Here is a 54,271-nt window from a genome sequence, read left to right on the forward strand (position 1 = left end):
GCAACCAGGCCCACCACTACGACGAATACGTTGGACGCCGCGCCGCTGTACTTGCGCATGGACGGTACACGGCGGATGGCGTACATCGGCATCAGGAACAGCAGCACCGCAAGGATCGGGCCGCCGAGCGATTCGATCATGCCGAGGATGCTCGGGTTGAGGGTGGCGACGATCCAGCACACTACCAGCATCAACCCTGCAACCACCCGGTCCAGGGACTTGGCACCCGGGCGGGCGCCGGTCTTGGCGATAATGCCCTTGAGGCCTTCACTGGCACCGATGTAGTGGCCGAGGAACGACTTGGCGATGGCCACGAAGGCAATCAGCGGCGCGGCAAACGCGATGGTGGGGTTGCTGAAGTGGTTGGCCAGGTACGACAGGATCGACAGGTTCTGCGCCTTGGCTTCAGCCAGCTGGGCGCTGCTCAGGGTCAGCACGCAGCTGAACACGAAGAACAGCACCATCACCACCATCAACAGGTGGGCACGGCGCAGAATCTGCCCGCTGCGCTCATCGGCGTGGTCGCCGTAGCGGCGTTTCTGATCCACGGCGAAGGCCGAGATGATCGGCGAGTGGTTGAAGGAAAACACCATCACCGGAATGGCCAGCCACAAGGTGTGCAGGAAGGCCGAGGCCGGTGGCACCTGGGTGGCGCTATCGAGGATACCGCCAGTCCAGTGCGGCACCAGGTACAGGCCCAGCAGCGCCAGGGCAACGATGAACGGGTACACCAGCAGGCTCATGACTTTGACCGTGGCCTGCTCGCCGCAGCGCACGATGGCCAGCAGGCCAAGAATCAGCACGAACGACAGCATGGCCCGTGGCGGTGGCTGCAGGTGCAACTGGTGCTCGATGAAGCTGGACACGGTGTTGGTCAGCGCCACGCTGTAGATCAGCAGGATCGGGAAGATGGCGAAAAAGTACAGCACGGTGATCGAGGTGCCCGCCGTGCTGCCGAAATGCTCCTTGACCACCTCGGTGATATCACCACCGGTGCGCCCGGAAAGCACGAAACGGGTCAGCCCACGGTGGGCGAAATAGGTCATCGGGAATGCCAGCACGGCCAGGATCAGCAGCGGCCAGAAGCCGCCAAGGCCGGCGTTGATCGGCAGAAAAAGGGTGCCAGCACCGATGGCGGTGCCGAACAGGCCCAGCATCCAGGTGGTGTCGTGCCGCGCCCAGTTATCGAGGGTGGCGGGGGTCGATTCTGCAAAGCGTTGTTCAACGCTTGGGGCCTGCTCATTCATTCCGGGTGAAGCTCCACTCGCAAGACTGCAACAGGCTGAGAATGGCGAAATAGTGCGTTCGCCCAACTCAACCGGAAAAGAGGGGCGCGATTGTGCACGGAAAGGTTGCACTTGCGAAGCCCTTTTCCGAGGGGCGGTTGCACTTGTCTTTACAAGTGGCAGGCATCGCGGGTGTTGCGCGGTGGATGCAGGAGCGGCCTTGCAGCGCGAACGGGGTGCTCAGCACCCCGATGCAGGGTTACTTCTGGACGGCAGCAAACGCCTCGGCTACCCGTTGAAGGTTGGCCGGGCGCAGGCCGGACATGCACACGCGGCCGCTATCGATCAGGTACACGCCAAATTCGTCGCGCAGGCGGCGGACCTGCTCGACGCTGAAGCCGGTGTAGCTGAACATGCCACGCTGGCGCAGGAAGAACTGGAAGTCCTGGCCTGGAAGCAGCACGGCCAGGGCATCGACCAGCGCCTGGCGCATATCCAGAATGCGCTTGCGCATCACTTCGACTTCCTCGGCCCACTGGGCATTCAGGCCGGCATCGCCGAGCACACCAGCCACCAGTTGGGCACCGAAATTGGGCGGGCTGGAATAGTTGCGGCGCACGGTGGCCTTGAGCTGGCCCAGCACGCTCTGTGCGGTGGCCGCGTCGTCGCACACCACTGACAAGCCACCGACCCGCTCGCCATACAGTGAGAAGATTTTCGAGAACGAGTTGCTGACCAGGCACGGTACGCCGGCACGGGCCATTTCGCGGATGGCGTAAGCGTCTTCGACCAGGCCTTCGGCAAAGCCCTGGTAGGCGATGTCGAGGAACGGGATCAACTGGCGGGCCTTGACCACTTCGACCACTTGCTGCCACTGGTTCTGGGCCAGGTCGGCACCGGTCGGGTTATGGCAGCACGGGTGCAGCAGGACCACGCTATTGGCCGGCAGCGCTTGCAGGGTGGCCAGCATGCCGTCGAAGTCGACGCCGCGGGTGGCTTGATCGAAGTACGGGTAGGTGTTTACCTTGAAGCCGGCACCCTCGAAGATGGCACGGTGGTTGTCCCAGGTCGGGTTGCTGACCCAGACTTCCGACTGCGGAAAGTAGCGCTTGAGGAAGTCGGCGCCGACCTTCAACGCGCCAGAGCCACCTACGGTCTGCACCGTGGCCACGCGCCCACCCGTCACGGCCGGGTGATCGGCGCCGAACAGCAGCGCCTGAATCGCCTGACGGTAGCTGGCCAGGCCTTCCATAGGCAGGTACAGGGACGCTTCATGGTCCTGGCCGGCGATGCGCTTTTCCACCGCATCCACCGCCGCCAATTGCGGCACCACGCCGGCCTCATCGTAATACAGGCCGATGCTCAGGTTGACCTTGTCGGCACGCGGGTCGGCCTTGAAAGTTTCCATCAACGAGAGGATCGGGTCGCCGGCATAGGCATCGACATGTTTGAACACAGCGTGCAGCTCCTTGGATCAGGACAGTACGAAAAGTCAGCCCTGAGCATACCCGCACACACGGCTCAGGAACATCCACTAATGTGCAAGGTTGTCTATGCAACATTGCATGGCCAGGTTTTTATGCTGGCAGTGATGGCCCCATCGCCGGCAAGCCAGCCACAGGGATCGCATCAGGGCTGGCAGGTGTTTGTCAGAAGATATGCAGCGCCTGTGAGATCGAGCGCCGCCCGCGCGGCGCTTCGCGGGTAAACCCGCTCCTACGTTTGTTTCGGGCCAATTATGCCGGTGGGATTTGCTCGCGAACGCCTTGGCGCCCACCACGATATCGCGTCGTAAAAACAAGGCGGTCGCGCGCGTCCGGCACAGGCAATACTGGCCCGAAACAAATGTAGGAGCGGGTTTACCCGCGAAGCGCCGCTCGGGCGGCGCTCGATCTAACAGCCGCTGCAGATGCTACGGCTACCCTTGCCAGAAACCATAGAATCTCCCACTGTGGGAGCTGGCTTGCCGGCGATGAGGCCGGATCAGCCAAGCAACGCTTTCAGGTCTTGCAATTCCTGCTCGGTCAGCGCCACTCCCTCTTCTTCGGCCACCTCGCGCTCGCGGTAACGCCGTTCACCCGGCATGCGCGTCAACCCTGCCCCCTGCATCTGCTCCACCAGATCGCGACTGCGCTGGGCAAAACGCTCGCCCTCGGCCTTGCTCGGGTCGATGACGATGATCAGTTGCCCGGTCCATGGCGTTTTCGCCCCCGGGTGCTCCGACCAGTCGAACTCCCAGGAGAAATGCCCGCCTGTCAGTGCTGCCGCCAGCAATTCGACCATCATCGACAGCGCCGAGCCCTTGTGCCCGCCGAATGGCAGCAAGGCACCGCCCTCGAGAATCGCCTTGGGCTCGGTGGTTGGTTCGCCATTGGCATCGACACCCATGCCTTCGGGAAGCAGCTGGCCGGCACGCGCGGCAATCTGCACGTCGCCGTGGGCCATGGCGCTGGTGGCCATGTCGAAGACGATCGGGTCATGCTCGGCGCAGGGTGCTGCAAAGGCGATAGGGTTGGTGCCGAACAGAGGCTTGCGGGCCCCATGCGGCACGACGCAGGTCATGCTATTGACCACACTGAGGGCCACCAGGCCCTCTTCAGCGAACGGCTCCACGTCTGGCCACAAGGCGGCGAAATGGTGCGAGTTGTGGATCGCCAGCACGGCAATGCCGGCGTTGCGCGCCTTGGCCACCAACAGGTCGCGGGCCGCCGCCAGTGCGGGCTGGGCGAACCCGCCAGCGGCATCGACGCTGACATAGCCGGCGGCAAGGTCACTGACCTTGGCCACGGCCCGCCCATCGACCCAGCCGCTGTTCAGCGTGGACACGTACCCCGGCATGCGGAACACCCCATGGCTATGGGCACCATCGCGCTGGGCGCTGGCACAATTGTGGGCCAGCACCCTGGCCACGCTGTCGCTGCAGCCATGGCGCTGGAAGATAGCCTGCAGCAGGCCTTGCAGCTCGGTAAACGGCACGCGCACGACGGTGCCGGTGGACGGTGCGGACATCTGAAGCTCCTTGTTGATTTTGGAGTGGCTACAGCGTTGCAACGGCAAAACTTTCCCGCGAGTGACAGCTATCTGTCAAATGTTGACTTAATGGCAGAAAACATTCATTTTCTTCCCAAGCCTTACCTTCTGGAGCCCCAGCATGAGCCAACCGATCAAGCAACGCCTGGAAGCCAGCCTCGACGGGGCCGCAGCGTCAGGCCGCAAGATCGCCACCTACATGCTCGCCAACCTGCACGAACTGCCGTTCCAGACCTCGGCCAGCATCGCCGCCAAGCTGGGCGTCAGCGAATCCAGTGTCGGGCGGTTTTGCCGCTCCCTGGGTTATGCCCACCTCAAGGCACTTAAGCAAGACCTGCAGAGCGACCTGGGCGATGGCCCGTGGCTGGTGGGCGACCGCTTGCACGATTACCGCCAGCGCCAGGACGCCAGCGACAACGGCGGCAGCCTGGAACTGGAAATGGCCGCCCTGGTGCGCGTGCACGAGTACCGCCAAGGCCCGGCCTGGCACAACGTGGCCCAACGCCTGGCGAGCAAGCGCCGGGTCTTTGTTGCAGGCTTTCAGACCGAGCGCGGCCTGGCCATGTGCATGGGCCACTTGCTGCAATACCTGCGCGATGGGGTGCAACTGGTCGATCTCAGTGCCGGGCACTTTGCCGACGTGCTGCTCGGTAACGCCGCAGACAGCGCCCTGGTGGTGTTCGAGGCGCGCCGTTATTCCCGCCATGCCCTGTTGCTGTGCCAAAAGGCGCGCGAGGCGGGCATTGCGGTCACCTTGGTGACCGACACTTTCTGTGACTGGGCCGATGCCAACGCCGACGAGGTGTTCCGCATACCCACCGAATTCAATCTGTTCTGGGAATCCACCTCGGCCATGCTGTCGTGGGTACACCTGATGGTCAACGAGGTCTGCAAGAAACTCGGGCCGGATGTTGAAAAGCGCTTGGAAGCAACTGCCGCTCTACATAACGAGTTCGTCGGCTACACCACGTGGTCGGCGGGCAAACAACAATAGCAAGAGTGCAATGAGGTGCGAGATGAACAAGTCCATGGCCTTGCTGGGTGCGTGCGCCCTGCTGCTGGCAGGTGCTGCCAGTGCCGAAACCCTGCGCTTCGCCACCGAGGGTGCCTACCCGCCGTTCAACTTTGTCGACGCCGATAACCAGTTGCATGGCTTCGACGTCGACATTACCCATGCCCTGTGCGAACAGATGAAGGTCGAGTGCACGCTGGTGGCTCAGGACTGGGAAGGCATCATCCCGGCGCTGATGGCGCGCAAGTACGACGCGGTGGTGGCCTCGATGATCGACACCGAGGAACGGCGCAAGAAAATTGCCTTCACTGACCATTACTACCGTACCCCGTTGACCGTGGCCGTGGCCAAGGACAGCAAGATCACCGATGCCCAAACCCACTTCGACGGCTACACGGTTGGCGCCCAGTCGTCGTCCACCCAGGCCATTTATGCCGAGGACGTTTACGCCAAGGCCGGCGCTGACGTGAAGCTGTACCCGACCATGGACGAAGCCAACGCGGACCTGGCCGCCGGCCGCCTGGACGGGGTGATTGCCGACAAATTTCCGCTTCAGGAATGGATCAGCAAGAACGGCGGTGACTGCTGCAAGATTCTGGGTGATGTAGCCAACACCAAGGCCGATGCCGCCATTGCCGTGCGCAAGGATGATGAAGCCTTGCGCCAACGCCTGAACACCGCGTTGCAACAGATCGTGGCCAACGGCACCTATCAGAAGATCGCCAGCAAGTACTTTGCATTCGATATCTACAACTGATCTTCAAGCCCTCATTGCCTGACCGGGCCCTATCGCCGGCAAGCCAGCTCCCACAGGTTGCCCACAGACCTTAACAACAGCGGTTTACCTGTGAGAGCTGGCTTGCCGCCGATGAGGCCGGTGAGGTCAACACAAGGTGTTCGTCATGCTCGATCAATTGTCCTTGCTGTCCTTGGCCAGCGGTGGCTGGGGCCAGGCGCTGCTGGCCGGCGCGCTGGTCACTATGTCACTGGCCCTGGCCTGCCTGCCCATCGGCCTGCCGCTGGGCCTGGTAGTCGCCCTGGCGGCCCGCTCGCGCAAACGCCTGCCACGGGCCTGGGCCACCACGTTTTCCACCGTGTTCCGCGGCTTGCCCGAGCTGCTGACACTGCTGATCATTTATTACGGCTGCCAGATCGCCGCGCAGAAGGTCCTTGCCGCCCTGGGCTATGAAGGTGAGTTCCTGATCAATACCTTCGTGGCCGCCATGATCGCGTTCAGCCTGGTGTTCGCCGCATTTTCCAGCGAGATCTGGCTGGCCGCTTTCAAGACCTTGCCCAAAGGCCAGTGGGAGGCCTGTTCGGCCTTGGGGCTGAGCAAACGCACCGGGTTCTTCAAGGTGCTGCTGCCGCAGTTGACCCGCATTGCCCTGCCCGGCTTGTCCAACAACTGGCTGTCGTTGCTCAAGGACACCTCGCTGGTGTCGACCATCTCGCTGGTCGACCTGATGCGCCAGACCAACCTGGCCGTCAGCGTGACCAAAGAGCCCATGTTCTTCTACGGCGTGGCGTGCCTGGGCTACTTGCTGTTCGCGGCATTGTCCGGGCGCGTGTTCGCCTACATCGAGCGGCGGAGCAACCGCCACCTGCAAGGAGCGCGCGCATGAGCCTCGACCAATTGCTGGCGCTGGTGCTCGACCCTGACCTGCTGGAGCGTTACGGCCCGCGCTTTGTCGACGGCCTGCTGGTCACTGCCAAGCTGGTCGCCATTTCCTTCAGCCTGGGCGCGCTGCTGGGCCTGCTGCTGGCGCTGGCGCGCCTGTCGCACAACCTGCTGTTGCAACGCCTGGCGGCAGGCTATGTGTACTTCTTCCGCGGCTCGCCATTGCTGGCCCAGTTGTTCCTGCTGTACTACGGCCTGGGCTCGTTCAAGAGCTTCTGGCAGGACGTGGGCCTATGGTGGTTCTTCCGCGAGGCGTGGTTCTGCACCTTGCTGGCGTTCACCTTGAACACCGCCGCCTATCAGGCCGAGATCTTCCGCGGCAGCCTGATGGCCGTCGCCCCGGGCCAGTATGAGGCGGCGCGGGCCTTGAACCTGAAGCGCTCGACGACCTTCTTCAAGGTGATCCTGCCGCAGTCGCTGCTGGTTGCCATCGGCCCGCTGGGCAACGAATTGATCCTGATGATCAAAGCCAGCGCCATTGCCTCGCTGGTGACCATCTACGACCTGATGGGCGTGACCAAACTGGCCTTTTCGCGCAGCTTCGACTTCCAGATCTACCTGTGGGCCGCAGTGCTCTACCTGGTGATCGTCGAGGTGGTGCGGCGCCTGCTGAAACACTTGGAAGCCCGCCTGGGCCGCCACCTGAACTGACCGAAGGATACGTTCCATGCATTGCCAGACCTTAGTCCTGGGCGCCGGCATCGTCGGCGTCAGCACCGCCCTGCACTTGCAAGCCCGCGGGCGCCAGGTGGTACTGCTCGACCGCGACGAACCGGGCAGCGGTACCAGCCACGGCAACGCCGGGCTGATCGAGCGCTCCAGCGTCATCCCCTATGCCTTCCCACGGCAACTGGGCGCCCTGCTGCGCTATGGCCTGAACCGCCAGCCCGACGTGCGCTACAGCCTGGCGCATCTGCCCAAGGCGGCGCCGTGGCTGTGGCGCTACTGGCGCCAGTCCGCCCCCGGGCGCCTGGCAGGTGCCGCCGCCGATATGCTGCCATTGGTGCAGCGCTGCGTGGAAGAACACGACGTGCTGATCGCAGCTGCCGGCCTGCAAGGGCTGGTGCAGGCCAAAGGCTGGATCGAGGTGTTCCGCGATCCGACGCTGTTCAGCCAGGCCAAGGCCGATGCCAAAGGCCTGAGCCGTTACGGCCTGCAGTTCGAAATACTGGAATGCGGCCAGTTGCAGGCCCGCGAACACCAGCTGGATGCCACCGTGGTCGGCGGCATCCACTGGCTTGACCCGAAAACCGTCATCAACCCCGGCGCCCTCACCCGTGGGTATGCAGCCTTGTTCCAGCAACGCGGCGGGCAGTTCCTGCATGGCGATGCGCGCAGCCTGCGTCAGCACCACGGCAAGTGGCAGGTCGACAGCCGCCGTGGCCCGATCACTGCCGACGAGGTTGTCGCCTGCCTGGGCCCCCAGTCGGCCGACCTGTTCAGCGGCCTGGGCTACCGGATACCGCTGGCGATCAAGCGCGGCTATCACATGCACTACGGCACCCGTGGCGGCGCGCAACTGGAGCACGCGATCTGCGACACCCAGGGCGGTTATGTGCTGGCACCGATGGCGCGCGGCGTGCGCTTGACCACCGGTATCGAGTTCGATGCCGCCAATGCGCCCGCCAACCAGATCCAGCTGGGCCGTTGCGAAGCCTTGGCGCGCAAGCTGTTCCCCGCGCTGGGCGAGCGCCTGGACGACGCACCGTGGCTAGGGCGGCGCCCGTGCCTGCCCGACATGCGCCCGGTCATTGGCCCGGCGCCACGCCACCCAGGGCTGTGGTTCAACTTTGGCCACGCCCACCATGGCCTCACCCTGGGCCCGGTCAGCGGCCGCCTGCTGGCCGAACTGGTGACCGGGGAACGCCCCTTCACCGACCCCGCGCCTTACAGCGCAACCCGTTTCGACTGACCCCCGCGGGAGCACAACACGATGACCGCACTCTTGAGCCATGCCACCGCTACCCCTGAAACCGACCCGCGCCCGGTGCTGATCCGCATTGAAGGCTTGAACAAGCACTACGGGGCGTTCCATGTCTTGCGCGACATCGACCTGCAGGTACGCGAAGGTGAACGTATCGTCCTGTGCGGGCCTTCCGGCTCGGGCAAGTCGACGCTGATTCGCTGCATCAACCGCCTGGAAATCGCCCAGCAGGGCACTATCGAGGTCGCCGGCGTCGACCTTGCGACCAACGCCCGGGAGGCGGCGCAGGTACGCAGCGACATTGGCATGGTGTTCCAGCACTTCAACCTGTTCCCGCACATGAGCGTGCTCGACAACTGCCTGCTCGCCCCCACGAGCGTGCGTGGGCTATCGCGCAAGGATGCCGAGGAGCGGGCGCGCATGTACCTGACCAAAGTGGGCATCGCAAGCCAGGCGCACAAGTACCCCAGCCAGTTGTCCGGCGGGCAGCAGCAGCGCGTGGCAATTGCCCGCGCGCTGTGCATGAAACCGCGGATCATGCTGTTCGACGAGCCTACGTCGGCCCTGGACCCTGAAATGGTCGCTGAAGTGCTGGATGTGCTGGTGCAACTGGCCGGCACGGGCATGACGATGCTTTGCGTCACCCACGAAATGGGCTTTGCCCGGCAGGTGGCCGAGCGGGTGCTGTTCCTGGAGGGTGGGCAGATCATCGAGGACAGCCCGCCGCAGGTGTTCTTCAACCACCCACGCACCGAGCGGGCCAAGGGGTTCCTGGCGCAGATCCTGCACTGATTGCAGACCTGTCACTGAACCTGTGGAAGCGGCCTTGTGTCGCGAAAGGGCTGCGCAGCAGCCCCGGCAATACATGCACCAGTGCTGAAATCCGGGGGCCGCTTTGCGGCCCTTTCGCGACACAAGGCCGCTCCCACAAAGACCGCGTTGACGTCAAGCCGCCTATTTCATTGCACCGCTGCAAAGACCCAACTGCGTCGTTAAATATTATTGACCGCGCCCCTCGCCAAACCCACGCCGCCACAGGCCCGCATCGGTTCAACCCACCAAAAACCGGCGCATTTCCCGCCCCGAAGCCCCTTTCAGTCGTTTGACATATCGAACGGCTCTGGCAAGCTATCTACAGGCCCCGACCGGCATCGTCAGCTCGACGAGCCGGCAGTGCTCGGGGCTCCAGGCGCCATTCAGAGCCCCGCGCCGTGCGCCTGCACAACAACGACAGGTCGAACCTGTCCCAAGGTGACATATGTCCAACAGCAACATTGGCAACAAGCAACCTTCCCTGCGCAAACCCGTCGTCCTGATGACCATGGGCAGCCAAGAGCGCAAAGGCCATGACTACCAGGTCATGACCCACAAATACATCACCCCGCTGGTCGAGTTCGCCGATTGTGTCCCGGTGCTGGTGCCCACTTGCTGCGGCATTGACGACCTCGAGACCTATCTGGACATGGCCGACGGCGTGTACCTGACCGGCGCTGGCAGCAACATCGACCCTGCGCTGTACGGACAGGAAAACCAGACCCCAGGCAAAGGCCAGGACCAGAACCGCGACCTGTTCGACATTCCGCTGGTCAAGGCGGCGCTCAAGCGTGGCCTGCCCATCTTCGGCATCTGCCGGGGCATGCAGGAAATCAACGTGGCCCTGGGTGGCGACATTTACCAGAAGGTGTACGCCGAACCGGGTTTCAACGACCACCGGGAAAACCCGGAAGACCCGGTCGAAGTGCAGTACGCCCAGGTTCACAGCGTGAAGATCAAGCCAGGCAGCTGGCTGCGCGACACTTTGGGTTGCGACGAAATCCGCGTCAACTCGCTGCACGGCCAGGGCCTGCACACGCTCGGCGCCGGCATCGAGGCCATCGCGCATGCTGAAGACGGCCTGGTCGAGGCCATTCACGCGCCAAGCATTTCGCCGTTCCTGTTCGCCGTGCAATGGCACCCAGAATGGCAAGCCGCGCAGAACCCCGACTCGATCAAGATTTTCCAGGCCTTCGGTGACGCGTGCCGCGCCCAGGTCCGCAAGGCGCAGGTCAAGCGCGCTGCCTGACCTACAGTTTCCCCTGCTTTGATCGCGGGGCGGCGCAAGACCGCCCCCGCCTCCCCCGGTCACCCTCTGCTGGTCCCAGAATATCTGCCGTGGAATCGGGCGGCGGGTTTGTGCCTGTCTTTGCGATCGTTTTTTCTTTTGGCCTTTAGAGATACGATGACTGCCGGGTAGTGGTCGTCGGTTTTTCAGCGCCTGTGAGATCGAGCGCCGCCCGCGCGGCGCTTCGCGGCTAAAGCCGCTCCTACGTTTGTTTCTGGCCAGTATCGCCTGTGCCAGGCGCGCGCGACCGCCTTGTCTGTACGACGCGATATCGCGCCATGCGCAAAGGCGTACGCGCGCAAATCCCACAGGCATAATTGGCCCGAAACAAACGTAGGAGCGGCTTTAGCCGCGAAGCGCCGCGCGGGCGGCGCTCGATCTACTACCCACCACACATATCGAGGCGAACACGTAAAAGCGGGCACGCTGGCAGAAAACAAAAATCTCAAAAAGCACTGGTCATCTCCGAGGTTGTACGATAACTTACCTCTAACGCAAAACAACACCTCCACCCAAGCGCCACAGGATGCCAACAACAATGAATCCACAAGAACTCAAATCCATCCTCTCCCACGGCCTGCTGTCTTTCCCGGTCACCGACTTCAACGCCCAGGGCGACTTCAACCCGGCGGGCTACATCAAGCGCCTGGAGTGGCTGGCCCCCTATGGCGCCAGTGCCTTGTTCGCCGCCGGTGGTACGGGTGAGTTCTTCTCCCTGGCCGCCAGCGAATACAGCCAGGTCATCAAGACCGCAGTCGATACCTGCGCCACTTCGGTACCGATCCTCGCCGGCGTGGGTGGCTCCACCCGCCAGGCCATCGAATATGCGCAAGAAGCCGAGCGCCTGGGCGCCAAGGGCCTGCTGCTGCTGCCGCACTACCTGACCGAAGCCAGCCAGGACGGTGTTGCCGCCCACGTGGAAGCCGTGTGCAAATCGGTGAAGATCGGCGTGGTGGTGTACAACCGCAATGTCTGCCGCCTGAACGCCGACCTGCTGGAGAAACTGGCCGAACGCTGCCCTAACCTGATCGGCTACAAGGACGGCCTGGGTGATATCGAGCTGATGGTGTCGATCCGCCGCCGCCTGGGTGATCGCTTCAGCTACCTGGGTGGCCTGCCAACCGCAGAAGTGTATGCTGCTGCCTACAAGGCCCTGGGCGTACCGGTCTACTCCTCGGCAGTGTTCAACTTTGTGCCGAAGACAGCGATGGACTTCTACAACGCCATCGCCCGCGACGACCACGCTGCCGTGGCCAAGCTGATCGATGATTTCTTCCTGCCCTACCTGGACATCCGCAACCGCAAGGCTGGCTACGCCGTGAGCATCGTCAAGGCCGGCGCCAAGCTGGCCGGTTACGACGCAGGCCCGGTGCGTACCCCGCTGACCGACCTCACCGCCGAAGAGTACGAAATGCTCGCCGCGCTGATGGACAAGATGGGCCCGCAGTAAGCGCCGCTTGCGGCCTGCCATATGCCGCGCCCGGAGTGGGCCTGCCCCGCTCCGGTTACCATTCGTGAGCCCGCACAAAAATAACTAGTGGGAGTACAACCAGCATGCAAGCGACTAAAAAGACGCATGTGCGCTACCTGATCCTGTTCATGCTGTTCCTGGTGACCACGATCAACTATGCCGACCGCGCGACCATTGCAATCGCAGGCTCCAGCCTGCAGAAAGACCTCGGCATTGACGCCGTAACCCTCGGTTATATCTTCTCCGCCTTCGGATGGGCTTACGTGGCTGGCCAGATTCCTGGTGGCTGGCTGCTCGACCGCTTCGGTTCCAAGAACGTCTACGCCTTCAGCATCTTCACCTGGTCGCTGTTCACCCTGTTGCAGGGCTTTGTGGGCGGCCTTCCGGTTGCCTGGGCAGTCGTGACCCTGTTCACCTTGCGCTTCCTCGTCGGTTTTGCCGAAGCCCCGTCGTTCCCGGGTAACGCCCGTATCGTCGCGGCCTGGTTCCCGACCCAGGAACGCGGCACCGCCTCGGCCATCTTCAACTCCGCGCAGTACTTCGCCACCGCCCTGTTCGCACCGATCATGGGCTGGATCGTGTTCAGCTTCGGCTGGGAGCACGTGTTCGTGGTGATGGGGGCGCTGGGCATCATCTTCTCGATGGTGTGGCTGAAAACCATCTACAACCCGCGCCAGCATCCACGCATCAGCCCGGCCGAGCTCGAACACATCGAGCAGAACGGCGGCCTGGTCGACATGGACCAGAAGCGCGGCAACGATGGCCCGAAATGGGGTTACATCAAGCAGCTGCTGACCAGCCGCATGCTGCTGGGCGTATACCTGGGCCAGTATTGCATCAACGCCATCACCTACTTCTTCCTGACCTGGTTCCCGGTGTACCTGGTGCAGGAACGCGGCATGACCATCCTCAAGGCCGGCTTCATCGCCTCGCTGCCGGCGGTATGCGGCTTTATCGGCGGCGTGCTGGGTGGGGTGATCTCGGACTGGCTGCTGCGCCGTGGCAACTCGTTGACCTTCTCGCGCAAGCTGCCGATCGTCTGCGGCCTGATGTTGTCGACCACCATGGTGTTCTGCAACTACGTAGACGCCGAGTGGATGGTCGTCGGTTTCATGACCCTGGCCTTCTTCGGCAAAGGCATCGGCGCGCTGGGCTGGGCGGTAGTGGCAGACACCTCGCCGAAGCAGATCGCCGGCCTGTCGGGCGGCCTGTTCAACACCTTCGGCAACATCGCCTCGATCACTACGCCTATCGTCATCGGCTACATCATCAGCGCCACGGGTTCGTTCAAGTGGGCCCTGGTCTACGTCGGCGCCAACGCCCTGGTAGCGGTGTTCAGCTACCTGGTGATCGTTGGCCCGATCAAGCGTATCGAACTGCGCGACGACGCCCCGAAGCCACAGGCTGAGCCTGCTGCCAACGGCGAACTGGCCAGCTCGCGCCATTGAGTGACACGCCCGCGCCGGCTCGTTCGGTGCGGGCGGATGTACAAAAAAGCCTGAGAACCTGACAAGTAGGGCCCAAACATGCAGTTGATCGAACATTCAGACTCGCCCCGCTACGTGCGCCTGCACGACGATGACAACGTCGTGGTGGTGGTCAATGACGGCGGCCTGGGCGAAGGTGCCCGTTTTGCCGACGGCCTGACCCTGGTCGAGGGCGTACCGCAAAGCCACAAGGTTGCCACCGTGACCATCGCCAAGGGCGAGCCGGTGCGCCGCTACGGGCAAATCATCGGTTATGCGCTGGAAGACCTGCGCCAGGGCAGCTGGGTACAGGAAAGCCAGCTGGCCATGCCTGCTGCACCGGAACTGGACAGCCTGCCACGCTGCGATGCCGTGCCACAGCCGCTGCCGCCACTGGAAGGTTTCACCTTTGAAGGCTACCGCAACGCCGACGGCACGGTCGGCACGCGCAATATCCTTGGCATCACCACCACCGTGCAGTGCGTGACCGGCGTGCTGGAGCACGCGGTCAAGCGCATCCGCAGCGAACTGCTGCCCAAATACCCCAACGTCGATGACGTGGTAGCCATTACCCACAGCTACGGCTGCGGCGTGGCCATCAACGCCCGCGACGCCTATATCCCGATCCGCACCGTGCGCAACCTGGCGCGCAACCCCAACCTGGGCGGCGAAGCGCTGGTCATCAGCCTGGGCTGCGAAAAGCTGCAAGCCGGCCAGGTGATGCACGACAACGACCCGTCGGTAGATCTCAGCGACCCGTGGCTGTACCGCCTGCAGGACGCCAGCCTGGGCTTTGTGGAAATGATCGAGCAAATCATGGCGCTGGCCGAAACCCGCCTGAAGAAACTCGACCAGCGTCGACGCGAAAGCGTACCGGCCAGCGAGCTGATCCTCGGCATGCAGTGCGGTGGCAGCGACGCCTTTTCGGGCATTACCGCCAACCCAGCGCTGGGTTATGCCGCCGACCTGCTGGTACGTGCCGGTGCCACCGTGCTGTTCTCGGAAGTGACCGAGGTTCGCGACGCCATCTACATGCTGACTTCGCGCGCGCAAAACCAGGCAGTGGCCGACGCGCTGGTAAGCGAAATGGACTGGTATGACCGCTACCTGCAGCAAGGCGCTGCCGACCGCAGCGCCAATACCACACCGGGCAATAAGAAAGGCGGCCTGTCGAACATCGTCGAAAAGTCGCTGGGATCGATCGTCAAGTCCGGCAGCGGGGCCATCCAGGGCGTGCTTGGCCCAGGCGAGCGGGTCAAGGGCAAGGGCCTGATCTTTTGCGCCACCCCGGCCAGCGACTTTGTCTGTGGCACCCTGCAACTGGCCGCAGGCATGAACCTTCATGTCTTCACCACAGGCCGCGGCACGCCGTATGGCCTGGCCATGGCGCCCGTGGTCAAGGTGTGCACCCGCAGCGAACTGGCGCAGCGCTGGCCCGACTTGATCGACATCGACGCCGGGCGCATCGCCAGCGGCCGCGCGACCATCGAGGAGTTGGGTTGGGAGCTGTTCCACTACTACCTCGACGTCGCCAGTGGCCGCAAGCAGACCTGGGCCGAGCAGCACCGCTTGCACAACGACATCACCCTGTTCAATCCGGCGCCGATTACCTGATGCCCTGGGCAGGCTTGCCCAGCACTCTTCATTCAGCCACCCTCACAGGAGCACCCCATGCCTGATATCCTCGGCCACAACTTCATCGCCGGCCAGCGCAGCGCCGCTGGCGCACAGCGCCTGCAGAGCCTGGACGCCAGCACTGGCGAAGCCCTGCCGTACAACTTTGCTCAGGCTACCGAGGGCGAAGTCGACCAAGCTGCCAAAGCCGCGGCCGCTGCTTTCGCCGAATTCCGCCAACTGCCCCCGGCGCGCCGCGCCGAGTTTCTGGATGCCATCGCCGCCGAACTGGACGAGCTGGACGATGCCTTCATCGCTATCGTCTGCCGCGAAACCGCACTGCCCGCCGCACGTATACAGGGTGAGCGCGGCCGTACCAGCGGCCAGATGCGCCTGTTCGCCCAGGTGTTGCGCCGTGGCGACTACCTTGGCGCACGCATCGACCTCGCCTTGCCCGAACGCCAGCCACTGCCACGCGTGGACCTGCGCCAGATGCGCATTGGCGTTGGCCCGGTCGCGGTGTTCGGCGCCAGTAACTTCCCGCTGGCGTTCTCCACCGCAGGTGGCGACACCGCCGCGGCGCTGGCCGCCGGCTGCCCGGTGGTGTTCAAAGCGCACAGCGGCCACATGGCAACCGCCGACTTGGTCGGCTGCGCCATCACCCGCGCAGCCGAGCGTACCGGCATGCCCAAGGGGGTGTTCAACATGGTGTTCGGTGGCGGCGTGGGCGAGTGGCTGGTCAAGCACCCGGCCATCCAGGCTGTAGGTTTCACCGGCTCGCTGAAAGGCGGCGACGCCCTGTGCCGCATGGCCGCAGAGCGCCCCCAGCCGATTCCGGTGTTCGCCGAGATGTCCAGCATCAACCCGGTGATCATCCTGCCGGGCGCCCTGGCCAAGCGTGGCGACGCCATCGCCCGTGAGCTGGCCGGTTCGGTGTGCCTGGGCGCAGGGCAGTTCTGCACCAACCCGGGCCTGGTCATCGGGCTGCAATCGCCACAGTACAGCCAGCTGTTGGCTGAGCTGGGTCAGCACCTGGGCCAGCAGGCCGGCCAGGTCATGCTCAACGCCGGCGGCCTGCGCAGTTATGTCGCTGGCCTGGAGCACCTGCACGCCCACGCCGGTATCGAACACCTGGCCGGCCAGGCACAGCAAGGCAGCCAGGCCCATGCCCAGTTGTTCAAGGCCGATGCCCGGTTGCTGGTCGAGTCCGACCCATTGCTGCAGGAGGAAGTGTTCGGCCCCACCACCGTGGCCGTGGAAATTCAGGATAACGACCAGTTGCGCGCTGCCGTGCTTGGCCTGCGCGGCCAGCTGACCGCCACACTGATCGGCGAGCCTGAGGACTTTGAAGCCTTTGCCTGGCTGGTACCACTGCTGGAAGAGAAAGTCGGGCGGATTCTGCTCAATGGTTACCCGACAGGTGTCGAGGTGTGCGATGCCATGGTCCACGGCGGGCCGTACCCGGCAACTTCCGACGCCCGCGGAACCTCGGTCGGCACCCTGGCTATCGACCGTTTCCTGCGCCCCGTGTGCTACCAGAACTACCCGCAGGCGCTGTTGCCAGCGGCCCTGCGTGACAACAACCCACTGGGGCTGCGGCGGTTGGTGAATGGGCAGTGGCGCGACGGGGCGATCTGACGCCCCTTTGCGGCACGGGCCTCAGGCCCCTTGCGCCTCAGCCTCTTCATGCACCTGACGCAAACGCTCACGGCTATTGCTCAGGTGCATGCGCATGGCCATTTTGGCCCCTTCGCTGTCTCGCCGTGCAATGGCTTCATAGATGGCTTCATGCTCATGGCGCAGCCGGCTCATGTAATGGGCCTGGTCATCACGCGCCAAGCGCGCTGAATTCAACCGGGTCCGGGGGATGATGCTGGTGCCCAGGTGGTTGAGAATGTCGGCGAAGTAATGGTTGCCACTGGCCTGGGCAATGCGCAGGTGAAACTGGAAATCGGCCGACACCGCATCGGTAGCGTGGGCCGCCCCCTCGTTCAGCTCATCCAGCGCCGCGCGCATGCCGGCCAGCTCGTCATCGCTGCGGCGTTGTGCAGCAAGCCCCGCCGATTCGATCTCCAGCGCAATGCGCAACTCCAGCACCGCCAGCACCTCACGCAGGGTAACGACGGTCGCCGGGTCGATCCGGAAGCCCCCGGTCGCCGGCGCATCCAGCACGAACGTACCGATGCCGTGGCGGGTTTCCACCTGCCCGGCGGCTTGCAGCCGCGAAATGGCCTCACGCACCACCGTGCGGCTGACGCCCTCTTCGACCATGATCTGCGATTCGGTCGGCAGCTTGTCGCCGCGCTTGAGCTGGCCGCTGCGAATACGCTCGGTCAGCACCGTAACCAGTTCCTGGGCCAGACTGCGTGGCTTGCGCCGGGTCCTTGCCTGTACCTGCTGCTCTGTCATCGCCCTGTGTTTCACCTTGAAAGACAGCGCTTATCATAGCGCAAGCAGTTGTACGATCACATATGCCGCGTGCGGATTTCAATGCCTGTCTGGGGCTGCACCTACCCGACAACACCTGGAAGTGCTGGCACAGAGCCTGCGCTGCAAGATACTGTGCGTTTCCACCTCACGCATCCATGGAAGGAACTGCCAGTATGAAAACCTTTGACCGCCTTTTGCTCTGCTGCGGCTTACTGATCCCCTTGTGGCTTTTGGCCGGGGTCTGGCTCACTGCACTGGCGTACCCCGGCTACGACCATTTCCAACAAGCCATGAGCCAGCTCGGCGCGGTTGGCTCGCCCGTGCAGCGCTGGTCGCCATGGGTCAACAATTATCCTCTCGCGGTCTTGTTCATCTTGTTTGCCTTGGGCCTCGCGCGGCGCTGGCACGGCTCGAAGGTGGCGTTGTCGAGTGCAGCTCTAGTATTGATGCACGGCCTCGGTAGCCTGGGCACAGGCTGGTTCGCCTGCGACCCAGGCTGCGCTGCGGCGCAACCTTCCAGCTCACAGCTGCTGCACAACCTGTCGGGGTTGCTGATGTTCCTTTCACTGACCCTGGCGAGCGCCCTGTGGGCGTGGCTCGGGACGCGTCTGGCCGGCAGCCAGGCCGTCGCGCTGCTGTCCGCCACGAGCCTGATACTTGCCATCGTCACCGTCGCACTCATGGCCCAAGCGGCACAAACCGGGCAGCTGTTCGGCCTGTACCAGCGCCTCAACTACGGGGTGTCGGTACTGTGGATCGCCTGCCTTGCCTGGGCTAGCCTGCGCAACCCGGCTGCTGGGTCATCGCACAGGGCCACCCGCTGACGGCAATTTGCTGGCCCCCCACCTTTGCAAGTGAAGGCAAACTTCGTTCCCCTTCAATTGCTTAGGACAGCAATATGCGAGTACTTCTAGCTACGATGGCCGGCTGCCTGCTCGCCACATTCGCTTTCGGCGCCCAGGCCAGGGCACTCAGCCAGAATGATCGCCACACCTGCCAGTGGGGTGCGCAAATAGCCGGTGAAGCCCAGCAGGCCAAGCTTGCCGGGGTCACCCTGTACGCTACGCGCAAGAAGCTTCAGGTGCGAAAGTTCGCCAAACCGTGGATGCGCATGACCGCCTTCGGCATTACTGAACAAACCTATAACAGCCGCTCCAGGCTCAAGCCTGCGGCAATCCGGCAGACCTATTACGAGCAGTGCGTGCACCATGCAGTTGCGAAGAGATAGGTGTTTTGTTTCAAGCGGTTATAGATCAAAGCTAAAGCACTTTATTAATTGAAAAGCGCCGCCACGGGGCCCCTGCCGTGAAGCAAGCTTCAAGCAGCCCCGGACGGCGCCCAGTGCGGAATCAGCAGCCGCTCAACACCGCCGGGCGGCGTTCCCCGGCAAAGAACAGCGGGCGCAAGCGCACCCCGATCAGGTTGCCGGCGTAAGCCGCCACCAGCCACAGCCAGCCATGCACGCTGCCCGAAGCAATACCGCTGAAGTACGCTCCGATATTGCAGCCATAGGCCAGGCGCGAACCATAGCCCAGCAGCAGCCCGCCGATCACCGCAGCCAGCAATGACGGCAGCGGAATTTTCAGGCTAGGCGCAAAACGCCCGGCCAACCCTGCTGCCAGTAGCGCACCGAGCACGATGCCCAGGTCCATGACCGTGGTGATGTCCTGCCACAACGGCGAAGCCAGCGCCTTGGCGTTGGCCGGTGCCTGCCAGAACACCCAACTGGCGACATTCACACCCAGGCCTTCAAGCACCTTGGCGCCCCACAAGGCGAAGGCCGAGGTGATGCCCCACGGCCGCCCCGCCAGGGCCAGGGTCGCGTAGTTCAACACGGCCAAAGCAATGGCGCCCCACAGCAGCGGCCAGGGGCCCCGCAGCAATCGCCGCAAGCCGCGCTGCGCACTGCTGACAGGCGCCTCCAACCCGCCATGCCGGCGCTTTTCCAGCACCACGCTGGCCCACGCGATCAGGCCGAATACGCTAAGGCTCACCAGCAGCGCCGGCGCCACGCCCCACGCCTGCACGATCGAGGTGGCCGGGAACGACGGTAAGCCGAACCACCAGTCAGCGTGGTGGGTAGCGCTGACCGAGCCGATGATGAAGAACAGCAAGGTCACCAGCATGCGTGCGTTACCCCCGCCAACGGTGAACAGCGTGCCCGAGGCACAACCGCCGCCCAGTTGCATGCCGATACCGAAAATGAACGCACCGAACACCACCGAAACACCGGCCGGGGCCACAAGGCCGGTCACGGGTGAGCCAAACAGGCTGCCTGCCGACAGCGCCGGGAAGAACAACAGCACCGCCAGCGCCAGCATGAGCATCTGTGCGCGCAGGCCCGCGCCCCGGCGTTCGTTGATGAACACCCGCCAGGCTGAGGTGAAACCAAAGGCCGCATGGTACAAGGTCAGGCCAAGTGCGGCGCCGACCATGAGCAGCAAGGCTTGCTTGAAGCCGGCGTTGAGGTTCAGGAACCAGGCACCGGCCAGCAGCACAAGCAAGGCGACAAGGGGCGCGCCGAAACGGCGCGGTGCGGGTGTTGCGATTGCGGAAAGACCCATCGAAATACTCGGATAACAGTGAAACGGTTGGCGAGTATACCCGCAACTGTCAACCGGGGCTGCGTATGGTCCGGGTATTTGCTAAGCCGTTCAAAGCTGCCTGCTCCCACATACTGCACAGCACTCAAGCCATGCGCCGTACCTGAGGGGGATTCTATGGTTTCTGGCAAGGGTAGCCGCAGCATCTTCAGCGCCTGTGAGATCGAGCGCCGCCCGCGCGGCGCTTCGCGGGTAAACCCGCTCCGTTTGTTTCGGGCCAATTATGCCTGTGGGATTTGCGCGCGAACGCCCTGGCGCCCACCACGATATCGCGTCGTACAAACAAGGCGGTCGCGCGCGCCTGTCACAGGCAATACTGGCCCGAAACAAACGTAGATACTCTGTTGGCGGTCAAGCTTTTCTGAGGTGTTCAGAGCTGAAAAGCTTGGCCGTATCAAATGGCTCATCTCCGCTCATGCACGCCCAGATGCCTGTCAGGTACTTGCGCATGACAGCGGCGATCGCTTGCATTTTTTTCTTGCCCCTGCTGATCAGCGACTCATAAAAAGCCTTCGCATAAGGATCGCAGCGCACCGCCGTCAGCGCAGGCATGTACATGGCTGCCCGTAAATAGGCATTCCCGCTTTTGCCGAGCCGACCAGGTTTATCAATGCTTGTTCCAGACTGTGTCTGTCGAACATCAAGGCCAGCATGACGAGCGACCTGAGAGGACTTGAGCGTTTCGGGCAGCGTGGTCAGCTCAGCCAGGGCGGCCAGCGCCGAGACCTCTCCAATCCCAGGGCCTGCGAGGAGTTGCTCGTACTGTCGAGTTAGCCTTGGACACTGGGCGATTAACTCGCGCCCTGCCTTACGAAAGCGCTCGATTCGATTACTTAGTGAAGCAATCTCTTCTTCTTGATCCTCGATCAACATCGAGGCAGTCGTGGCGGTCGCCTGCAATGCATGCAGCTCGTTCTTCGCCCTGATACGGTGTCCCACCAAACGATTGATGTGCCGGCCAAGGCCTCTGAGTTCAAGCTGTACAGTGCTTGGAGGTGTCCACAAACGCGGGGTCATACGCTCCCCGTACTCGGACAGCAGCTGAGCATCTATTGCGTCAGTCTTGCTGTTCACCAGCATCAGTTTGGCGAAGTTGTGGAAGCTCTTGGGGTTGATCACGGAAACAGGTAGGTCAGCAGCGTGCAGCTCAATGGCCAAGTCCAGGTAATAGATCCCGGTCGCCTCCATCACGATCGACGTAGGCTTGAGCGCCTGCAGCTTTTTCACCGCAGCCTTGCGACCGGCAGGGGTTTGAGCGATATCCCACTGACCGGCAGTGCGCCCATCTTTACGCACCCCAACGACCGAAGTCCGTGAGCCGATATCGAGGCCAACCCAGACACTCATTCTTCCCTCTCCCAAGCGAATTAGGTAACAATGGCCTCCGGTTCTCCGACCTCGAACTTCATGCCGCTGCAACCCTGTAATGCGAAGTCCGACTTGTCGGCTTCTCGATACTCTTCGTGGTGGGCAATGAGGCGGGGGGCCTCTCTACGTACAAGGTCAGGGGCAAACCCTGCCTTCAGGAGCGATCGGCCTCCCCGGAAGTGCTTCTTCAGCCTGACGAGAATAACTTCTCCCGCCAGGCCAGTCACAACATACAAGGAGCGGGTTTACCCGCGAAGCGCCGCGCGGGCGGCGCTCGATCTCACAGGCGCTGCATCTTTTCTGACAAACACCTGTCAGCCCTGATGCGATCCCTGTGGGCTTGCCGGCGATGAGCCGCACGCGTAACCGGCCACCCTCACCGATTGCGCGTAACCCGCCACACGGTATTGGCCAGGTCATCCGCAATGATCAAAGCACCGCGTGGGTCCACCGTCACCCCAACCGGGCGACCGCGGGTCTTGCCATCTTCACCCCGGAAACCCGTCGCGAAGTCAATCGGTTCCCCAGCCGGTTTGCCATTGCTGAACGGCACGAAGATGACCTTGTAGCCCACCGGGTTCGGCCGGTTCCAACTGCCGTGCTCGCCCACGAATACCCCGTCGGCAAAACCCTCACCCATGGCCGGGATCGAGAAGTCCACACCCAATGCCGCCACGTGCGAGCCCAGGCTGTAATCTGGCTTGATCGCGGCGGCGACCTTGTCCGGGGCCTGTGGCCTTACCCGCTCATCGACGTTCTGCCCCCAGTAGCTGTAGGGCCAGCCGTAGAAGCCGCCGTCACGCACCGAGGTGAGGTAGTCAGGCACCAAATCAGGCCCCAACTCATCGCGCTCGTTGACCACTGTCCACAACTGCCCGGTCTGCGGCTCAATGGTCAGTGCAGTGGGGTTGCGCAGGCCCGTGGCGTAAGGCCGGTGTGCGCCGGTTTCGGCATCCACCTGCCAGACCATGGCGCGGTCGATCTCCACCTCCAGGCCGCGCTCGGTGATATTGCTGTTCGAGCCGATACCCACATACAGGTAGCGCCCATCGGGGCTGATCGTCAGTGCCTTGGTCCAGTGGTGGTTGATCTGCGATGGTAGGTCGGTGACCTTGGTCGGCGGGCCGTCGGCCTTGGTCTGGCCGTCGGTGTAGTTGAAGCGCACCAGCGCGTCCTGGTTGGCCACGTACAACTTGCCGTCGGCAAAAGCCAGGCCATACGGCGCGTTGAGGTTTTCCGCGAATACCGTCTGCACCTCGTACTTGCCGTCGCCGTCGGCATCGCGCAGCAAGGTCAGGCGGTTACCGCCTTTGACTTGGGTGTTGCCCTTGGCCTTGATCTGGCTGGCAATCACATCCTTGGGCTTGAGCTTGGCCGCGCTGCCGCCCCTGCCTTCGGCCACCAGGATGTCGCCATTGGGCAATACCAGGCTCTGGCGCGGAATCTTCAGGTCGGTGGCAATGGCTGTGACGCTGTAGCCTTCGGGAACGGTCGGTTTCTGCTCACCCCAGGCCGCCGGCTGAGCGATCTTCATGCTCGGCAACAAGCCACGTTGTGGCTCGGGCAAGCGCGGGTCCGGGCCATGGGCCTGGGTAGGCTCGCCATCGCCACCACAGGCACTCAACAGCAGCGCCACACTCAATACACTCAACGCGTGCAAGGGCTTCATGCTTCACCTCCAGAACGCAGGTTGCTCAAGCCGGTCCAGGCTGCGGCCAGTGCAAGTACGCTCACCACCACCGACAGCACCAGCCCTGCTGGCATCACCGCCCAGGCGTCCTTGGCATGCTCGAAGGCATTGATCAGGCCAAGCACCCAGGTCACCAGCAGCAGCACGAAGTACAGCGTCGGGCGCCCGCCTTTGCGCTCGGCGCGGATCAGGTTGGCCAAGGCAAACAGCAGCGCCAGCCCGCAGAACACCAAAGCCCCGGCGATCAGCCAGGCGGCGAAGTTGCTCCACTGGATCTGGTAGCTGTTGTAGTAGGCGATATCGCTCAGCAGCGCGCCCAGGAACAACGGCACACTGCCGGCCAACAGCAGGGCGTGCAGCGGGCTGGGGGTGCGCCGGTAAAGGGTGTGGTCGGATGTGGTCACGGTGCCTCCTTTTCATTCGGTGACCCAGGCTGACGGGGTGGCCATCAGCCGTGCGCAGGGTGCGCCTAGCAAAGGAGCCCTGCGCAGCGCCGATAGTTCACCGCTTCGCTGCAATGAAACATCTTGTAAGAACCGCCCCCCAGCGTTCACACCATTGGGCTCAAGCAACCAGCAGCGCCTCAGCAGATGCCCTGACAGGCAAAACCCCCAGGCATTCATTTATTGAAGTTATTGAAGGCACCGCTGTAGGAAGTTACTGAAAACCCAACTCAGAACCGAACTTTCGTACAACCTAACAACGAAGAATGCCCTGCAAAAATCTCAAATTATTTCCCCACTTGCGTTGCTCTGACCGGCGCGCTAACACTGGTGCCATCACGCACTGGAGGAAGCCCCATGTCTCATCTTGCCCAGTTCCGCGCCCTCGAATGGCTGCTCGCCAACAAGAAAGACGAACTTCAGTTCATCAAGGTTGACCCCCAGCTTCGCCGCGAGCTGGAGTTCGAAAGCAAACTGCACGACCTGCTGGCCGAATATCAATTCGGTTTAAGGCAGGTGCTGAGCATCATGGCACCTGAGCAGCGCCACACCTTCGACCTGTTCACATGGCAACCCCATGCACTGGTTTCACCGACCGGTTTCCGGGCGCGGCTCAGCAAGTTTTATCAAAACCCCTATACCGGTGAAGTCGTCGAAGCCAAGAGCACCTTGCACAAGACCTTGCGCCAGTGGATCAAACAGTACAGCCGCGCCGAAGTGGAAAGCTGGGTGTTACCAGGTGCTTTGCTACCACCCAGCCTGCGCGAATAACCAGCGCCGGCTCAGCGGTCGCCCTGACGCCTGGCCGGCACACGCAAGCGTTCGGTAACCGAACATAAGACCGCCTCTTGAATTGACGCTGCCGCCCGCACTGCTCACCATGCACCGGCCTTACATGCCCCCTTGCCTGGGAAATGGTCACGCACCCGCAGCACCGCAGTTGAATACAATTTCAAGAAACGAGCCGTCATGAACAACTCCAAGACTCACCCCGCCGCGCCCCGGATGCCCCAGGGCTCGATCGGCGACAAGCTTCGCGCCGCCTTCGGCGTTGGCAAGACCCGCTGGGGCATGCTGGCCCTGGTGTTCTTCGCCACCACCCTCAATTACATCGACCGCGCCGCCCTTGGCATCATGCAGCCTGTCTTGGCCAAGGAAATGAGCTGGACGGCGATGGACTACGCCAACATCAACTTTTGGTTCCAGGTCGGTTACGCCATCGGCTTCCTGTTGCAAGGCCGGCTGATCGACAAGGTCGGCGTCAAACGGGCCTTTTTCTTCGCCGTGCTGCTCTGGAGCCTGGCCACCGGCGCCCATGGCCTGGCCACCTCGGCTGCCGGTTTCATGGTTTGCCGCTTTATCCTTGGCCTGACCGAAGCGGCCAACTACCCGGCTTGCGTGAAAACCGTGCGCCTGTGGTTTCCGGCCGGCGAGCGGGCTATCGCCACCGGTTTGTTCAACGCCGGTACCAATGTCGGCGCCATGGTAACCCCAGCGCTGCTGCCACTGATTCTAGCCGTGTGGGGCTGGCAGGCCGCATTCATCGCCATGGGCTGCCTGGGCCTGGTGTGGGTAGTGCTGTGGCTGCTCAAGTACTACAACCCTGAAGACCACCCGACAGTGCGCCAGAGCGAGGTGCAGTACATCCAGCAAGATGTCGAGCCCGAGCCGACCCGGGTGCCGTTCAGCCGCATTCTGCGCCTGCGCGGGACCTGGGCGTTCGCGGTGGCCTATGCGATCACCGCACCGGTGTTCTGGTTCTACCTGTACTGGTTGCCGCCCTTCCTCAACCAACAGTACAGCCTGGGCATCAATGTGACCCAGATGGGTATCCCACTGATCATCATCTGGCTGACGGCAGATTTTGGCAGCATCGGCGGTGGCATTCTGTCGTCATGGTTGATCGGCCGCGGCGTGCGCGCCACGACGGCGCGGTTGCTGTCCATGCTGGTCTTCGCCTGCACCATGGTCAGCGTGGTATTGGCCGCCAACGCCAGCGGCCTCTGGGTCGCGGTGGCGGCCATTTCGCTGGCGGTGGGGGCGCACCAGGCCTGGACGGCGAACATCTGGAGCCTGGTGATGGACTACACGCCCAAGCACCTGGTGAGCACCGTGTTCGGCTTCGGCAGCATGTGCGCAGCCATTGGCGGGATGTTCATGACGCAGATCGTCGGCAGCGTGCTGACGGCTACCCACAATAATTATGCCGTGCTGTTCACCATGATCCCGGCCATGTACTTCCTGGCTCTGGTGTGGATGTACTTCATGGCGCCGCGCCAGGTCGAAAGCGCCTGAGGCGCTGCTCAGTTACCTCTACGGGGCCCTTGCGGGCCCTTTTTTTGCGCCCCGGTCAACGAAGGCGCGGCGCACTGGCCACTATCAGACCTTGGCCAATACCGCCCTGGCGTGGTCCAGCGCCATGCGCGCACGCTGTTCGCCGCTGATCCCTTGTTCCAGCAACTGCCGGGTAGGGATTTCCAGGCTCAGCGGGAGGGTCGCCGGTAGCGCACGCAGCAGCCCGACCAGATCGGCATCGCCATCACCCGGGAAGCGCCGTTCGTTACGCGCCTGGCGCAGGATTTCGTCCATGTCGGCCGGCACAGGCCCCGCCACGTCGCATAATTGGGCATAACGCATGCGTTGCGGTGCCAACTGCGCCAGGTCGCTCAGCGCAGAGCCGGAGCGGTTGAAATGGAACGCGTCCACCAGCACGCAACCATTGGCCTGATCGGCGTTGGCTACCACGCGCATGGCCTGGCGCAAGTCACGTACGTCGGTCCAAGGCATGAACTCCAGGTGCGGGTGGATGCCATGGCCCGCCGCCAGCTCGCACAATGCAGCGAAGCGCTCGGTGAGCCGCGCTTCGTTTGGGTCGTTGCCTGCCACCAGCAGTTCGGTGCCCCCCAGCTCGGCACCTACCGCCAGGATGGCTTCGAGATCCGCCACGCAGGTGTCCGGCTTAAGGCGCAGGATCTCCAGGTCCAGCACCTGGATGCCGGTATCGCGCAGGCGTGCCTGGGTCTGCCTGCGCAGATCGGCATCGGCCACCAGCGGGTAGTGCTGTTCCTGCTCGGTGGCCGGCATCAGGCGCAGGCCAACATGGCTGTAGCCAGCGCGGGCAGCAGCCTCAACCATGTCCGGCGGGGACAGTTCGAGTACCGTCAGGGCCGCAAGGGAAAATATTCGATCAGTCATTCGTCGTCACCAGAAAGAGGGTATCAGGCAATGTGCTCGGGAGCACAGGCGCGGCCGCTGGCGGCAGCCTGGCGGATCGCTTCGATCAGTGCCAGGGTGCGGCCCGCGTCGGCGGCATCGACCAAAGGCGGCTGTTCACCGCGGGCGACCCGCACGAAGTGCTGCAACTGCAGGGTCAATGCTTCACCGGCGGGTATGCTGTGCTGGTGCTGTAACAACGGTGTGTGCCACCCCGAACCCGGCTCGGCGTAGTGCCAGTGCTTGAGCTGAGGAATGCTCAGTGAGCCCTGGGTGCCGGCCAGCAGATAACACGGCTGGCCATCCTGGCGCGGGTAGACCGGGCTTTCACCCGAGTCGAGCTCCCAGCTCCAGGGCGCCGCTACGGCGTCCGAGCCGGTCAGGCTACCCAAGGCGCCATTGGCGAACTGCAACAGCACGGCGGCACTGTCTTCGTTGGCGAACCCCCGCACGTCGTTGCGGGTGAAGGCCTGCACCTGTACCACCTCGCCGCACAAGTAGCGCAGCAGGTCGAGGTCATGGATCAGGTTGGTCAGCAAAAAACCCGCACCCGGCTCGCGGCGCCAGGCGGTGTCGAAGTAGCTGTCGGGCTTTTGCAACTGCCACAGTGCGGTGACATTGATCAGCCGGCCCAGCCTGCCTTCGCTGATCACTTGGTGCGCCTTGGCGATCAGTGGATTGTGCCGACGATGGTGGCCGACCAATACCGGCACCTTGCACCGCCGCGACGCCTCGACCAGCGCCCGCACCTCCTGCAGCTGCACGCCGACCGGTTTTTCCACCAGTACCGGCACGCCGGCTTCGACGCAATCCAGCGCAGTGGCCACGTGCTGGTTGTTCGGGTTGGCGATGATCACCGCCTCGGGCTGCACGCGTTGCAGCATCTGCCGATGGTCGGCAAAGTACGGCACGCCACAGTCGACGGCGAAGGCTTCGGCCTGCGGGCCGGGGTCGGCCACCGCGCACAACTGGGCCTGGGGTACATTGCGCAAGTGCTGGTAATGCTGGCGACCCATGATGCCAGCGCCGACCAGGGCGATACGAAGGGGTGCGTTCAACAGCCTGTCCTCTTGTCATTGTTGTGGTGCGAATATGAAACAGCGTTCCACAATGCACCCTCAGCAATTTAGAACCAGGTTCAACTTTTCAGAAGAGCCTGCTGAACAGACTGTGCGGTAATCGACCGGAATATCCCTCAGGCAAACAGTTCGCTGGCGTGGCTGGCGGCAGATAGTTCCTCGGTGGCCGCCAGCAATAGAGGGGCCAGCTCGGCCAAACGGCTTGGCGCCAGGCGTGCACTGGGCCCGGCAATGCTCAGCACGCCAATCACCTCGCCGCTTTGCGGGCGCCGCACCACCGCAGCCAGCGCCGAGGTGCCCACCGCCGAGGTTTGTTCGACCCACGCATAACCCCGCTCGCGGGCGCGGTGCAGGTAGGCAAGCAACTCGTCGGTGGTGCGCGGCGCATTCGGGCCGAACTGGCCCGGGTCGGCAATGCCTTGGCGCAGCACCATCTGCAGCGCCTGCTCATCGTCCAGGCTGGCCAGCCAGGCGTGCCCGGAAGCGGTGTAGAACAGCGGCGCGTCGCGCCCCATGTCCGGGTCGTAACGCAACCCGGAGCGCGCGCCCTGGGACTTGGCGATCCAGGTCTGCCGCGCCCCATCGATGACACCAAGGCGCACCAGCTCACCACTGCCCTGGGCCAGGCGGTCGAGAATCGGCTGAATAACATCGGCACCACTGCTGGCCAGGTAACGGAAGCCTTGGGCGACCAGCTTGGCCGACAGCTGATAGCGGCTGTTGTCACGGTTCTGCCGTACGTAGCCCAGCCGCATCAGCTCGGCCAGCATGCGGTGTGCGGCGCTTTTAGGGATCTCCAGGCGCTCGGCCAGGGTTTGCAATGCCAGGCCCTGAGGCTCACCGGCAAGGCTCTCAACAAGATTGAAGGCGCGTTCGATCTGACTACCAGCCATGACACAGGTCCTTGCTACGTTTTGCGAATTCTAGAAGATGATTCCATATTCCCGATAGCGTACAGATGCAATGCCCTGCCAAGTGTTCGATTATCGCCCGCTTGTTGAGTGGGCGGCCAGCCGCGCCCTTGCGGATCCAGGCAAGCCAAATAAGAATATGGAACAACGTTCCAATAACAACACAGGATTTGTGCGATGCCCCCTGCCCCCTTCGAAACCGAATGCGATGTACTGGTGATAGGTTCAGGCGCCGCCGGGCTGGCCGCCGCTGTGACAGCTGCCTGGCATGGGCAAAAGGTGATTCTGGTAGAAAAAGAGCCGGTGCTGGGCGGCGCCACGGCCTGGTCCGGTGGCTGGGCCTGGGTCCCGCGCAACCCGTTGGCACGCCGCGCCGGCATCGACGAAGACATCGAGCAGCCACGGACCTACCTGCGCAATGAGCTGGGTGCCCATTACGATGCCGAACGGGTGGACGCCTTCCTTGAAGCCTGCCCGCACATGGTGGCGTTTTTCGAGAAACACACGGCGCTGCAGTTTGCCGACGGCAATGCGATACCGGACATGCACGGCCACACCCCTGGCGCCGCCGAAGGTGGGCATCAGGTGATTGCCGCACCGTACGATGCCCGCGAGGTGGGTGCACTGCTGCCACGCCTGCGCCAGACCCTGCGCGAAACCTCGTTCATGGGCATGCCAATCATGGCCGGCGCCGACCTTGCCGCGTTCCTCAACATGACCCGTTCGCCCAAAGCCTTGCTGCACGTGTGCAAACGCTTCGGCCGGCACCTGTACCACCTGGCCCGCCATGGCCGGGCCATGCACCTGGTCAACGGCGTGGCACTGGTAGCGCGGCTGGCCAAGTCGGCGCAGGACCTGGGCGTGCAGCTGCAGGTGTCGGCGCCGGCCAAGCATTTGCTGGTCGAAGCGGGCCGGGTGTGCGGCGCGCTGGTGACGACCCCGCAGGGCGAGCAGCGTATCCGCGCCAAGGCAGTGGTACTGGCAGCGGGCGGCTTCCCTCACGACGCTGCCCGCCGCCGGCAGCTGTTCCCCCGCGACGCCAGCGGCTACGACACCCTGGCCCTGCCGCCAAAGGGGTGCTCTGGCGATGGCCTGCGCCTGGGCGAGGCAGCAGGTGGCGTGGTGGCCACCGACCTGCAGTCGCCGGTGGCCTGGGCGCCGGTTTCGCAGGTGCCGCATGGCGATGGCACTGTCGGCCATTTCCCGCACATCATCGAACGGGGCAAACCGGGCATCATCGGGGTGCTGGCCAACGGCAAGCGCTTCGTCAATGAAGCGCACGGTTACTATGACTATGTGGCAGCCATGGTCGCGGCAGTGCCAGCGGACCAGGAGGTGTGTTCGTGGCTTGTGTGTGACCACCGTTTCTTGCGCCGTTATGGCTTGGGCCATGCCCGCCCGGCGCCACTGCCGGTGTGGCCGCATGTGCGCAGCGGCTACCTGAAACGTGGCGCCACACTCGAAGCGTTGGCGGTTGCCTGCGGCATCGATGCGGCCGGCTTGCGCGCCACCGTCGAGGCCTTCAACAGCCATGCACGCCACGGCCAGGACCCGGCCTTCGGCCGCGGCTCCACTGCATTCAACCGCAAGCAAGGCGACCCGCAACACCCAGGCCCCAACCCGTGTGTGGCGCCGATCGAACAGGGCCCGTTCTACGCGGTGAAGGTGAAGCCGGGTTGCTTTGGCACCTTTGCCGGGTTACGCACCGATGGCCAGGCACGGGTAGTGGATGCCAGCGGCCAGCCAATCAGCGGGCTGTACGCGGCAGGTACCGACATGGCCAGTGTGTTCGGTGGCTGGTACCCGTCTGGCGGCATCAACCTGGGGCCCGCGTTGACCTTCGGCTACGTGGCAGGGCGGCATATTGCCGGGGTGCAGGCGTATGAGTGAGCGGCCGGCGGCAGGTCGTGCTTGCCGCCGGCCCGGGTTCAGCCGCGCAGCTGGTACCAAGTGGTCTTGAGCTGCGTGTACTTGTCGAACGCATGCAGCGACAGGTCGCGGCCGAACCCCGACTGTTTGCCGCCACCGAAAGGCACCGTGACATCCAGTGCATCGACCGTGTTCACCGACACGGTACCGACTTTCAGCGCCCGTGCCACGCGGTGCACCTGGTTGAAGTCGTCGCTCCACACCGAAGCCGCCAGGCCATAGATGCTGTCATTGGCCAGGCGCACCGCCTCCTCTTCACTGTCGAAGGCACTCACTGCCAGTACCGGCCCGAACACTTCTTCCTGCGCCAGGCTCATGCTGGCATCGACCTGGGCGAAGATGGTCGGCTCGATGTAGTTGTCCGAACCGCCGATATGCAACCGCCGACCGCCACACACCAGCCGCGCGCCCTCTTGCCGCGCGCGGTCGATGGCGGCCTGGATACGCGCTGCCTGGCCGGCATCGACAATCGCCCCGGCGCGGCTCGAAGGGTCCAGCGGGTTGCCAGGCTGCCATTGCCGGGCCTTGGCCTGCAGGCGCTCGATGAACTCATCGTGGATGGAACGCTGCACATACAGCCGCGAGTTGGCGGAGCAGACCTCACCCTGATTGAAGAAAATACCAAAGGCCGCCTTTTCCGCAGCCAGGTCCAGGTCCTGACAGTGCTCGAACACCAGGTTGGGGCTCTTGCCCCCGCACTCCAGCCATACCTGCTTGAGGTTGGACTGCGCCGCGTATTGCATGAAGTACTTGCCCACCTGGGTGGAGCCTGTGAACACCAGGCAATCCACGTCTGGGTGCAGGCCCAGGGCCTGCCCGGCCTGCTCGCCCAGGCCCGGCACCACGCTGAGCACGCCTTCGGGCAACCCGGCTTGCAGGGCCAGTTCGGCCAGGCGCAAGGCCGAGAACGGCGACTGTTCGGCCGGCTTGAGCACCACGCTGTTGCCCGCGGCCAAGGCCGGCGCCAGCTTCCAGGCGGCCATGTCCAGCGGGAAGTTCCACGGCACCACCGCCGCCACCACGCCCAGGGCCTCACGGGTGATGGTGGCCAATGCATTGGCGGCTGTCGGCGCCACCTGGTCGTAGAGCTTGTCCAGCGCCTCGCCGTACCAGGCAAATACCTGCGCCGACCCGGGCACATCGATGTTGTACGCGTCCATGACCGGTTTGCCCATGTTCAGCGAGTCCAGCAATGCCAGCTCTTCGCGGTGGGCCATGATCAGTTCGGCCAGGCGCTGCAGCACTTGCTTGCGCTGCCCGGGGGCCATGCGCGCCCACGGGCCGTGCTCGAAGGCCTGCCGTGCGCTGGCCACCGCCAGGTCGACGTCGGCCTGGGCGCAGGCGGCGACCTGCGCCAGCACCTGGTTGGTGGCGGGATTGATCGCGGCAAAGGTCGCGCCACTTTGTGCCTTCACGGCTTTGCCAGCGATCAGGGCGCTGGCCGGCAGGTACAGGTCCGCCGCGCGTTGCTGCCAGAATTCGAGGGTGTACATTTGTACTCCTTTCAAGCGGTTGTGCTGACTGACTGTCAGAGCTTGCCAACCAGGCGCGCCGTGCGGTCAACGGCGATGCGGGTTTTTTCCACCAGCTCATCCAGCTCGCTGTGGTTGGCGATCAATGCCGGCGCCATGATCATCCGCCCCAGGGTGGAGCGAATGATCACCCCCTCCTCGAAGCCGAAGGTCCGGCACTGCCAGGCCAGGTCGTTTTCATTGGCAAAGCGCTTGCGGGTAGGCTTGTGCTCTGCCAGTTGCAGCGCCGCCACCAGGCCTGCGCCCTGCACCTGGCCAATCAGCGGGTGGTCGGCGAACACCTCACGCAGGATGCGCTGCAGGTAGGGGCCGGTGTCGTCCTTCACCTGGCGCACGATGCCTTCGTCACGCAGGGCTTTCAGGTTGGCGATGGCCACCGCCGCTGCCACCGGGTGGCCGGAATAGGTCAGGCCGTGGGCGAACACCCCGCCCCGCTCCACCAGGGCTTCGGCTATGCGCTTGCTCAGCACCAGCCCGCCCATGGGCACGTAGCCGCTGGTCAGGCCCTTGGCAATGGACAGGGTATCGGGCTGGAAGCCGAAGTATTCGTGGGCAAACCATTCGCCGGTACGACCAAAGCCACCAATCACCTCGTCGGCACACAGCAGCACATCGTACTGGCGGCAGATGCGCTGGATTTCCGGCCAGTAGCTTTCCGGCGGGAAGATCATGCCGCCTGCGCCTTGGAACGGCTCGGCAATGAAGCCGGCAACGTTTTCGGCGCCCAGCTCCAGAATTTTTTCTTCCAGCTGCAAGGCACAGCGGCGGCCGAACTCGGCCGGGCTCAGCTCACCGCCCTCGGCGTACCAATAGGGCTCGTCGATGTGCGCCACATCCGGGATCAGCCCACCCATTTCGTGCATGAACTTCATGCCACCCAGCGCCGTGGCCGCCAGGGTCGAGCCGTGGTAGCCATTCCAGCGGCCGATCATGATTGTCTTGCTCGGCTGGCCGACCACCTGCCAGTAACGCCGCACGGTGCGGATCAGCACCTCGTTGGCCTCGGAGCCGGAGTTGGTGTAGATCGCGTGGCTGTAGTGCCCGGGCAGCAGGCTGAACAGCAGCTCCGAAAGCTCGATCACCGCCGGGTGGGTGGTGTGGAAGAACATGTTGTAGTACGCCAGCTGGTCCATCTGCCTGGCGGCAGCGGCGGTCAGGTCGCGGCGGCCGTAACCGAGCTGGGTGCACCACAGCCCGGACATGCCATCCAGGTAACGCTTGCCCTCGCTGTCCCACAGGTGCAGGCGCTCGCCACCGACGATCACCCGCGGCCCTTCGGCGTTCAGCGCCTTCTGGTCGAGGAAGGCATGGATGTGGTGCGCGGCGTCGGCTGCCTGGTAGTCACGGGTCTGGCGTTGCGGGGCGAAAGGCGCATTCATTGTTGGTTTTCCTTTGCGGTGGGGTGCACGGCAGCGGCGCTCAGCGCCGCTTGCCCATATAGCTTTCCAGCGGGTCCTTGCCCAGCACGCCCTGGGCATTGGCCAGCGCGTCGATGAACAGGGAAAACAGCTCGGACTGGGTGCCGATATCGAGCTTGGCGTAGACATTCTTGCGGTGCGACTTGATGGTGTCTTCCGACACGCCCAGGCGCTCGGCCAGCGACTTGGTCGAATGGCCGCGCAAGATCAGCTGGGCAATGCGGCATTCGCGCTCGGTCAGCAACGAGCTGCCGAAGTTGTTCAGCGCAGCGTGAATACGCTGCTCAAGGATGTTCTCGAAGCGCCCGGCACGGTTGTCGAAGCCGGCGAAATGCTTGCCGAGTACCGCCAGCACCCACGGCGTGATGTGCCCGAACAGCGCACGGGTTTGCGGGTCGAGCTTGTCGGTGAAGGCCAGCGACACGGCCAGGCTCTGGCCGGGGGCCAGCTGCAGGATGTAGTTGAGTTCGTCTGCCAGGTGCGAGTGGCGGTAGAACGACTGGTAGTACTCGCTGACCCCAAAATGGTCAGGTGCCACCTCGAACAGGCCGTAGCAGCCAGACCCCAGCTGCTCCAGGCAAGCACCGTAGAACGGGTCGAGCAGGTAGAAACCCGACAGGTAGCGGCTGACGTTGCCTTCGGGCTGCCAGGGCGCCTTGTCGTCCTGCTCGAACAGCGCGCAGGGCATGCCGTCGTGCGGGTACAGGTACACCGTGGTGGCCTGGATCGGCCGGATCACGCCCAGTGCTGCAAACAGGTTGGCGGCAAAGCCAGGCCGGCCGATCGCCTCGGTGACCTTGGCCTGGTGCTCGAACCACTGTTCTGAAAGCAATTGGATAGTCACTGTCGGCCTGCCATATGGAGTAAGGCACCGCCGCCAGTGCGGTGCGTGGTTGGGCAGATACTCCCATGGCAGGGGAACCTGCGGAATCACCCTTTGGGGTGAGCCCAGGCAGCGGCCAGCCGGCTCACCCCAAAGGGTGATTCCGGGTGCTGCCGGGGTGTGGGAGCATCAACCCGCCCCAGCGCTGCGAGCCTTGCGCTCGACCTCCTTGCACGACACCCCCGGTAACGAGCCTGCTCGCCTGCCGCGGTGGCCTGCATCCCTTTCCAGGAGTTAGCAATGCATACAACAACAACTACAGCTCACCCCACCACCCCGCCCGCCATCGCGCAACCTGCCGCCAGCAGCGGGCGTTTGCGCCAGTCCATGAGCATGACCGCCCTGGTGCTGTTCGGCCTGGCATACATGGTGCCGCTAGCGGTCTTCACCACCTATGGGCTGGTCACCCAGATGACCAAGGGGCACCTGCCCACTGCCTACCTGGTGACCCTCGCCGCCATGCTGCTGACCGCCTACAGCTACGGCCGCATGGTCCAGGCCCACCCCTACTCCGGCTCGGTCTACACCTATACCCGCAAGGCCTTTGGCAGCCACATCGGCTTCATCACCGGCTGGACCCTGCTGCTCGACTACATTTTCCTGCCACTGCTCAGCTACCTGCTGATCGGCATCTACATGTCGGAATACTTCCCGGCCATTCATGCCTGGGTGTGGGTGGCAGGGTCCATTGCGCTGGTCACCTTCCTCAACCTGATCGGCATCGAGTCGATCACCCGCGTCAACTGGATCCTGGTGGTGACGCAACTGGTGTTCATCGTGGTTTTCGTCGGCCTGGCCGTGCTCAGGCTGAGCGTCCAGGCCGAACCCGTTTCGCTGCTGGCGCCGTTCCACCACGACGGTTTCAGCGTGCCGTTGGTGATGACCGGCGCGGCCGTACTGTGCCTGTCATTCCTGGGCTTCGATGCGGTCTCGACCATGGCCGAGGAAACCAGCAACCCGACCTACCGTATTCCGCTGGCGATCCTTGCTGTGTCCCTGATCGGCGGCTTGCTGTTCCTGGTGGTGTCGTACTGCGCACAACTGGTCTTCCCCGATTGGGGCAGCTTTGCCGACCCGGACTCGGCCTCGGTGGACGTCATGCGCCGGGTAGGCGGCGAACTGCTGGTCAGCGCATTCACCGCCACTTACGTGGCCGGCTGCTTCGCCTCGGCCATGGTGTCGCAAGCCAGCGTGTCACGGGTGCTGTTCGCGATGGGCCGTGACGGCGTGCTGCCGCGGGCGTTTGGCCAGCTTGCAACGAAAAAGCGCGTACCGGCCACCGCCATCCTGGTGGTCAGCCTGCTGTCGCTGATTGCCCTGGTCATTACCCTCGACACCGTGGCCAACATGATCAGTTTCGGCGCACTGTTCGCCTTCTCGGCGGTGAACCTGGCGGTGGTCAAGCACTACCTCATCGACCGCAAGCTGCGCGGTGCCGGTAATGTGGTGCTGTACGGCGCCATACCGGGACTGGGTTTTCTCAGCACGCTGTGGCTGTGGAGTAGCCTGACCAGCCTGTCGTTCAGCATTGGCCTGTGCTGGATGGGCATGGGCCTGCTGGTACTGCTGGGGCTCACCCGGGCGTTTCGGGTAACGTTGCCGGCCAGGCCAGGCGAAACTCATTGATGAAATCCACGTGCGAGGCTTCAATAGGCACACCCGAACCGGGAACCCAGTTCATCAAAGAAGCCACCCATGTACTCTTCCGAACGCCTCAAAGGCATTGACGTTTTCGTCGCCGTCGCTGACTTGGGCAGTTTCACGGCAGCTGCCGAGCGGCTCAACCTGACCAGCTCGGCCATCAGCAAGAGCGTGGCCCGGCTGGAGGCCCGCCTGGGCGCCCGGCTGTTCAACCGCACCACGCGCAGCCTGTCGCTGAGTGAAGCGGGCGTGGTGTTCTATCGCACCTGCACCTCGGTCCTGGCCGACCTGGAAGAAGTCGAGCACACCCTGGCGGCCAGCGATGACCAGCCCCATGGCAAAGTGCGGATCGAACTGCCCGCCTCTTACGGTCGCCTGCATGTGCTGCCGCTGATCCTCGACTTCATCCGCCTGCACCCGTTGCTGCAGCCGCATGTGTCGTTCTCCGACCGTTTCGTCGACCCGGTGCACGAGGGCATCGATATCGTGGTGCGCATCGGTGGCCCAGATGCCTGGCCGGCGGCGCTAGGCCACCAATACTTCGGTGCCCAGCGCCTGATGTTCTGTGCCGCGCCTGGCTACCTGGAAAAGCATGGCGTGCCGCAACACGAGCGCGACCTGGAGCACCACCACTGCGTGGGTTATGGCCACACCGACGGCCTGGTCAGCCCGTGGTATTTCAAAGGCCGCCACCCCGGCGAAATGGAGCGGCGTACCGTGCAGCCGCGCATTGCCGTGGGCGATGGCGAAGGCGAAGTGGCAGCGGTGCTGGCCGGCCATGGCATCGGCCAGCTACCCACCTGGCTGACCCAGCAGTACCTCGACCAGGGGCGCCTGGTCGAAGTATTGCCGGCGCTGGCCACCGACGGCTTGCCAATGAACCTGGTGTGGCTGAAAAGCCGCGAAGGGCTACCCAAGGTTCGCGCCTTGCTCGACTACCTGCTACCGCGCCTGGCGCCTCACGGCAGCCGGGCCTGCGCACCGGGCTGAGGCGCCAGCCGGCCCACCACGGGCACCAACGCCAGCGCCAGCAGGGCGATGCCAGCCGCCACGTAGCCCACGTAGCCGACCCCCAGGTGGGAGATGGTCATGCCACCCAGCACGGCCCCCAGGCCGATACCGGCGTTGGCCGCCGACACATTGGTGGTACCCGCCAGGGCTTGGGCATGGGTGACCGAACTCATCACCCGCACCTGGCTCACCGGGTACAGTGCCGTGTTGGCAACGCCCCACAGCGCCAGCGCCAGGCAGAACAGCACTACCCCCTGGGCCAGCGGCACCAGCGCCGCCATGCCAATGGCCAACAGCACCAGGAACAGCGCGCTGGCCCTTAGCGGTGAGCGGTCCACGGCCCGCCCGCCGATCCAGTTACCGAGCAAGCCGACCGCGCCAAAGCCCATCAGCCACCAGCCGGTATGCGCCGGGGCCACGCCCGCTACCCGCTGCAGCAGATCGGCCAGGTAGGTGTAGCCCGTGAACATGGCCGTGAACACCACCACCGACAGCAGTACATTGGCCAGGAAAAAACGCTCTTTGAAAATGCGCGCCTGCTGCATGAAGTCGACTTTCGCCGTGCGCGCCACGTGCGGCATCCATACCCACATCGCCAGCGCCATCAGCAGCGACAACGCGGCCAGGATCCAGAATGCACCGCGCCACCCCACCGCCGTTGCTGCCACGGTCCCCAACGGGATACCCAGCAACATCGCCGCCGAGATACCCAGGTAGACCTTGGCAATGGCCTGCCCGGCCCCGTCGCGCCCAGCCAGGTGGCCGGCGGTTTCACTGGCGGTGCCCCAGAACACCGGCAGCGCCAGTGCCGGAATCACCCTGGCGACGGCCAGCACCCAGAAACTGCCGGAGGCAGCAGCCAGCGCATTGGCTGCGGCGAAGACCAGCAAAATGCCGATGAACAGGCGCTTGCGGTCCAGGTGCGCCAACGCCGCCGTCAATAGCGGGCCGGCCAGCATCACGGTGAATGCGAACAGGGTGACCAACTGCCCTGCCAGTGATATGGAAATACCCAGGTCCTGGCTAAGCGCGGGCAACAAGCCAACGATGAGAAATTCGGTGGTCACGATCAAAAAGGCTGAAAACGCCAGAATGGCAATGCTGATCGCAGCGTGCCGGCTCGGGGTGGCGACCCCAGGGCTTGGTTCAAAAGCGGACATCAAGACAGGCTCCAGAAATAAGGTCACCAGTCTATTGGCAAAATGAATTCGTATTTCTGGTGTTATTTCACTAATCGGATGACTGGATTTCACCAATGAGCCGCTGATGTATACAACTTTAACGATTCCTGATTACATACGCGCTCGCCTACGACCTCGGTAATCGCCCAGGCGTATTGCGACGGGCTTAAGCCATGTCATTTACCGCTACCAAGAAGACCCTCCTCGTCAAAAACGCCCAACTGCTGGTCACCATGGACAGTGAACGCCGCGAAATCAAAAACGGCGGCCTGTACATCGAAGACAACCTGATCAAGCAAGTGGGCCCCAGCGACAGCCTGCCACAGCACGCCGACGTGGTGCTGGACATGGCCGGCAAGGTGGTCATCCCCGGCCTGGTCAACACCCACCACCATATGTACCAGAGCCTGACCCGCGTGGTACCGGCGGCTCAGGACGGTGAACTGTTCAACTGGCTGACCAACCTATACCCGATCTGGGCTCGGCTGACCCCGGAAATGATCGCGGTGTCGACCCAGACCGCCATGGCCGAGCTGCTGCTGTCCGGCTGTACCACCTCCAGCGACCACCTGTACATCTACCCCAACGGCTGCAAGCTCGACGACAGCATTCATGCCGCCAGCGAGATCGGCATGCGCTTTCATGCCGCGCGCGGCAGCATGAGCGTAGGGCAAAGCCAGGGCGGCCTGCCGCCGGATACGGTGGTCGAGAAGGAAGCCGACATTCTGAAAGAGTCGCAGCGCCTGATCGAGGACTACCACGATGCCAGTCACGGGTCGATGCGCCGCATCGTCGTGGCGCCCTGCTCGCCGTTCTCGGTCAGCCGCGACCTGATGCGCGAAGCTGCGGTGTTGGCGCGCCAGTATGGCGTTTCGCTGCACACCCACCTCGCCGAGAACGTCAACGACATCGCCTACAGCCGTGAAAAATTCGGCATGACGCCCGCCGAGTATGCCGAAGACCTCGGCTGGGTCGGCCACGACGTCTGGCACGCCCACTGCGTACAGCTCGACCAGCATGGCATCGAGCTGTTCGCCCGTACCGGTACCGGGGTTGCCCACTGCCCTTGCTCGAACATGCGCCTGGCCTCCGGCATTGCCCCGGTGCGCAAGATGCGTGACCACGGCGTTGCGGTTGGCCTGGGCGTCGACGGTTCGGCCTCCAATGACGGCGCCAGCATGATCGGCGAAGTGCGCCAGGCCCTGCTGCTGCAGCGGGTTGGCTTCGGCCCCGACGCCATGACCGCCCGTGAAGCGCTGGAAATCGCGACCCTGGGCGGCGCCAAAGTGCTCAACCGCAACGACATCGGCGCCCTGGCACCGGGCATGGTCGCCGACTTCGTCGCGTTCGACCTCGGCCATGTGGCCTATGCCGGCGGCCACCACGACCCATTGGCCGCCCTGGTGTTCTGCACCCCGACCCAGGTTCACACCAGCGTCATCAATGGCCGCGTGGTGGTCAAGGACGGCCAGCTGGCCACTGTCGATCTGCCGCGGGTGCTGGAACGCCACAACCAGCTGGCCCTGCAATTGGTCAGCGGCGCCTGAACACTACGGCAAGCCAGCCGTTTGCGCTGCACCCGCGTGCTGTGGGCTCGCCGGCGGGATGGGCTGCAACGCAGCCCATTGCCTCAGTTGCGCAACACCTGGCCGCCGGCATTGGCCGGCAAACGCAGGGCGTCCAGCAGGCCACGCCGCGGTGGCAATGACGGTGGCGTCCAGGGTCTCCATGAAGAACGTGATGGCGACCAGCAAGGCAATGCAGGTGGTCTGGCGCGAGCGCTGGGCGGCTGCCGGGTGGGCCAGGGTGCCAGGGCGTTGCGTTGGCGGCCCGGTCATGGGCAACCGAGCCGCCGTTCGTGGGCGCGGAGCTGCACGGGCACGTTGGCAACCATAGGCCTACTCCAGCGCGATGGTCAGGCGATCGATCACGGCACCGGTTTCGGGGCGCACCCCGCGCCACCAGGCAAACGCCTCTGCCGCCTGCTCCACCAGCATGCCCACACCATCGGCCAGGCGCGCCACACCTTGCTCACGGGCCAGGCGCAGGAATGGCGTGAGGCCTTTGCCATAAGCCAGTTCGTACGCCAGCCGGGTATTGGCCAAGGCCTCGGCAGGCAGCGGTGGCAACTCACCGACCAGGCTGGCAGAGGTGGCGTTGACCACGATATCGAAAGCCTGCCCCGGCAGTTCTTCGTACCGGCTGATACGCAGCCGCGGGTGATTCAGCTCATTGCGCAGCGCCACGGCCTTGGCCATGTCGCGGTTGGCGATCACCAGCTCGGCAGGGCCGGCCTGCAGGAACGGCAGCAGCGCCCCACGCACCGCGCCGCCCGCCCCCAGCACCAGCACACGACGCGCACGCAGCGGCTCCCCGAGGTTGACCTCGATATCGCGCAGCAGGCCTATACCATCGAAGTTCTCTGCCACGATGCCGCCGTTCTCGAACTTCAGGGCGTTGGCTGCGCGGGCCAGCTGCGCCCGTTCGCTGCAGCGCTCGGCCAGTTCGAAGGCGCGCAGCTTGAACGGTGCCGTGATGTTCATGCCCAGCCCGCCCTCACCGCGGAACGCCAGCACCTGGGCCTCGAAGCCCTCCAGCGACCCCTCGATTGCGCCATATTCCAGCTGCTGGCCACAGGTTTGGGCGAACAGCCCGTGGATCAGCGGAGACTTGGTGTGGTTGATCGGTCGGCCGATCACTGCATAGCGGTCGCTCATCGTGCCTCTCCATGGGTGAACAGCACCCCGTCTGCCTGCATGGCGGTGATTTCTTCGGCGCTGAAGCCAAGCCCGGCGGCGACTTCGGCGTTGTGCTGGCCCAGGTCCGGGGCCACCTGGTGGATGGTGGTGTCGCAGTCGGAAAAACGGAACGGCAGGTTGGGCAGGCGCAGGGTGCCATAGCGCGGGTGATGCTGTTCGACGACCATGTTGCGCGCCTGAATCTGCGGGTCGGCCAGCACCTCGTCGATACGCTGTACCTTGGCGCTGGGCACGTCGATGGCATCGAGCAAGGCCAGGATAGCCGCCACTGGCCGCGCGCCTACCCAATCGCGCACCACCGCCAGAATTGCCTCGCGGTGGGCATTGCGGCCATTCACACTGTGGTAGCGGCTGTCGCTGGCAAAACCTGCCGGGCCGCCATTGGCTTCAAGCATGGCGGCAAAGCGCCGCCAGGCGTCATCGACCTGGGCGGCGATGACCAGGTCGCCGTCGGCGGCACGGAACACCCCATACAATGTCGAGGTGGGCATGTCATGGCCAGTCTGCTCGGGCAGTACGGTGCCGTTGGACAGCGTGAAGCACTGCACCGCGTACTCATGCATCGACACCAGCGTGTCGTACAAGGCCATGTCGATGTGCTGGCCACGGCCACTGCTGAGGCGCCCAAGCAAGGCGGCATTGATGGCTGCCACGGCGTGGATGCCGGTGTACATGTCGCCCAGCGAAATGCGCAGCAACGGCGGTGCTTCGCCCGGCACGCCAACCATCTGCATGATCCCGCTCTTGGCCTCGGCGATCAGCCCGAAGCCGGCACGGTGTGCATCCGGCCCCGTGTGGCCATAGGCGGAAATCGAGCAGTACACCAACCGCGGGTTGCGCGCCGCCAGCTCGGCATAGCCCAACCCCAGCTTGTCCAGCGCGCCCGGCCGGTAGTTTTCGATGAACACGTCGGCCGAATCGGACAGGCGCTGCATGAAGGCCTTGCCGCGTGGGTCCTTCATGTTGACGCTGACGCCCTGCTTGCCCATGTTCAGTTGCAGGAAGTAACCGCTTTGCTGGTCATCCAGGGTGAATGCGTGCTGGCGACCGGCGTCGCCGCTGCCTGGCCGTTCAACCTTGATCACCTCGGCGCCCAGCGCCGCCAGGCAACGCCCTACATAAGGCCCGGCAAGAAAATGGCTGTAGTCGATGACGCGGATACCCGCCAATGGCAATGCCTGGCTCATGCTGCCCCCTTGCACGGCACCATCAGCCGGTGCTCGCCGCGTTGCACGACCTGGCCGTGCTGGTTGATCAGCTCCGACGGCAGGACCACGATGCCCCAACCCGGGCGGCTTTTACTCAGGCGCATCGCGCCAACGCGCATGCGCACATGCAGCACATCGTCGACCTTGATCGGCAACACGAAATCCCAGGTCCAGCCCAGTGACATGCCCGGCACGAAGCGGTAATCGCATTGGGTCTTCAAGCCATCGGCGATCGACAGGCCGAACAGGCCGTGGGCAACCAGGCAGCCAAAGTGGCTGGCATTGGCATACGCCTCATCGACATGCACCGGGGTATGGTCACCGGTCAGGTCGGCATAGGCCAGGATGCGTTCGCGGGTGACGGTGTAGCTCGGGCTGATGCATTCATCGCCCTCGCGGGCGTCGTCCCAGTACTTTTCAGTCACGCTCATGGCTGCACCTGCGCACGTGGGTTGATAGCCAGTGCCTGGGCCACCGTCGCCTTCGGCAATGCCTGGATGAACTCCACCGCCAGGCCGTCGGGCAAGCGCAGCCAGTTGCGGCCCTGCGGCATTGCACTGACGCCGAAACGCTGTGCTGCCGCCAGCACCGCTTCCAGGTCTTCGCACATGATCCCCAAGTGCGCCATGCGCCCTTCAGGCCCTGCAAAGTCGGGCTGGTGGATGAACTGCAGGCCGCCGAGGGTCCAGTACTGGGTCGGCTGCTCGGGGTCACCCTGCGACTCGCGCAGGGTCATGCCGCACACCTCACTGAAAAAGCGGATATGCCAGTTGATGTCACGCACCCAGAAGGCGACGTGTTCGAGGTAGGCTTTCGGCTGGCTCATGGGTTGTCCTTGTTCTGCTGGTCGGCCATCGCACGTTCGATGCCTTTGATACACGCCACCAGGGTGGCGTTGACGGGGGTGGCGACGCCGTGGCGCTGGCCCCAGCGCACGACGGAACCGTTGATGAAGTCAATTTCAGTGATCGAGCCTTTTTCCAGGCTTTGCAGCATCGAGGTGCGAAAGCTCGCCGGCAGGCCTTCGGCGGCCAGTTGCCAGGCTGCCTCGGGGCTGGTCAGGCTCAGGCGGATACCGGCGCGCTCGGCCACCGCGATCGCTTCGGCAACGGCCGCCTTGGCGGTGCTCGCCAGCAGCGGCTCGCTGTACAGCTGGCCATAGCTGAGCCTGGTGATGGCACTGAGCGCACCGGTGGCGACGTTGACCAGCAGCTTGTCCCACATGGTGCCGAGGATGTTGTCGCTGACCGTGGTGGCCAGGCCTGCACCGTTGAATACCTCGGCGATAGCCTGCACGCGGGGGCTGCGCTGGCCGTCCAGTTCACCGATGTGGGTCTGCTTGCCGGCCACCCCGGCGCGGATCGCCCCCGGCGCCAGCAGCACGCCGCCGACATAGGTCTTGCCAGCCAGTACCCGCTCGCGGCCGGCCGCCTGGGCCAGGATATCTTCGTGCCCCAGGCCGTTCTGCAGCGACAGCAGCAGCGTTTGCGGGCCCAGAAGCGCCGTGGCCCCAGCGATCGCCTCGGCGGTGTGGAACGACTTCACCAGGACCACCACCAGGTCGGCCACCCCCACCTCATCGGCGCACGTCGCCGCGTGCACGCGGACCTGGCGCTGGCCGCGCTCATCCTGCACCTGCAGGCCGTGCTGGTTGATGGCCTCGACATGCGCACGGCCTCGGTTGAGCAGCCAGGTTTCATGCCCGGCTTCGCTCAATGCCGCGCCGATGGCGCAGCCCAGGGCGCCGGCGCCCAGAATGCAGATTTTCAAATCGCAGACCTCCGTGGTTTGCGATCACATTATGCAGCCACGCTTATTAGCGCTATACAATGCGGCAAATAGCCCCATTGAGATTTGCAATAATGACCGCTGCCCCGGTACTGCCCGAACCCAAGCTGCTGCAACTGTTCGACGTGCTCTATCACTGCCGTAGCGTTACCCGCGCCGCTGAACAGCTGGGGCAGAGCCAGCCGACCATCAGCATCTGGCTGGGCCGCCTGCGCGAACAACTGAACGACCCGCTGTTCGTGCGCACCCCTGGGGGCATGGCGCCCACCCCGCGCGCCGACCAGTTGATCGGGCCGTGCCGCGAAGTCCTCGAATCACTGCGCCGGCTGGCGGCCTGGGAACCGCAGTTCCAACCCGCTACCGCACAACGGCGCTTTCGCCTGTGTGTGAGCGACGCCAGCCACATCACTTTGCTGCCCAGCATCCTCAACCACGTGCGCAGCCACGCGCCCGGCATTCGCCTGGAGGCGGTACGCATCGATGGCAACAGCGAAAGCGCGCTGGAGTCGGGTGAAGCTGACCTGGCGATCGGCTTCGTACCGTGGCTGGGCGGTGGCATGTACCAGCAAGTGCTGTTCGACCAGGACTGGGTGTGCCTGAGCGCACGCGGGCACCCGCGCCTGGCCGGCGGCCTGAGCATGGCCTGCTACCACGCCGAAGGCCATGTGCAGATCAGCGCCGGCACCGGCCAGAAGCTGCTGGAAACGGCACTGGCGCGGGCCGGCATCGAGCGCCGCATCGTGCTGGAGCTACCGGCGTTCCTGGGCCTGGGCATGATCCTCCGGAGCACCGACCTGATCGCCACACTGCCCCGCCATATCGGGCAGACGTTGGCCGACATGCATGATTTGCAGGTGCACGACTGCCCGTTCGCGGTCGAGGGTTTCACGGTCAAGCAGCACTGGCACGCCCGCTACCACCAGGACGGGGGTAACCGCTGGTTGCGCGCAGTGGTCCATGGGTTGTTTGCCCGCGACGGCTCAGCCGGCTCGCGCAAGGGCTCCAGCCGTGCAGGCGCCTGACACCGCGCAATGCTTGCTGCTGGCCGGGGTGGCAAGCATGATGGGCGCATTACGTTCATGCCACGGATATACCGATGACCGCAGCCCCCCCCTCCGTTTCGCAGCCAGGCCGCTGCCAACGCTTGAAAGCGGCCAGCAGCCGCGACCATGACAGCGTCGATCAGCTGGTCATGGCGGCACGGCCGTTTGAGAGCCGCGAGCGCTACGGCCGGTTCCTGCAGGTGCAGCATGGTTTTCATGGCAGCTTGCTGGCGTTGTATCAGGACCCGCAGCTCAATCGGCAACTGCCGGGGCTGTCGGCGTTGTCAAGGTTTGCCGCGGTGCAGGCCGACCTGCTGGACCTGGGCCTGCCCACGCCACCGCCGCCACCTGCGGTGTGCGCCAGCCCGGCGCAGGCGTTGGGCTGGCTGTATTGCAGCGAGGGGTCGAACCTGGGGGCTGCGTTTCTGTTCAAGTACACCCAACGCCTGGGCCTGGGTGAAGACCAGGGCGCCAGCCACTTGGCCCCGCACCCTGATGGCCGTGCACTGCATTGGCGTGAGTTTGTGGCCCGTTTGGACGCCCTGGCGCTGGATGAACAGCAAGAGGCCGAGGCGATAAACGGCGCAATCGCTGCGTTCGAGCATTACCGCAGCCACCTGCGCGCGGTGTTTGCCGAACGCTGATCCGGTTTGGGCGGCGCGGGTTGCATGCCGCAGAGTTGTACAAGTTATTGCTGCAGCGAACTTTTTCCTGGTTACTGGTCTATGAGAGTGGCTCAGAACGGTCACGGCAGGCGAAGCGGCTTGCCTCACCGCTGGCCTGATAGCTCAATTGTGATCAGAGGTGGGCTTCGCTCATGAAAATACAAGTCGCCAGGTGGATGCTGTTCGGTCTGTTCTCGCTTGCAGCAGCGGGCACGGCTTCGGCCCTGCCACTGAAACCGGTCGAGGTGGCGGCCCCGGCCGTTCAGCCAGCGTTGCCTGCGGCCAGCAACCCTTGGCCGAGCGTGGCCAGTGCGGCCGCTGTTCAGCCGGCGACCCTGCTGGCCCATGATGACCACCGCTGGCACGACCACAGGGGCGACTGGCGCCGCGAGCAGTGGCGCCGCGAGCAGGCCCGGCGCGACTGGGAGCGGCGACGTGACTGGGAACGCCGCCGGGATTGGGAGCGCCGCCATGAGCGGGCGATGCACCAACGCCACTATGACGAGCACCGGCACTACCGCCGCTGAAGCCGACACACCGGCTGCTGGCGCTTCAGTCAGCCTGGGGTGGGGCAGCACCCACCCCTTCTGTTTCCAGCTTCAAACGGTCAGCCTTGCAGATGTACCTGGGCTTGCGCGGCGCGAGTTTGGCGCTGGCTTTCTTCTGGTGCGCCTGCAACAGCTGCTTGATCTTCTTACGACGGTTCATGGTCCACACGGCCTTTGAGTACGGTTTAGCTGCCGCCATCATACCCGTGCAAGCAACCCGCTGCGCACGGCCGCTGCGCAGCGGGCTACGACCAAGGCCCGATGGCTGCTCGCCTTGACGTTATTTTCACAGTCCACAGATTAGCGTCACGCCCTTTCCGGCCACGCACATATTTGCGGGCTACCAAGGTACGACGAGGCACACGTGTCACATACCACTTCCCCTTCCCGCGTGGACTGGGCCGGCCTGGGCTGGCTCTTGCTGTTCTTCTGGTATTTCTCTGGCGTCACCCAGGCACTGCTGCTGTTCAGTGGCACTACCGGTTTCTCGGGTTTCCGTGATGCGTTCTTCCTCAGCAGCCTGTGGCTGGCCCCGGTGCTGCTGCTGCCCCGCCTTACCCGCGCCACTGCGGCGCTCATCGGCCTGCTGCTGTGGGCTGCTTCGCTGGTTGGCCTGAGCTATTTCGGCATTTATCGCCAGGAGTTTTCGCAGAGCGTCATCTTCGTGATGTTCGAGTCCAACACCGCCGAGGCTGGTGAGTACTTCAGCCAGTACTTCAGTGCCTGGCTGGGCCTGGCGTTGCTGCTGTACACCGTGGGGGCAGTGCTGCTGTGGCGCCGCGTGCGCCCGGTCTACCTGCCGCTGCGCAGCCGCCTGCCAGTGGTGGTGCTGTTGCTGGCAGCCAACCTGGTGCTGCCGTTCTACAAGCAAATGGTCACCCAGGAGCGCAATTTTGCCGATGCGCTGGAAAAGGTACAGCAGCGCATGGAACCTGCAGTGCCTTGGCAATTGCTGGTCGGCTACCGCCAGTACCGCCAGCAACTGGACAACATGCAGGCGCTGCTGGCGCAGAATGCTGCCCTGCCGCCCCTGCAGAACCTGCGTGACAACAGCGGTTCGGCACCGCGTACGCTGGTCCTGGTGCTGGGCGAATCGACCACCCGCGAGCACATGCACCTGTATGGCTACAACCGTGACACCACCCCCAACCTCGACGCGCTGGCCGCCGACGACAAGGGTTTGACCGTATTCCGCGATGTGGTGTCACCCCGCCCCTACACCATCGAAGTGATGCAGCAGATTCTGACCTTCGGCGACGAGCAGGCCCCGGACCGGTTCCTCACCGACCCATCGCTGATCAACCTGATGAAACAGGCAGGCTACAAGACCTTCTGGATCACCAACCAACAAACCATGACCAAGCGCAACACCATGCTCACCACCTTCTCGCAGCAGACGGACGTGCCGGTGTACCTGAACAACCAGCGCAACCAGAATGCCAGCCAGTACGATGACGTGGTGCTCGCACCGTTCGAGAAGGCCCTGCAAGACCCGGCCCCCAACAAGTTCATCATCGTGCACCTGCTGGGCACCCACATGGACTACCGCTACCGCTACCCGGACGCCTATGCGCACTTCACCGACAAGCAGGGCGCACCAAGTGCACTGACCGATGACCAGGTGAAAACCTACAATTTCTACGACAACGCAGTGCGCTACAACGACTTCGTGGTGTCGAGCCTGATCAAGCGCTACGCTGCCGGCAGCCCGAATGGCTTTCTGGTCTACCTGTCCGACCATGGTGAGGACGTATACAGTTCTGGCAACCACGACCGCCTGGGGCGCAACGAAAGCGCGCCGACCCGGCCGATGTACACCATTCCGTTCCTGGTGTGGACCTCACCCAGCTGGCAGGCCCAGCACCCGCGGGACCTGCAGGCAATGGCCAAGCGCCCGTACAGCAGCTCGCACCTGATCCATACGCTGTCGGATCTTGCCGGTTTGAGCTATGACGGCTTCGAGCCGGCCAAGAGCCTGGTGAGCGCGCAATTCGTGGCGGCACCGCGCTGGATCGGCGACCCCTACCGCAAAGCCGGCTTGCACCCGTTCGATCAGTTGCCTGGGGGCAAGGCAGCGGGTGAGCAGCAGACGGCCAGCCGCGAGGCTCAACAGTAAGGCAGGCGCCTGGGCTCTGCGGCGCAGCGCCTAACGCTGCGCTGCGCGGCGAGCCAGCAGCGCGTAACCCAGGCCCAGCACACCCAGCGCCAGTACCACCAGCAGCCCCATGAGCTCGCGGCTGTAGCGGGCCACGGTTGCCGGGAAGCCGATCACTTCGTGATACACCTGCACATTGGCTGCGCCGTCGGCATGGGTAATGCTGACGCCGCCCTGGCGGATCTGGGAATAATCGGCGTCGAAATACACCCACACCTTGCACCGGCTACCCGGCTCGATGACAGGGATGTCGACTTGCGCGGTAGCCTGCTCCAGCAGTGTGTCGTTGCCAGCAGCATCGCGCACCTGCACCAGGCCTTTGCCTGGCAGGCGCACTTTGACCTGGCGCACCGGCGCATCGCCACTGTTGTGCAGCTCGATGAGCAAGCCGGTACGGTGGTCCACCAACCCCGCCTCGAAAGGTTTGGCGAACAGCTGGGCGTACGGCAACTGAGCCAGTTCGACCAGGCGCTCGACCTGATCGTGGCTCAACTGCCCCTGGCTGATGCTGTTGATGCGCCCCTGCAACTGCTCATACTTGAGCTGGTCGCTGGCTTTGCTGATGCGCTCGCTGAACTGGCCAGGATAGGTGAGGTAGGCATACGTCAGTGACGCTTCCAGCCGCGGGTTGCCCCTGAACAACGCGTAGGCGGCCGACAGGACCATCAGGCCAACCAGCACCGCGACCAGGAGCTTCCCCACCTTGTCCCAACTCAATGCGAACCTCCTTTTGAGGTGATGCAGACGATTCAAACCGCCCAAGGGTGCCAAGTTCATGGCCCCCAGGCAACCCTGTCTACTCGATGCTCTCCTTCTCGCGCGCCTGGCGCATCTGCAGCAGCTGGCCATCGACCAGCGCCTTGGCCATGCCCGCCAGGTAGAACGTGGCCTTGATCATCACCTTGCGGTCACTTGGCCGGTCGATGGCCTTGCGCGTGATTTCAGTAATGCAGCCCATGATGGCCGAGGCTTCCGTCAGCGCGGTTCGTATCGGCAACTGCGGCCGCATGTGCACCAGTTCGGCATCGGGGTGGCCGAAACGGCTGGCCGCCGCCACCACATTGAGCGTGTTGTTGTCTTCGGGGGTGTCGTTTTCCATGTTCATTCCTCGGGGGGTTGAGCGTGCCGAGACTAGGCGGCGGCCTGGGCCACCACAATGACTTGAGCCTGGAACGGCTCATTTTCGGAAATGCCCTACAAAATTACCGTGCCGCCCCCCCTTGCACCCTGCCCCTTGACCGAGACCGGGCAGTGGCGGACGATCAACCACCCCCACTCAGGACGAACATCATGCTACGGATATTGGGCAGAGCCTCTTCCATCAACGTGCGAAAAGTCCTGTGGGCCTGTGCCGAATTCGAGGTCGCCTTCGAACGCGAAGACTGGGGTTCGGGCTTCAAGGCCACCGACACCGCGCAATTCCTGGCATTGAACCCCAACGCCATGGTTCCGGTGATCCAGGATGGCGACTTCACCCTGTGGGAGTCCAACAGCATCATCCGCTACCTGGCCAACCGCTATGGCGCCACCGCGTTCTACCCCGGCGAAGCACAGGCACGGGCCAGGATCGACCAATGGATCGATTGGCAAGCGTCAGACTTGAACCGCGCCTGGAGCTACGCGTTCATGTCGCTGGTCAGGCATTCGCCCGCCCACCAGGACCCCGTGGCGCTGGCGGCGGGTTGTGCGGACTGGGCGCGTTACATGCACATCCTCGACCGGCAACTGGCCACCACCGGGGCCTACGTGGCCGGTGCCCAGTTCACCCTGGCCGATATTCCTATCGGCCTGTCGGTCAACCGCTGGTTCGAAACGCCGTTCGAGCACCCGCACCTACCGGCTGTGCGCGACTACTACGAGCGCCTGAGCGAGCGCCCGGCTTACCATCTGCATGGCCGTAACGGCACCCCGTAAAGCCACTCGGCGCGGTCAGCCTGGCACATTGCAATGTGCCACGGCCGCCCCGCGGCCACGCCAGGCAAACAGCAGCACCAACACCAGGCCCAGCGCCGCCATCGTCGCCCCTGCCAGGGCAATCGCCGCGTAGCCCAACCCCACATTGATCACCGCGCCCCCCAGCGCCGCACCGATCGCATTCCCCAGGTTGAATGCACCGATGTTCACCGCCGAGGCCAGGTTGGGGGCATCCTTGGCCGCTTCCATCACGCGCATCTGCAGTGGTGGCACCAAGGCGAAGCTGGCCGCCCCCCAGACCAGGATCGCCAGTGCCGTGGGCAGTGGCCAGTCCAGCACCAGCGGGAACACCAGCAGCACGGCAATCAGCACCGCCAACGACAGGATCAAGGTGCGCTCGACTGAGCGGTCCGCTGCCTTGCCGCCCCACACGTTGCCCAAGGTCAGGCCGACACCGAACAGCACCAGCATGGCGGTGACGAACGTGGTGGACGCGCCAGCCTCGTTCTGCAGGATCGGCGCAATGTAAGTGAACACCGTGAACATGGCGCTGGAGCCCACCACGGTCAGCAACAACGCCGCCAGCACCGGCCCCCGCACGAGCACGCGGATTTCGGCCATGGCCCCGTCGCCTTTGGGCGAGGGTACGTTCGGCAGTGCATACCACAGCGTGGTCATCGCGATCAGGCCAAGCCCGGCGATGCCCCAGAATGCCGTGCGCCAGCCCAGCATTTCACCAAACCAGGTGGCCAGCGGCACCCCGCCGATGGTGGCCAGTGTAAGGCCCATGAACATCGCTGCCACTGCCCCGGCGCGCTTCTCGGGCGGTACCACGCTGGCGGCGACGATCGAGCCGATGCCAAAGAACGCGCCGTGGTTCAGTGACGTGACCACGCGGGCAACCAGCAAACTGGCGTAGTCACTGGCCAGTGCCGACATCAGGTTGCCCAGGGTGAAGATCGCCATCAAGCCGATCAACAGGTAACGCCGCGGGATCCTTACCGTGGCCAGGGTCATCAGCGGTGCGCCGATCAGCACACCGAGGGCATAGGCACTGACCAACAGCCCGGCAGCAGGTATGGAAACGCCAAGGTCAGTGGCGATGCTGGGCAACATGCCCATGGGGGCAAACTCGGTGACACCGATGCCGAAGGCACCGATGGCAAGTGCGACCAGAGGTGGATTGATACGCATGGCAAAAACTCCTTAGCTATGCGGCAAATGCTACGATCTGCTTCCCTGGCGCACTAGACAGCCTTTTTGCCAATCACCTTTGCTTGCGAGGCACAAATGGACTTCAGCGGTAGATCCGGTGAAATGGCGGTTTTCGCCAAGGTGGCGGACGCGGGCAGCCTGTCTGCCGCCGCCCGCGCCTTGAACCTGACCCCTTCGGCGGTCAGCCGCATTCTCGCCCGCACCGAGCACCGGCTGGGCACCCGCCTGCTGCTGCGCACCACCCGCGCCCTGACCTTGACCCCCGAGGGCGAGGCATACCTGCGCGGCGCGCGGCGGGTGCTGGCCGACCTGCAGGAAGTCGAGGATGCGATCGCCGACCAGGGCGTGCCGCGCGGGCGCTTGCGCATCAGCGCCGCGCAAGGGCATGCCCGCTTGACCGTGGTGCCGCTGTTGGCGGCGTTCAGCGCGCGTTACCCGCAGGTACTGGTCGACCTGACCATCAGCGACGAGGTGGCCGACATTCACGCCGGCCAGGCCGACGTTGCGCTGCGCTTTGGCCACCTGCCCGACAGCTCGCTCAGCGCCCGCCCAATTGGCGAAACCGGCCAGGTGGTCGTGGCCTCGCCGGAGTACCTGGCGCGCTGCGGTACGCCGCTGGTGCCTGAAGACCTGGCCGGCCACAACTGCCTGCACTTCAATTTCCGCCGGGCCGTAGCAGACTGGCCGTTCCGCCGCGACGGCGAGGTCTTTGCGTTGAAGGTGCGGGGCAACATCGAATGCAGCAGCGGCGAAGCACTGGCACAGCTGGCCAGGCTGGGGGCAGGCGTGGCCCGCATCGGCACCTTCACGGTGGCCGATGACCTGGCCAGCGGGCGCCTGCTTCCGCTGCTGGAAGCCTACAACCCTGACGACCGCGAGCCGATCCATGCCGTGTTCGTGGGCGGGCCGTCGATGCCGGCGCGGGTGCGGGTGTTCGTGGATTTTCTGGTGGAGCAGCTGTCACCCCCCCTTGTAGGCACTTGAACGCAGGGAAGGTTGGGTTATCGTGGGTCCCCCATAGTACTGCCAGGGCTCGACCACCATGCGCATTGTCATCCCCGACGACTATCAGGACGTGATCCGTACCCTCGACTGCTTCAGTCGCCTGCACGGGCACGATGTCCACGTACTGCATGCCCCCCAGCCAGCGACGCTCGAGCAATTGGCGGCACGCTTTGCCGACGCTGACGCGCTGGTACTGACCCGCGAACGCACCCGCATCGACGCAGCCCTGCTCGATCGCCTGCCAAGCCTCAAGCTGATCAGCCAGACCGGCAAGGTCTCCAGCCACCTCGACCTGGCCGCCTGTACCGCCCGTGGCATCGTGGTGACCGAGGGCCGGGGCTCGCCAGTCGCCCCAGCGGAGCTGGCCTGGGCGCTGATACTCAATGCCCGCCGCCAACTGGTGCCGGCCATCGATGCCTTCCGCCAAGGCCACTGGCAAGTCAACCTGGGGCAGGCACTGGCTGGCCAGGTGCTGGGTATCTGGGGCTACGGCAAGATCGGCCAACGCCTGGCCCGCTATGCGCAGGCGTTCGACATGCCGGTGCTGGTGTGGGGCAGCGACAGCAGCCGGGCTGCAGCCGCGGCGGATGGGCACCGGGCCGCGGCGTCACGCGAGGCGTTTTTTGCCGAAGCGGATGTTGTCAGCCTGAACTTGCGCCTGTCCGAGCAAACGCGGCACCGGGTAACGTTGGACGACCTGACACGCATGAAGGCGGACGCCCTGCTGGTGAACGTGAGCCGCGCGGAACTGATTGCGCCAGGGGCGTTGCTGCAAGCACTGGATACAGGCCGGCCAGGTTATGCGGCGGTGGATGTGTACGAGCAGGAGCCGGTGCTCGACCCCGGCCACCCCTTGCTGCGCCACCCGCGTGTGCTGGCCACGCCCCACCTGGGGTATGTGGAAAAGACCGGCTACGAGCTGTATTTCGGTGATGCCTTCGACAATGTGCTGGCGTTTTTTGGGGGGGCACCGCAGAACGTTGCCAACCCGCAGGTGCTGGGGGCAGGGAACTGAGTGTTTGCCAGCAGATATGCAGCGCCTGTGAGATCGAGCGCCGCCCGCGCGGCGCTTCGCGGGTAAACCCGCTCCTACGTTTGTTTCGGGCCAGTATTGCCT

The 54,271-nt window shown here is 64.1% G+C and carries 51 protein-coding genes (1 of these 51 running past the window's edge); 26 read left to right on the forward strand and 25 right to left on the reverse strand.

Features of this window, described 5'->3' with window-relative positions; translation table 11 throughout:
- From ACF8SD_RS23570 to ACF8SD_RS23580, 3 genes are all read right to left on the reverse strand, one after another.
- Positions 1-1,247, reverse strand: the 5' portion of a protein-coding gene (locus ACF8SD_RS23570; RefSeq protein ID WP_173889720.1) for a serine/threonine transporter. 34 nt of this gene lie to the left of the window's left edge; 1,247 of the gene's 1,281 nt are visible here — the first part of the coding sequence; the start codon lies at positions 1,245-1,247; its stop codon lies off the left edge, out of view.
- A gap of 238 nt (positions 1,248-1,485) precedes the next feature.
- Complete coding sequence (locus ACF8SD_RS23575; protein ID WP_173889722.1) at positions 1,486-2,682, reverse strand: amino acid aminotransferase; 1,197 nt, start codon at positions 2,680-2,682, stop codon at positions 1,486-1,488.
- Positions 2,683-3,209: 527 nt separating this feature from the next.
- The gene (locus ACF8SD_RS23580; RefSeq protein ID WP_392485245.1) at positions 3,210-4,235 is read right to left on the reverse strand and encodes an Ldh family oxidoreductase; all 1,026 of its coding nucleotides are present in this window, start codon (positions 4,233-4,235) and stop codon (positions 3,210-3,212) included.
- A gap of 142 nt (positions 4,236-4,377) precedes the next feature.
- Between ACF8SD_RS23580 and ACF8SD_RS23585 the strand changes: the two genes are divergently transcribed.
- The 11 genes from ACF8SD_RS23585 (at position 4,378) to ACF8SD_RS23635 (ending at position 17,160) form a co-directional block, all read left to right on the forward strand.
- Positions 4,378-5,250 carry a MurR/RpiR family transcriptional regulator gene (locus tag ACF8SD_RS23585; RefSeq protein ID WP_029886745.1) on the forward strand — a complete coding sequence of 291 codons (873 nt, stop codon included), beginning with the start codon at positions 4,378-4,380 and terminating at the stop codon, positions 5,248-5,250.
- 22 nt (positions 5,251-5,272) lie between these two features.
- Complete coding sequence (locus ACF8SD_RS23590; protein ID WP_392485246.1) at positions 5,273-6,025, forward strand: transporter substrate-binding domain-containing protein; 753 nt, start codon at positions 5,273-5,275, stop codon at positions 6,023-6,025.
- A 145-nt stretch (positions 6,026-6,170) separates the two neighbouring features.
- On the forward strand, positions 6,171-6,890 hold the full coding sequence (locus ACF8SD_RS23595) for an ABC transporter permease (RefSeq protein ID WP_392485247.1): 720 nt from the start codon (positions 6,171-6,173) through the stop codon (positions 6,888-6,890).
- Positions 6,887-7,597 (forward strand): ABC transporter permease, encoded by a 711-nt coding sequence (locus ACF8SD_RS23600; protein ID WP_029886746.1) that lies wholly within the window; start codon positions 6,887-6,889, stop codon positions 7,595-7,597. The genes ACF8SD_RS23595 and ACF8SD_RS23600 overlap by 4 nt, the downstream gene beginning before the upstream one ends.
- Before the next feature lie 16 nt (positions 7,598-7,613).
- Entirely contained in the window at positions 7,614-8,858 is a 1,245-nt protein-coding gene (locus ACF8SD_RS23605) for an FAD-binding oxidoreductase (protein ID WP_173889733.1), read from the forward strand.
- 21 nt (positions 8,859-8,879) lie between these two features.
- Entirely contained in the window at positions 8,880-9,662 is a 783-nt protein-coding gene (locus ACF8SD_RS23610; protein WP_392485248.1) for an amino acid ABC transporter ATP-binding protein, read from the forward strand.
- 466 nt (positions 9,663-10,128) lie between these two features.
- Positions 10,129-10,932 (forward strand): gamma-glutamyl-gamma-aminobutyrate hydrolase family protein, encoded by an 804-nt coding sequence (locus ACF8SD_RS23615; protein ID WP_009687019.1) that lies wholly within the window; start codon positions 10,129-10,131, stop codon positions 10,930-10,932.
- Between the two features lie 577 nt (positions 10,933-11,509).
- On the forward strand, positions 11,510-12,421 hold the full coding sequence (gene kdgD, locus ACF8SD_RS23620) for a 5-dehydro-4-deoxyglucarate dehydratase (RefSeq protein ID WP_110679792.1): 912 nt from the start codon (positions 11,510-11,512) through the stop codon (positions 12,419-12,421).
- Between the two features lie 104 nt (positions 12,422-12,525).
- Positions 12,526-13,890 (forward strand): MFS transporter, encoded by a 1,365-nt coding sequence (locus tag ACF8SD_RS23625; protein WP_392485249.1) that lies wholly within the window; start codon positions 12,526-12,528, stop codon positions 13,888-13,890.
- Positions 13,891-13,968: 78 nt separating this feature from the next.
- Positions 13,969-15,522 (forward strand): galactarate dehydratase, encoded by a 1,554-nt coding sequence (gene garD / locus ACF8SD_RS23630; RefSeq protein WP_054906141.1) that lies wholly within the window; start codon positions 13,969-13,971, stop codon positions 15,520-15,522.
- Positions 15,523-15,579: 57 nt separating this feature from the next.
- Positions 15,580-17,160: an aldehyde dehydrogenase (NADP(+)) gene (locus ACF8SD_RS23635; RefSeq protein WP_173889740.1), complete on the forward strand. Its 1,581-nt coding sequence runs from the start codon at positions 15,580-15,582 to the stop codon at positions 17,158-17,160.
- A 21-nt stretch (positions 17,161-17,181) separates the two neighbouring features.
- Here ACF8SD_RS23635 and ACF8SD_RS23640 read toward each other — a convergent pair whose 3' ends face one another.
- Positions 17,182-17,931, reverse strand: coding sequence for a FadR/GntR family transcriptional regulator (locus ACF8SD_RS23640; protein WP_009687013.1), 750 nt, complete (start codon positions 17,929-17,931; stop codon positions 17,182-17,184).
- Positions 17,932-18,125: 194 nt separating this feature from the next.
- Here ACF8SD_RS23640 and ACF8SD_RS23645 point away from each other — a divergent pair, with 194 nt between their 5' ends.
- Together ACF8SD_RS23645 and ACF8SD_RS23650 are read left to right on the forward strand one after the other, a co-directional pair.
- Positions 18,126-18,776, forward strand: coding sequence for a DUF998 domain-containing protein (locus ACF8SD_RS23645; protein ID WP_173891709.1), 651 nt, complete (start codon positions 18,126-18,128; stop codon positions 18,774-18,776).
- A gap of 74 nt (positions 18,777-18,850) precedes the next feature.
- A complete protein-coding gene (locus ACF8SD_RS23650; RefSeq protein WP_047149831.1) occupies positions 18,851-19,180 on the forward strand; it encodes a hypothetical protein in 330 nt (109 codons plus the stop codon).
- A 121-nt stretch (positions 19,181-19,301) separates the two neighbouring features.
- On the opposite strand, the gene ACF8SD_RS23655 is transcribed toward ACF8SD_RS23650, so the two are convergent.
- The 4 genes from ACF8SD_RS23655 to ACF8SD_RS23670 all read right to left on the reverse strand — a co-directional run bounded on the left by ACF8SD_RS23655 (position 19,302) and on the right by ACF8SD_RS23670 (position 24,017).
- Entirely contained in the window at positions 19,302-20,516 is a 1,215-nt protein-coding gene (locus ACF8SD_RS23655) for a YeeE/YedE family protein (RefSeq protein WP_392485250.1), read from the reverse strand.
- A gap of 390 nt (positions 20,517-20,906) precedes the next feature.
- Positions 20,907-21,902 (reverse strand): IS110 family transposase, encoded by a 996-nt coding sequence (locus ACF8SD_RS23660; protein WP_029887815.1) that lies wholly within the window; start codon positions 21,900-21,902, stop codon positions 20,907-20,909.
- A 397-nt stretch (positions 21,903-22,299) separates the two neighbouring features.
- The gene (locus ACF8SD_RS23665; RefSeq protein WP_392485251.1) at positions 22,300-23,592 is read right to left on the reverse strand and encodes a PQQ-dependent sugar dehydrogenase; all 1,293 of its coding nucleotides are present in this window, start codon (positions 23,590-23,592) and stop codon (positions 22,300-22,302) included.
- Positions 23,589-24,017, reverse strand: coding sequence for a DUF2231 domain-containing protein (locus ACF8SD_RS23670; protein WP_173889746.1), 429 nt, complete (start codon positions 24,015-24,017; stop codon positions 23,589-23,591). The genes ACF8SD_RS23665 and ACF8SD_RS23670 overlap by 4 nt, the downstream gene beginning before the upstream one ends.
- Before the next feature lie 396 nt (positions 24,018-24,413).
- Between ACF8SD_RS23670 and ACF8SD_RS23675 the strand changes: the two genes are divergently transcribed.
- Both ACF8SD_RS23675 and ACF8SD_RS23680 read left to right on the forward strand, forming a co-directional pair.
- Complete coding sequence (locus ACF8SD_RS23675) at positions 24,414-24,827, forward strand: histone-like nucleoid-structuring protein, MvaT/MvaU family (RefSeq protein ID WP_392485252.1); 414 nt, start codon at positions 24,414-24,416, stop codon at positions 24,825-24,827.
- A gap of 234 nt (positions 24,828-25,061) precedes the next feature.
- Positions 25,062-26,351 carry an MFS transporter gene (locus tag ACF8SD_RS23680; protein ID WP_392485265.1) on the forward strand — a complete coding sequence of 430 codons (1,290 nt, stop codon included), beginning with the start codon at positions 25,062-25,064 and terminating at the stop codon, positions 26,349-26,351.
- Positions 26,352-26,435: 84 nt separating this feature from the next.
- Here ACF8SD_RS23680 and ACF8SD_RS23685 read toward each other — a convergent pair whose 3' ends face one another.
- The 3 genes from ACF8SD_RS23685 to ACF8SD_RS23695 all read right to left on the reverse strand — a co-directional run bounded on the left by ACF8SD_RS23685 (position 26,436) and on the right by ACF8SD_RS23695 (position 29,241).
- Positions 26,436-27,251, reverse strand: coding sequence for a sugar phosphate isomerase/epimerase family protein (locus ACF8SD_RS23685; protein ID WP_392485253.1), 816 nt, complete (start codon positions 27,249-27,251; stop codon positions 26,436-26,438).
- Between the two features lie 23 nt (positions 27,252-27,274).
- Positions 27,275-28,327 (reverse strand): Gfo/Idh/MocA family protein, encoded by a 1,053-nt coding sequence (locus tag ACF8SD_RS23690; protein WP_173889753.1) that lies wholly within the window; start codon positions 28,325-28,327, stop codon positions 27,275-27,277.
- A 137-nt stretch (positions 28,328-28,464) separates the two neighbouring features.
- Entirely contained in the window at positions 28,465-29,241 is a 777-nt protein-coding gene (locus ACF8SD_RS23695; protein ID WP_392485254.1) for an IclR family transcriptional regulator, read from the reverse strand.
- A 195-nt stretch (positions 29,242-29,436) separates the two neighbouring features.
- On the opposite strand from ACF8SD_RS23695, the gene ACF8SD_RS23700 reads away from it, so the two are divergent.
- Entirely contained in the window at positions 29,437-31,149 is a 1,713-nt protein-coding gene (locus ACF8SD_RS23700) for an FAD-dependent oxidoreductase (protein ID WP_392485255.1), read from the forward strand.
- Between the two features lie 38 nt (positions 31,150-31,187).
- Here ACF8SD_RS23700 and ACF8SD_RS23705 read toward each other — a convergent pair whose 3' ends face one another.
- Genes ACF8SD_RS23705 through ACF8SD_RS23715 form a run of 3 tightly spaced genes read right to left on the reverse strand, consistent with a single transcriptional unit; the run spans position 31,188 to position 34,982 of the window.
- Positions 31,188-32,681 (reverse strand): aldehyde dehydrogenase, encoded by a 1,494-nt coding sequence (locus tag ACF8SD_RS23705; RefSeq protein WP_392485256.1) that lies wholly within the window; start codon positions 32,679-32,681, stop codon positions 31,188-31,190.
- 35 nt (positions 32,682-32,716) lie between these two features.
- Positions 32,717-34,099, reverse strand: coding sequence for an aspartate aminotransferase family protein (locus ACF8SD_RS23710; protein ID WP_009685103.1), 1,383 nt, complete (start codon positions 34,097-34,099; stop codon positions 32,717-32,719).
- A 40-nt stretch (positions 34,100-34,139) separates the two neighbouring features.
- Positions 34,140-34,982, reverse strand: a complete 843-nt coding sequence (locus ACF8SD_RS23715) for a helix-turn-helix transcriptional regulator (protein WP_173889761.1) — start codon at positions 34,980-34,982, stop codon at positions 34,140-34,142.
- A 279-nt stretch (positions 34,983-35,261) separates the two neighbouring features.
- On the opposite strand from ACF8SD_RS23715, the gene ACF8SD_RS23720 reads away from it, so the two are divergent.
- Entirely contained in the window at positions 35,262-36,647 is a 1,386-nt protein-coding gene (locus ACF8SD_RS23720; protein WP_392485257.1) for an APC family permease, read from the forward strand.
- Positions 36,648-36,716: 69 nt separating this feature from the next.
- Positions 36,717-37,652, forward strand: a complete 936-nt coding sequence (locus ACF8SD_RS23725) for a LysR family transcriptional regulator (protein WP_009685106.1) — start codon at positions 36,717-36,719, stop codon at positions 37,650-37,652.
- Here the strand turns inward: ACF8SD_RS23725 and ACF8SD_RS23730 are convergent.
- The gene (locus ACF8SD_RS23730) at positions 37,622-38,833 is read right to left on the reverse strand and encodes an MFS transporter (protein ID WP_392485258.1); all 1,212 of its coding nucleotides are present in this window, start codon (positions 38,831-38,833) and stop codon (positions 37,622-37,624) included. The two genes, ACF8SD_RS23725 and ACF8SD_RS23730, sit on opposite strands and share 31 nt — an antisense overlap.
- Before the next feature lie 194 nt (positions 38,834-39,027).
- Between ACF8SD_RS23730 and ACF8SD_RS23735 the strand changes: the two genes are divergently transcribed.
- Complete coding sequence (locus ACF8SD_RS23735; protein ID WP_392485259.1) at positions 39,028-40,401, forward strand: 8-oxoguanine deaminase; 1,374 nt, start codon at positions 39,028-39,030, stop codon at positions 40,399-40,401.
- Between the two features lie 3 nt (positions 40,402-40,404).
- Here ACF8SD_RS23735 and ACF8SD_RS23740 read toward each other — a convergent pair whose 3' ends face one another.
- The 6 genes from ACF8SD_RS23740 to ACF8SD_RS23765 are packed head-to-tail and all read right to left on the reverse strand — an operon-like array spanning position 40,405 to position 44,591.
- Positions 40,405-40,692 carry a hypothetical protein gene (locus tag ACF8SD_RS23740; protein ID WP_392485266.1) on the reverse strand — a complete coding sequence of 96 codons (288 nt, stop codon included), beginning with the start codon at positions 40,690-40,692 and terminating at the stop codon, positions 40,405-40,407.
- A gap of 60 nt (positions 40,693-40,752) precedes the next feature.
- Positions 40,753-41,571, reverse strand: a complete 819-nt coding sequence (aroE, locus tag ACF8SD_RS23745) for a shikimate dehydrogenase (RefSeq protein ID WP_392485260.1) — start codon at positions 41,569-41,571, stop codon at positions 40,753-40,755.
- Entirely contained in the window at positions 41,568-42,800 is a 1,233-nt protein-coding gene (locus ACF8SD_RS23750; protein ID WP_173889772.1) for a CaiB/BaiF CoA-transferase family protein, read from the reverse strand. Before ACF8SD_RS23750 ends, aroE begins: the two co-directional genes overlap by 4 nt.
- Positions 42,797-43,252 (reverse strand): MaoC family dehydratase, encoded by a 456-nt coding sequence (locus tag ACF8SD_RS23755; RefSeq protein ID WP_029886074.1) that lies wholly within the window; start codon positions 43,250-43,252, stop codon positions 42,797-42,799. Before ACF8SD_RS23755 ends, ACF8SD_RS23750 begins: the two co-directional genes overlap by 4 nt.
- Positions 43,249-43,647: a VOC family protein gene (locus ACF8SD_RS23760; protein ID WP_029886075.1), complete on the reverse strand. Its 399-nt coding sequence runs from the start codon at positions 43,645-43,647 to the stop codon at positions 43,249-43,251. Before ACF8SD_RS23760 ends, ACF8SD_RS23755 begins: the two co-directional genes overlap by 4 nt.
- A complete protein-coding gene (locus tag ACF8SD_RS23765; protein ID WP_392485261.1) occupies positions 43,644-44,591 on the reverse strand; it encodes a ketopantoate reductase family protein in 948 nt (315 codons plus the stop codon). The genes ACF8SD_RS23760 and ACF8SD_RS23765 overlap by 4 nt, the downstream gene beginning before the upstream one ends.
- A 92-nt stretch (positions 44,592-44,683) precedes the next feature.
- Here ACF8SD_RS23765 and ACF8SD_RS23770 point away from each other — a divergent pair, with 92 nt between their 5' ends.
- The 3 genes from ACF8SD_RS23770 to ACF8SD_RS23780 all read left to right on the forward strand — a co-directional run bounded on the left by ACF8SD_RS23770 (position 44,684) and on the right by ACF8SD_RS23780 (position 46,844).
- Positions 44,684-45,631 carry a LysR family transcriptional regulator gene (locus ACF8SD_RS23770; RefSeq protein ID WP_173889776.1) on the forward strand — a complete coding sequence of 316 codons (948 nt, stop codon included), beginning with the start codon at positions 44,684-44,686 and terminating at the stop codon, positions 45,629-45,631.
- 74 nt (positions 45,632-45,705) lie between these two features.
- Entirely contained in the window at positions 45,706-46,296 is a 591-nt protein-coding gene (locus ACF8SD_RS23775; protein ID WP_173889778.1) for a biliverdin-producing heme oxygenase, read from the forward strand.
- A 173-nt stretch (positions 46,297-46,469) separates the two neighbouring features.
- On the forward strand, positions 46,470-46,844 hold the full coding sequence (locus tag ACF8SD_RS23780; protein ID WP_249414275.1) for a hypothetical protein: 375 nt from the start codon (positions 46,470-46,472) through the stop codon (positions 46,842-46,844).
- A 25-nt stretch (positions 46,845-46,869) separates the two neighbouring features.
- On the opposite strand, the gene ACF8SD_RS23785 is transcribed toward ACF8SD_RS23780, so the two are convergent.
- A complete protein-coding gene (locus tag ACF8SD_RS23785; protein WP_392485262.1) occupies positions 46,870-47,025 on the reverse strand; it encodes a DUF2986 domain-containing protein in 156 nt (51 codons plus the stop codon).
- Positions 47,026-47,229: 204 nt separating this feature from the next.
- Between ACF8SD_RS23785 and ACF8SD_RS23790 the strand changes: the two genes are divergently transcribed.
- Positions 47,230-48,981 carry a phosphoethanolamine transferase CptA gene (locus ACF8SD_RS23790; RefSeq protein ID WP_173889782.1) on the forward strand — a complete coding sequence of 584 codons (1,752 nt, stop codon included), beginning with the start codon at positions 47,230-47,232 and terminating at the stop codon, positions 48,979-48,981.
- A gap of 30 nt (positions 48,982-49,011) precedes the next feature.
- On the opposite strand, the gene ACF8SD_RS23795 is transcribed toward ACF8SD_RS23790, so the two are convergent.
- Together ACF8SD_RS23795 and ACF8SD_RS23800 are read right to left on the reverse strand one after the other, a co-directional pair.
- The gene (locus ACF8SD_RS23795) at positions 49,012-49,737 is read right to left on the reverse strand and encodes a hypothetical protein (RefSeq protein WP_029886081.1); all 726 of its coding nucleotides are present in this window, start codon (positions 49,735-49,737) and stop codon (positions 49,012-49,014) included.
- Between the two features lie 79 nt (positions 49,738-49,816).
- Entirely contained in the window at positions 49,817-50,119 is a 303-nt protein-coding gene (locus ACF8SD_RS23800) for a DUF3077 domain-containing protein (RefSeq protein ID WP_173889784.1), read from the reverse strand.
- Positions 50,120-50,310: 191 nt separating this feature from the next.
- Here ACF8SD_RS23800 and ACF8SD_RS23805 point away from each other — a divergent pair, with 191 nt between their 5' ends.
- Positions 50,311-50,934, forward strand: a complete 624-nt coding sequence (locus tag ACF8SD_RS23805) for a glutathione S-transferase family protein (protein WP_173889786.1) — start codon at positions 50,311-50,313, stop codon at positions 50,932-50,934.
- A gap of 15 nt (positions 50,935-50,949) precedes the next feature.
- On the opposite strand, the gene ACF8SD_RS23810 is transcribed toward ACF8SD_RS23805, so the two are convergent.
- Complete coding sequence (locus ACF8SD_RS23810) at positions 50,950-52,128, reverse strand: MFS transporter (RefSeq protein WP_173889787.1); 1,179 nt, start codon at positions 52,126-52,128, stop codon at positions 50,950-50,952.
- 96 nt (positions 52,129-52,224) lie between these two features.
- Between ACF8SD_RS23810 and ACF8SD_RS23815 the strand changes: the two genes are divergently transcribed.
- A complete protein-coding gene (locus tag ACF8SD_RS23815) occupies positions 52,225-53,133 on the forward strand; it encodes a LysR family transcriptional regulator (RefSeq protein ID WP_392485263.1) in 909 nt (302 codons plus the stop codon).
- Positions 53,134-53,191: 58 nt separating this feature from the next.
- Positions 53,192-54,169: a D-2-hydroxyacid dehydrogenase family protein gene (locus ACF8SD_RS23820; RefSeq protein WP_392485264.1), complete on the forward strand. Its 978-nt coding sequence runs from the start codon at positions 53,192-53,194 to the stop codon at positions 54,167-54,169.
- Positions 54,170-54,271: the final 102 nt, after the last annotated feature.

It is taken from the genome of Pseudomonas sp. CJQ_9 (genome assembly GCF_043106615.1).
Lineage (GTDB): Bacteria > Pseudomonadota > Gammaproteobacteria > Pseudomonadales > Pseudomonadaceae > Aquipseudomonas > Aquipseudomonas juntendi.

Coding starts and splice junctions, on each gene's coding strand:
- ACF8SD_RS23580 (WP_392485245.1), bottom strand. CDS start 4,235: ATGTCCGCACCGTCCACCGGCACCGTCGTGCGCGTGCCGTTTACCGAG.
- ACF8SD_RS23585 (WP_029886745.1), top strand. CDS start 4,378: ATGAGCCAACCGATCAAGCAACGCCTGGAAGCCAGCCTCGACGGGGCC.
- ACF8SD_RS23590 (WP_392485246.1), top strand. CDS start 5,273: ATGAACAAGTCCATGGCCTTGCTGGGTGCGTGCGCCCTGCTGCTGGCA.
- ACF8SD_RS23595 (WP_392485247.1), top strand. CDS start 6,171: ATGCTCGATCAATTGTCCTTGCTGTCCTTGGCCAGCGGTGGCTGGGGC.
- ACF8SD_RS23600 (WP_029886746.1), top strand. CDS start 6,887: ATGAGCCTCGACCAATTGCTGGCGCTGGTGCTCGACCCTGACCTGCTG.
- ACF8SD_RS23605 (WP_173889733.1), top strand. CDS start 7,614: ATGCATTGCCAGACCTTAGTCCTGGGCGCCGGCATCGTCGGCGTCAGC.
- ACF8SD_RS23610 (WP_392485248.1), top strand. CDS start 8,880: ATGACCGCACTCTTGAGCCATGCCACCGCTACCCCTGAAACCGACCCG.
- ACF8SD_RS23615 (WP_009687019.1), top strand. CDS start 10,129: ATGTCCAACAGCAACATTGGCAACAAGCAACCTTCCCTGCGCAAACCC.
- kdgD (WP_110679792.1), top strand. CDS start 11,510: ATGAATCCACAAGAACTCAAATCCATCCTCTCCCACGGCCTGCTGTCT.
- ACF8SD_RS23625 (WP_392485249.1), top strand. CDS start 12,526: ATGCAAGCGACTAAAAAGACGCATGTGCGCTACCTGATCCTGTTCATG.
- garD (WP_054906141.1), top strand. CDS start 13,969: ATGCAGTTGATCGAACATTCAGACTCGCCCCGCTACGTGCGCCTGCAC.
- ACF8SD_RS23635 (WP_173889740.1), top strand. CDS start 15,580: ATGCCTGATATCCTCGGCCACAACTTCATCGCCGGCCAGCGCAGCGCC.
- ACF8SD_RS23640 (WP_009687013.1), bottom strand. CDS start 17,931: ATGACAGAGCAGCAGGTACAGGCAAGGACCCGGCGCAAGCCACGCAGT.
- ACF8SD_RS23645 (WP_173891709.1), top strand. CDS start 18,126: ATGAAAACCTTTGACCGCCTTTTGCTCTGCTGCGGCTTACTGATCCCC.
- ACF8SD_RS23650 (WP_047149831.1), top strand. CDS start 18,851: ATGCGAGTACTTCTAGCTACGATGGCCGGCTGCCTGCTCGCCACATTC.
- ACF8SD_RS23655 (WP_392485250.1), bottom strand. CDS start 20,516: ATGGGTCTTTCCGCAATCGCAACACCCGCACCGCGCCGTTTCGGCGCG.
- ACF8SD_RS23660 (WP_029887815.1), bottom strand. CDS start 21,902: ATGAGTGTCTGGGTTGGCCTCGATATCGGCTCACGGACTTCGGTCGTT.
- ACF8SD_RS23665 (WP_392485251.1), bottom strand. CDS start 23,592: ATGAAGCCCTTGCACGCGTTGAGTGTATTGAGTGTGGCGCTGCTGTTG.
- ACF8SD_RS23675 (WP_392485252.1), top strand. CDS start 24,414: ATGTCTCATCTTGCCCAGTTCCGCGCCCTCGAATGGCTGCTCGCCAAC.
- ACF8SD_RS23680 (WP_392485265.1), top strand. CDS start 25,062: ATGCCCCAGGGCTCGATCGGCGACAAGCTTCGCGCCGCCTTCGGCGTT.
- ACF8SD_RS23685 (WP_392485253.1), bottom strand. CDS start 27,251: ATGACTGATCGAATATTTTCCCTTGCGGCCCTGACGGTACTCGAACTG.
- ACF8SD_RS23695 (WP_392485254.1), bottom strand. CDS start 29,241: ATGGCTGGTAGTCAGATCGAACGCGCCTTCAATCTTGTTGAGAGCCTT.
- ACF8SD_RS23700 (WP_392485255.1), top strand. CDS start 29,437: ATGCCCCCTGCCCCCTTCGAAACCGAATGCGATGTACTGGTGATAGGT.
- ACF8SD_RS23705 (WP_392485256.1), bottom strand. CDS start 32,681: ATGTACACCCTCGAATTCTGGCAGCAACGCGCGGCGGACCTGTACCTG.
- ACF8SD_RS23710 (WP_009685103.1), bottom strand. CDS start 34,099: ATGAATGCGCCTTTCGCCCCGCAACGCCAGACCCGTGACTACCAGGCA.
- ACF8SD_RS23720 (WP_392485257.1), top strand. CDS start 35,262: ATGCATACAACAACAACTACAGCTCACCCCACCACCCCGCCCGCCATC.
- ACF8SD_RS23725 (WP_009685106.1), top strand. CDS start 36,717: ATGTACTCTTCCGAACGCCTCAAAGGCATTGACGTTTTCGTCGCCGTC.
- ACF8SD_RS23730 (WP_392485258.1), bottom strand. CDS start 38,833: ATGTCCGCTTTTGAACCAAGCCCTGGGGTCGCCACCCCGAGCCGGCAC.
- ACF8SD_RS23735 (WP_392485259.1), top strand. CDS start 39,028: ATGTCATTTACCGCTACCAAGAAGACCCTCCTCGTCAAAAACGCCCAA.
- ACF8SD_RS23740 (WP_392485266.1), bottom strand. CDS start 40,692: ATGACCGGGCCGCCAACGCAACGCCCTGGCACCCTGGCCCACCCGGCA.
- aroE (WP_392485260.1), bottom strand. CDS start 41,571: ATGAGCGACCGCTATGCAGTGATCGGCCGACCGATCAACCACACCAAG.
- ACF8SD_RS23750 (WP_173889772.1), bottom strand. CDS start 42,800: ATGAGCCAGGCATTGCCATTGGCGGGTATCCGCGTCATCGACTACAGC.
- ACF8SD_RS23755 (WP_029886074.1), bottom strand. CDS start 43,252: ATGAGCGTGACTGAAAAGTACTGGGACGACGCCCGCGAGGGCGATGAA.
- ACF8SD_RS23760 (WP_029886075.1), bottom strand. CDS start 43,647: ATGAGCCAGCCGAAAGCCTACCTCGAACACGTCGCCTTCTGGGTGCGT.
- ACF8SD_RS23770 (WP_173889776.1), top strand. CDS start 44,684: ATGACCGCTGCCCCGGTACTGCCCGAACCCAAGCTGCTGCAACTGTTC.
- ACF8SD_RS23775 (WP_173889778.1), top strand. CDS start 45,706: ATGACCGCAGCCCCCCCCTCCGTTTCGCAGCCAGGCCGCTGCCAACGC.
- ACF8SD_RS23780 (WP_249414275.1), top strand. CDS start 46,470: ATGAAAATACAAGTCGCCAGGTGGATGCTGTTCGGTCTGTTCTCGCTT.
- ACF8SD_RS23785 (WP_392485262.1), bottom strand. CDS start 47,025: ATGAACCGTCGTAAGAAGATCAAGCAGCTGTTGCAGGCGCACCAGAAG.
- ACF8SD_RS23800 (WP_173889784.1), bottom strand. CDS start 50,119: ATGGAAAACGACACCCCCGAAGACAACAACACGCTCAATGTGGTGGCG.
- ACF8SD_RS23805 (WP_173889786.1), top strand. CDS start 50,311: ATGCTACGGATATTGGGCAGAGCCTCTTCCATCAACGTGCGAAAAGTC.
- ACF8SD_RS23810 (WP_173889787.1), bottom strand. CDS start 52,128: ATGCGTATCAATCCACCTCTGGTCGCACTTGCCATCGGTGCCTTCGGC.
- ACF8SD_RS23815 (WP_392485263.1), top strand. CDS start 52,225: ATGGACTTCAGCGGTAGATCCGGTGAAATGGCGGTTTTCGCCAAGGTG.
- ACF8SD_RS23820 (WP_392485264.1), top strand. CDS start 53,192: ATGCGCATTGTCATCCCCGACGACTATCAGGACGTGATCCGTACCCTC.